At 38.1% G+C, this 57,671-nt stretch carries 57 protein-coding genes and 3 pseudogenes (1 of these 60 only partly in view); 12 read left to right on the top strand and 48 right to left on the bottom strand.

The genetic code is table 11. The features are described 5' to 3' along the window. The 3 genes from ADM90_RS07445 to ADM90_RS07435 all read right to left on the bottom strand — a co-directional run. Positions 1–1,200: the 5' portion of an NAD(P)-dependent oxidoreductase gene (locus tag ADM90_RS07445; RefSeq protein WP_083448482.1), read on the bottom strand. Its footprint begins 168 nt before the window's first position; only the first 1,200 of its 1,368 coding nucleotides appear in the window; it begins with the start codon at positions 1,198–1,200; the stop codon falls past the left edge of the window. A 99-nt stretch (positions 1,201–1,299) separates the two neighbouring features. Beyond that, complete coding sequence (gene hydA / locus ADM90_RS07440; RefSeq protein WP_053994369.1) at positions 1,300–2,703, bottom strand: dihydropyrimidinase; 1,404 nt, start codon at positions 2,701–2,703, stop codon at positions 1,300–1,302. Between the two features lie 44 nt (positions 2,704–2,747). Beyond that, positions 2,748–3,992 carry a Zn-dependent hydrolase gene (locus ADM90_RS07435; RefSeq protein WP_053994368.1) on the bottom strand — a complete coding sequence of 415 codons (1,245 nt, stop codon included), beginning with the start codon at positions 3,990–3,992 and terminating at the stop codon, positions 2,748–2,750. A gap of 139 nt (positions 3,993–4,131) precedes the next feature. Here ADM90_RS07435 and ADM90_RS07430 point away from each other — a divergent pair, with 139 nt between their 5' ends. Beyond that, entirely contained in the window at positions 4,132–5,301 is a 1,170-nt protein-coding gene (locus ADM90_RS07430) for a PucR family transcriptional regulator (protein ID WP_053994367.1), read from the top strand. Positions 5,302–5,433: 132 nt separating this feature from the next. Here ADM90_RS07430 and ADM90_RS07425 read toward each other — a convergent pair whose 3' ends face one another. The 6 genes from ADM90_RS07425 to ADM90_RS25005 form a co-directional block, all read right to left on the bottom strand. Further along, positions 5,434–5,769 (bottom strand): DUF378 domain-containing protein, encoded by a 336-nt coding sequence (locus tag ADM90_RS07425; RefSeq protein WP_053994366.1) that lies wholly within the window; start codon positions 5,767–5,769, stop codon positions 5,434–5,436. A 155-nt stretch (positions 5,770–5,924) separates the two neighbouring features. Continuing rightward, the gene (locus tag ADM90_RS07420) at positions 5,925–6,422 is read right to left on the bottom strand and encodes a methylated-DNA--[protein]-cysteine S-methyltransferase (protein WP_053994365.1); all 498 of its coding nucleotides are present in this window, start codon (positions 6,420–6,422) and stop codon (positions 5,925–5,927) included. Further along, entirely contained in the window at positions 6,409–7,323 is a 915-nt protein-coding gene (locus ADM90_RS07415) for a DNA-3-methyladenine glycosylase family protein (protein ID WP_053994364.1), read from the bottom strand. Before ADM90_RS07415 ends, ADM90_RS07420 begins: the two co-directional genes overlap by 14 nt. Continuing rightward, on the bottom strand, positions 7,320–7,889 hold the full coding sequence (locus ADM90_RS07410) for a bifunctional transcriptional activator/DNA repair enzyme AdaA (protein ID WP_152927978.1): 570 nt from the start codon (positions 7,887–7,889) through the stop codon (positions 7,320–7,322). Before ADM90_RS07410 ends, ADM90_RS07415 begins: the two co-directional genes overlap by 4 nt. Before the next feature lie 163 nt (positions 7,890–8,052). Continuing rightward, positions 8,053–8,439, bottom strand: coding sequence for an isocitrate lyase/phosphoenolpyruvate mutase family protein (locus ADM90_RS25010; protein WP_235473368.1), 387 nt, complete (start codon positions 8,437–8,439; stop codon positions 8,053–8,055). A 73-nt stretch (positions 8,440–8,512) separates the two neighbouring features. After that, positions 8,513–8,644 (bottom strand): isocitrate lyase/phosphoenolpyruvate mutase family protein, encoded by a 132-nt coding sequence (locus ADM90_RS25005; RefSeq protein WP_235473366.1) that lies wholly within the window; start codon positions 8,642–8,644, stop codon positions 8,513–8,515. Between the two features lie 180 nt (positions 8,645–8,824). Here ADM90_RS25005 and ADM90_RS25000 point away from each other — a divergent pair. Further along, positions 8,825–9,113 (top strand): annotated as a pseudogene (locus tag ADM90_RS25000) (transposase); the annotation flags it as partial. Positions 9,114–9,168: 55 nt separating this feature from the next. On the opposite strand, the gene dinG reads toward ADM90_RS25000, so the two are convergent. Beyond that, a complete protein-coding gene (gene dinG, locus ADM90_RS07395) occupies positions 9,169–11,940 on the bottom strand; it encodes an ATP-dependent DNA helicase DinG (protein WP_053994363.1) in 2,772 nt (923 codons plus the stop codon). A 161-nt stretch (positions 11,941–12,101) separates the two neighbouring features. Beyond that, entirely contained in the window at positions 12,102–14,246 is a 2,145-nt protein-coding gene (locus ADM90_RS07390; RefSeq protein WP_053994362.1) for a 5'-nucleotidase C-terminal domain-containing protein, read from the bottom strand. A 251-nt stretch (positions 14,247–14,497) separates the two neighbouring features. Between ADM90_RS07390 and ADM90_RS07385 the strand changes: the two genes are divergently transcribed. After that, positions 14,498–15,121, top strand: a complete 624-nt coding sequence (locus ADM90_RS07385) for a hypothetical protein (RefSeq protein ID WP_053994361.1) — start codon at positions 14,498–14,500, stop codon at positions 15,119–15,121. A 3-nt stretch (positions 15,122–15,124) separates the two neighbouring features. After that, positions 15,125–15,706, top strand: a complete 582-nt coding sequence (locus ADM90_RS07380) for a hypothetical protein (RefSeq protein ID WP_053994360.1) — start codon at positions 15,125–15,127, stop codon at positions 15,704–15,706. Positions 15,707–16,048: 342 nt separating this feature from the next. Here ADM90_RS07380 and panD read toward each other — a convergent pair whose 3' ends face one another. The 3 genes from panD to panB are packed head-to-tail and all read right to left on the bottom strand — an operon-like array spanning position 16,049 to position 18,125. Continuing rightward, on the bottom strand, positions 16,049–16,432 hold the full coding sequence (panD, locus tag ADM90_RS07375; protein WP_053994359.1) for an aspartate 1-decarboxylase: 384 nt from the start codon (positions 16,430–16,432) through the stop codon (positions 16,049–16,051). 2 nt (positions 16,433–16,434) lie between these two features. Beyond that, a complete protein-coding gene (panC, locus tag ADM90_RS07370; protein ID WP_053994358.1) occupies positions 16,435–17,289 on the bottom strand; it encodes a pantoate--beta-alanine ligase in 855 nt (284 codons plus the stop codon). Further along, entirely contained in the window at positions 17,289–18,125 is an 837-nt protein-coding gene (gene panB, locus ADM90_RS07365) for a 3-methyl-2-oxobutanoate hydroxymethyltransferase (protein WP_053994357.1), read from the bottom strand. Before panB ends, panC begins: the two co-directional genes overlap by 1 nt. Positions 18,126–18,534: 409 nt before the next feature. Between panB and ADM90_RS07360 the strand changes: the two genes are divergently transcribed. The 3 genes from ADM90_RS07360 to ADM90_RS07350 are packed head-to-tail and all read left to right on the top strand — an operon-like array spanning position 18,535 to position 20,287. Continuing rightward, on the top strand, positions 18,535–18,855 hold the full coding sequence (locus ADM90_RS07360; RefSeq protein ID WP_053994356.1) for a PadR family transcriptional regulator: 321 nt from the start codon (positions 18,535–18,537) through the stop codon (positions 18,853–18,855). Further along, complete coding sequence (locus tag ADM90_RS07355) at positions 18,848–19,450, top strand: DUF1700 domain-containing protein (RefSeq protein WP_053994355.1); 603 nt, start codon at positions 18,848–18,850, stop codon at positions 19,448–19,450. The genes ADM90_RS07360 and ADM90_RS07355 overlap by 8 nt, the downstream gene beginning before the upstream one ends. After that, the gene (locus ADM90_RS07350; protein WP_053994354.1) at positions 19,451–20,287 is read left to right on the top strand and encodes a DUF4097 family beta strand repeat-containing protein; all 837 of its coding nucleotides are present in this window, start codon (positions 19,451–19,453) and stop codon (positions 20,285–20,287) included. 77 nt (positions 20,288–20,364) lie between these two features. On the opposite strand, the gene ADM90_RS07345 is transcribed toward ADM90_RS07350, so the two are convergent. The 6 genes from ADM90_RS07345 to ADM90_RS07320 all read right to left on the bottom strand — a co-directional run bounded on the left by ADM90_RS07345 (position 20,365) and on the right by ADM90_RS07320 (position 25,528). Continuing rightward, positions 20,365–21,348: a biotin--[acetyl-CoA-carboxylase] ligase gene (locus ADM90_RS07345; protein WP_053994353.1), complete on the bottom strand. Its 984-nt coding sequence runs from the start codon at positions 21,346–21,348 to the stop codon at positions 20,365–20,367. A gap of 274 nt (positions 21,349–21,622) precedes the next feature. Then, complete coding sequence (locus tag ADM90_RS07340; RefSeq protein ID WP_053994352.1) at positions 21,623–22,801, bottom strand: CCA tRNA nucleotidyltransferase; 1,179 nt, start codon at positions 22,799–22,801, stop codon at positions 21,623–21,625. After that, a complete protein-coding gene (gene bshA / locus ADM90_RS07335; RefSeq protein ID WP_053994351.1) occupies positions 22,788–23,933 on the bottom strand; it encodes an N-acetyl-alpha-D-glucosaminyl L-malate synthase BshA in 1,146 nt (381 codons plus the stop codon). Before bshA ends, ADM90_RS07340 begins: the two co-directional genes overlap by 14 nt. 38 nt (positions 23,934–23,971) lie before the next feature. Beyond that, on the bottom strand, positions 23,972–24,376 hold the full coding sequence (gene mgsA / locus ADM90_RS07330; protein ID WP_053994350.1) for a methylglyoxal synthase: 405 nt from the start codon (positions 24,374–24,376) through the stop codon (positions 23,972–23,974). A gap of 19 nt (positions 24,377–24,395) precedes the next feature. Next, positions 24,396–25,193: a 4-hydroxy-tetrahydrodipicolinate reductase gene (gene dapB, locus ADM90_RS07325; RefSeq protein ID WP_053994349.1), complete on the bottom strand. Its 798-nt coding sequence runs from the start codon at positions 25,191–25,193 to the stop codon at positions 24,396–24,398. Next, positions 25,193–25,528 (bottom strand): nucleotide pyrophosphohydrolase, encoded by a 336-nt coding sequence (locus ADM90_RS07320; protein WP_053994348.1) that lies wholly within the window; start codon positions 25,526–25,528, stop codon positions 25,193–25,195. Before ADM90_RS07320 ends, dapB begins: the two co-directional genes overlap by 1 nt. A gap of 115 nt (positions 25,529–25,643) precedes the next feature. Here ADM90_RS07320 and ADM90_RS07315 point away from each other — a divergent pair, with 115 nt between their 5' ends. Together ADM90_RS07315 and ADM90_RS07310 are read left to right on the top strand one after the other, a co-directional pair. After that, positions 25,644–26,513: a YitT family protein gene (locus tag ADM90_RS07315; protein ID WP_053994347.1), complete on the top strand. Its 870-nt coding sequence runs from the start codon at positions 25,644–25,646 to the stop codon at positions 26,511–26,513. 131 nt (positions 26,514–26,644) lie between these two features. After that, entirely contained in the window at positions 26,645–27,022 is a 378-nt protein-coding gene (locus ADM90_RS07310) for a hypothetical protein (RefSeq protein WP_053994346.1), read from the top strand. A gap of 89 nt (positions 27,023–27,111) precedes the next feature. Here ADM90_RS07310 and ADM90_RS07305 read toward each other — a convergent pair whose 3' ends face one another. The 23 genes and pseudogenes from ADM90_RS07305 to ADM90_RS07200 form a co-directional block, all read right to left on the bottom strand. Then, the gene (locus ADM90_RS07305) at positions 27,112–27,786 is read right to left on the bottom strand and encodes a zinc metallopeptidase (RefSeq protein WP_053994918.1); all 675 of its coding nucleotides are present in this window, start codon (positions 27,784–27,786) and stop codon (positions 27,112–27,114) included. Positions 27,787–27,847: 61 nt separating this feature from the next. Continuing rightward, positions 27,848–28,444 (bottom strand): lipoprotein heptaprenylglyceryl N-acetyltransferase LhaT, encoded by a 597-nt coding sequence (gene lhaT, locus ADM90_RS07300; RefSeq protein ID WP_053994345.1) that lies wholly within the window; start codon positions 28,442–28,444, stop codon positions 27,848–27,850. A gap of 195 nt (positions 28,445–28,639) precedes the next feature. After that, positions 28,640–29,434 carry a menaquinol-cytochrome c reductase cytochrome b/c subunit gene (locus ADM90_RS07295; RefSeq protein WP_053994344.1) on the bottom strand — a complete coding sequence of 265 codons (795 nt, stop codon included), beginning with the start codon at positions 29,432–29,434 and terminating at the stop codon, positions 28,640–28,642. 45 nt (positions 29,435–29,479) lie between these two features. Then, the gene (gene qcrB / locus ADM90_RS07290) at positions 29,480–30,154 is read right to left on the bottom strand and encodes a menaquinol-cytochrome c reductase cytochrome b subunit (RefSeq protein ID WP_004232663.1); all 675 of its coding nucleotides are present in this window, start codon (positions 30,152–30,154) and stop codon (positions 29,480–29,482) included. Between the two features lie 23 nt (positions 30,155–30,177). Next, positions 30,178–30,681, bottom strand: a complete 504-nt coding sequence (locus tag ADM90_RS07285) for a QcrA and Rieske domain-containing protein (RefSeq protein ID WP_053994343.1) — start codon at positions 30,679–30,681, stop codon at positions 30,178–30,180. Positions 30,682–30,836: 155 nt separating this feature from the next. Continuing rightward, complete coding sequence (locus ADM90_RS07280) at positions 30,837–31,286, bottom strand: YpiF family protein (RefSeq protein ID WP_053994342.1); 450 nt, start codon at positions 31,284–31,286, stop codon at positions 30,837–30,839. Positions 31,287–31,426: 140 nt separating this feature from the next. Beyond that, complete coding sequence (locus tag ADM90_RS07275) at positions 31,427–31,984, bottom strand: ReoY family proteolytic degradation factor (RefSeq protein ID WP_036123193.1); 558 nt, start codon at positions 31,982–31,984, stop codon at positions 31,427–31,429. Between the two features lie 14 nt (positions 31,985–31,998). Then, on the bottom strand, positions 31,999–33,261 hold the full coding sequence (locus ADM90_RS07270; RefSeq protein ID WP_235473363.1) for a tetratricopeptide repeat protein: 1,263 nt from the start codon (positions 33,259–33,261) through the stop codon (positions 31,999–32,001). A 101-nt stretch (positions 33,262–33,362) separates the two neighbouring features. Next, complete coding sequence (gene aroA, locus ADM90_RS07265) at positions 33,363–34,649, bottom strand: 3-phosphoshikimate 1-carboxyvinyltransferase (RefSeq protein WP_053994341.1); 1,287 nt, start codon at positions 34,647–34,649, stop codon at positions 33,363–33,365. 87 nt (positions 34,650–34,736) lie between these two features. Then, positions 34,737–35,834: a prephenate dehydrogenase gene (locus ADM90_RS07260; RefSeq protein WP_053994340.1), complete on the bottom strand. Its 1,098-nt coding sequence runs from the start codon at positions 35,832–35,834 to the stop codon at positions 34,737–34,739. Further along, on the bottom strand, positions 35,831–36,931 hold the full coding sequence (gene hisC, locus ADM90_RS07255; RefSeq protein ID WP_053994339.1) for a histidinol-phosphate transaminase: 1,101 nt from the start codon (positions 36,929–36,931) through the stop codon (positions 35,831–35,833). Before hisC ends, ADM90_RS07260 begins: the two co-directional genes overlap by 4 nt. An 18-nt stretch (positions 36,932–36,949) precedes the next feature. Beyond that, positions 36,950–37,318, bottom strand: a complete 369-nt coding sequence (gene aroH, locus ADM90_RS07250) for a chorismate mutase (protein ID WP_053994338.1) — start codon at positions 37,316–37,318, stop codon at positions 36,950–36,952. Continuing rightward, complete coding sequence (gene aroB / locus ADM90_RS07245) at positions 37,315–38,406, bottom strand: 3-dehydroquinate synthase (RefSeq protein ID WP_053994337.1); 1,092 nt, start codon at positions 38,404–38,406, stop codon at positions 37,315–37,317. Before aroB ends, aroH begins: the two co-directional genes overlap by 4 nt. A gap of 3 nt (positions 38,407–38,409) precedes the next feature. Continuing rightward, entirely contained in the window at positions 38,410–39,591 is a 1,182-nt protein-coding gene (gene aroC / locus ADM90_RS07240) for a chorismate synthase (RefSeq protein ID WP_053994336.1), read from the bottom strand. Positions 39,592–39,865: 274 nt separating this feature from the next. Beyond that, positions 39,866–40,636, bottom strand: coding sequence for a CheR family methyltransferase (locus tag ADM90_RS07235; protein WP_053994335.1), 771 nt, complete (start codon positions 40,634–40,636; stop codon positions 39,866–39,868). 84 nt (positions 40,637–40,720) lie between these two features. Beyond that, entirely contained in the window at positions 40,721–40,951 is a 231-nt protein-coding gene (locus ADM90_RS07230; RefSeq protein ID WP_053994334.1) for a hypothetical protein, read from the bottom strand. A 166-nt stretch (positions 40,952–41,117) separates the two neighbouring features. Further along, positions 41,118–42,743: a long-chain fatty acid--CoA ligase gene (locus ADM90_RS07225; protein WP_053994333.1), complete on the bottom strand. Its 1,626-nt coding sequence runs from the start codon at positions 42,741–42,743 to the stop codon at positions 41,118–41,120. Positions 42,744–42,818: 75 nt separating this feature from the next. Further along, positions 42,819–43,586, bottom strand: coding sequence for a 3-hydroxyacyl-CoA dehydrogenase (locus tag ADM90_RS07220; RefSeq protein ID WP_053994332.1), 768 nt, complete (start codon positions 43,584–43,586; stop codon positions 42,819–42,821). A gap of 15 nt (positions 43,587–43,601) precedes the next feature. Continuing rightward, positions 43,602–44,750: a thiolase family protein gene (locus tag ADM90_RS07215; RefSeq protein ID WP_053994331.1), complete on the bottom strand. Its 1,149-nt coding sequence runs from the start codon at positions 44,748–44,750 to the stop codon at positions 43,602–43,604. 210 nt (positions 44,751–44,960) lie between these two features. After that, positions 44,961–45,152 (bottom strand): annotated as a pseudogene (locus tag ADM90_RS23745) (nucleoside-diphosphate kinase); the annotation flags it as partial. Positions 45,153–45,279: 127 nt separating this feature from the next. Further along, complete coding sequence (locus tag ADM90_RS07210; RefSeq protein ID WP_152927977.1) at positions 45,280–46,185, bottom strand: hypothetical protein; 906 nt, start codon at positions 46,183–46,185, stop codon at positions 45,280–45,282. 539 nt (positions 46,186–46,724) lie between these two features. Beyond that, positions 46,725–47,432, bottom strand: a complete 708-nt coding sequence (locus ADM90_RS07205; RefSeq protein WP_053994329.1) for a hypothetical protein — start codon at positions 47,430–47,432, stop codon at positions 46,725–46,727. A 561-nt stretch (positions 47,433–47,993) separates the two neighbouring features. Further along, a pseudogene (locus tag ADM90_RS07200) lies at positions 47,994–48,547 on the bottom strand (recombinase family protein). 348 nt (positions 48,548–48,895) lie between these two features. On the opposite strand from ADM90_RS07200, the gene tnpA reads away from it, so the two are divergent. The 3 genes from tnpA to tnpC are packed head-to-tail and all read left to right on the top strand — an operon-like array spanning position 48,896 to position 51,208. Beyond that, positions 48,896–49,219 carry an IS66 family insertion sequence element accessory protein TnpA gene (gene tnpA, locus ADM90_RS24225; protein WP_053993084.1) on the top strand — a complete coding sequence of 108 codons (324 nt, stop codon included), beginning with the start codon at positions 48,896–48,898 and terminating at the stop codon, positions 49,217–49,219. After that, positions 49,209–49,565, top strand: coding sequence for an IS66 family insertion sequence element accessory protein TnpB (gene tnpB / locus ADM90_RS07190; protein ID WP_053994328.1), 357 nt, complete (start codon positions 49,209–49,211; stop codon positions 49,563–49,565). Before tnpA ends, tnpB begins: the two co-directional genes overlap by 11 nt. A 47-nt stretch (positions 49,566–49,612) precedes the next feature. Beyond that, positions 49,613–51,208 carry an IS66 family transposase gene (gene tnpC, locus ADM90_RS07185; RefSeq protein ID WP_053993086.1) on the top strand — a complete coding sequence of 532 codons (1,596 nt, stop codon included), beginning with the start codon at positions 49,613–49,615 and terminating at the stop codon, positions 51,206–51,208. A 366-nt stretch (positions 51,209–51,574) separates the two neighbouring features. Here tnpC and ADM90_RS07180 read toward each other — a convergent pair whose 3' ends face one another. From ADM90_RS07180 to ADM90_RS07155, 5 genes are all read right to left on the bottom strand, one after another. Then, positions 51,575–52,372 carry a toll/interleukin-1 receptor domain-containing protein gene (locus ADM90_RS07180; protein ID WP_053994327.1) on the bottom strand — a complete coding sequence of 266 codons (798 nt, stop codon included), beginning with the start codon at positions 52,370–52,372 and terminating at the stop codon, positions 51,575–51,577. A 15-nt stretch (positions 52,373–52,387) separates the two neighbouring features. Then, positions 52,388–53,041, bottom strand: coding sequence for a hypothetical protein (locus tag ADM90_RS07175; protein ID WP_053994326.1), 654 nt, complete (start codon positions 53,039–53,041; stop codon positions 52,388–52,390). Between the two features lie 3 nt (positions 53,042–53,044). Continuing rightward, positions 53,045–54,259 carry a hypothetical protein gene (locus tag ADM90_RS07170; protein ID WP_053994325.1) on the bottom strand — a complete coding sequence of 405 codons (1,215 nt, stop codon included), beginning with the start codon at positions 54,257–54,259 and terminating at the stop codon, positions 53,045–53,047. A gap of 534 nt (positions 54,260–54,793) precedes the next feature. Then, positions 54,794–56,005 (bottom strand): hypothetical protein, encoded by a 1,212-nt coding sequence (locus ADM90_RS07165; RefSeq protein ID WP_152927976.1) that lies wholly within the window; start codon positions 56,003–56,005, stop codon positions 54,794–54,796. Positions 56,006–57,067: 1,062 nt separating this feature from the next. After that, positions 57,068–57,671: transposase (locus ADM90_RS07155; RefSeq protein ID WP_152927999.1), on the bottom strand; the 604-nt coding region annotated here is incomplete at its 5' end.

Genomic DNA, 57,671 nt, shown 5'->3' with positions numbered 1-57,671 from the left:
ATCAACGACACCATTTGTATGGGCTAAACCAAAGGCTTCAATTAACGATACGAAACGTGTTTGCCCGATGGCTTTAATAACAGCATCCACTTCAATGATAAAATTGGAGCCCTTTACTTCCTCAGGGCGTTGTCGACCATCAGGACCTGCCTCGCCGAGCTGCATTTTCACACATTCAATGCCTGTCATCTTGCCTGCTTTATTGCCAATAATTTTTTTAGGTGCTGTTAGCCATTTAAATTCCACACCATCCTGCTTGGCAAATTCATACTCAAATTTGTATGCCGTCATTTCTTTTTGTGTCCTGCGATAAAGAATTTGTACATTGTCTGCCCCTAAGCGTACTGCACTTGTAGCACCGTCAATAGCCGTATTTCCAGCACCGATCACGGCTATTCGTTTCCCTACAATATCATTTGTAAGCGGTCCCATTTTTGTTTTTCGAATAAACTCAATGGCATCATGTACCCCTTCTAAATCTTCCCCATCAATGCCCAAATTTGGGACAGCACCCATACCGACAGCTAAAATCACACTGTCATACTGAGCCAAAATTTCAGCAGCAGAAATATCCACGCCTACAGTTGTATTTGTTTGAATGTTCACACCGAGCTGTTTAATTTGCCCTACTTCCCAATCTACGACATCATTTGGTAAACGGAATGCTACAATTCCATAGCTTCCTAAGCCCCCTGCCTTCGTTTCAGCCTCATAGATGGTTACTTGATAGCCTAGGCGACTGAGCTCACGTGCTGCCGACAAACCAGCAGGACCTGCCCCAATAATGGCTACTTTCTGTCCATTATGTGGACTTGGCTTAAATAGTTGAGCATTGGTTTCCATTGCCCAATCCGTTGCATAACGTTGTAACTCGCCAATTTTAATTGGCTTTGTTGAAGAATTTAAGACACACGCTCCTTCGCACAGTTCTTCAGTTGGACAAACTCTTGCACAGCTTGCACCAATTGGGTTTGCTTCTAATATAGTCGTAGCAGAACCCTTCATATTACCAGATGCAATTTTTTTTATGAAATTTGGTATTTGAATACTTGTTGGACAGGCTTTAATACATGGTGCGTCATAGCAATACAGACAACGATTGGCTTCCTCAATCGCCTCATTTTTCGTCATCTTGGCTTTCAATTCCATAAAATTATGTCTAAGCTGTATGGTCATCGCATTTTCTTGAATCGGAACCATTGCCATACCCCCTCGGTTGTTCATTTTTTCTGTCCCCTTATTAACTAGACCGATTGCTTTGTTCTCCAGTCAAAACAATCGGTCCTATTCTGTAGGAAGCTAAATATTTAGTGCTTCCGCCGCTACTGTTTTTAATGGACGTTTAATATATCGTCCACTGCCAAGTACGCCTACAAATTCTTTATTTTTAATAACATATTCTCCACGTACGAGTACACTAATAGGCTCACCTGTTACTTCCCAGCCTTCATATGGGTTATAGTCTACATTCATATGATGCGTTTTAGCTGAAATTTGGCGTTTTGCCTCCGGGTCAAAAATGACGATATCCGCATCTGAACCAATTGCGATCGTTCCTTTTTGCGGGAATAAGCCAAATATTTTTGCGGCACTAGTAGAGATCATATCAACAAATTCATGGATGGAAATTCTGCCTTTTGCCACGCCCTCAGAGTATAAAATACTGAAGCGGTCTTCAATGAATGGTCCGCCATTTGGAATTTTCGAGAAATCATTTAAGCCTAATTGCTTTTTACCTTTAAAGCTAAAGGAGCATTGGTCTGAGCCAATCGTCTGTAGCTGTTTTGCCTTTAAGGCATTCCATAAATGTTCTTGATGATATTTAGGACGAAGTGGCGGTGACCAAACATATTTGGCTCCTTCAAAGCCTGGTTGCGCTAATGCGGATTGATCGAGCGTTAAATACGGTGGACAAGTTTCACCATAAACATCATAGCCCTTTTCACGAGCGGCAATAATTTCATCTACCGCTTCTTTACAAGTCACATGCACCACATAGAGCTTCGCACCAGCTATGTGCGCTAATTCGATAGCACGCTTTGTTGCCTCTCCTTCCAATTCCGCTGGACGAGTTAGTGCATGATAGATCGGTTCCTTATGTCCAGCACGTCTTGCCTCCTCTACTAGCTCATCTATAACAGAGCCATTTTCACAATGGACCATCACTATCGCACCAAGATCCTTAGCGATTTTAAAGGCTTTAAATAATGTACGATCTGTAGCTTGGAATTCTTTTGCATAAGCCATGAAGACCTTAACAGAAGTAATGCCCTCTTGCTCTAATAATTGTGGTAATTCAGCTTCGGTTTCAGGTGTTAGATCACCAATCATCAAGTGGAAGCCATAGTCAATAGCAGACTTTCCTTTTGCCTTGTCATGCCATTTCTCTACGGCTGTCGATAATTTTTCTTCTCCTGCTGTTAAACAGAAATCTAAAATAGTAGTTGTCCCACCAAAAGCCGCTGCAATAGTGCCTGATTTCCAGTCATCATCCGTCACCGTGTTATTGAATGGCATGTCTAAATGCGTATGGGGATCAATGCCACCAGGCAATACGTACTTGCCAGTAGCATCAATAATTTCAGCGCCAGCATCCGTTAAATTTTGTCCAATTTGAACAATTTTACCGTTCTCAATTAAAATATCTGCCTCAAATACATCAGCAGCAGTTGCTACTCGTCCACCTTTAATGATTTTTTTCACTATGCCTCTCACCCTTCATGACAAAATTAGAGAATGCTTGATAGTTAATGCAGTGTATATGTTTCGCCCATACTAAACTTCGTTTGTAGCGTTAACACCGTTTCTAGTAAAATATCTGCGCCCTTTGCACAATCTCCAAAGGCTGTTTCCTCTTCTTCACAATGACTCTTCCCTTGAATGCTTGGAACAAAAATCATCGCGGAAGGAACCATACTTGCCATATACTGTGCATCATGTCCAGCGCCACTAAACATACGATGCGATGAATAGCCAAAGCTTTGACAAGCTCTTTCTACTTCATTGCAAATCGCACTATTAAAATACACGGTATCCCTGCCCCATAACTTGACAGGCTGAATATGGCATCCGCCTGCTGTCTCTGGAAGCGCGTTGAGAATATCCTCCACCTGCTGCATAACCTCTGGCTTTTGATGGCGTGAATCAATTGTAAAGGTCACCTTATTGGGGATGACGGTATGAATATTCGGGGAAACATTCATACGACCAAAGGTAAAGACAAGCTGTTCATCAATCTTGCCTAATTGTTCATGTAACTCTGTAATAATCGTTGATGCAACAATCATGGAGTCCTTGCGCATTGACATTGGTGTCGTTCCAGCATGATTTGATTGCCCTGTAATGGTCATTTCATAGCACACCATGCCGAGAACACCTTCAACCACACCAATGTCACATCGCTTTGCCTCTAATACAGGACCTTGTTCAATATGCAATTCAAGATAGGCAAGTGCTTCGGCTAGACGGTTTTCCTTTTTTCCCTTATAGCCACTTGCTTGTAGTGCCTCTCGAAAGCTTATCCCATTTTTATCCGTAGATTGTAGCATTTTGTCTTTATCAAATTTTGCGGTAATTACACCTGAGCTCATCATTGCAGGGTCAAAACGTGCTCCTTCTTCATTCGTAAAATTCACAATCATAAGTGGAATCTCTACATCAATATCGTTTTCTTTTATTGTTCGAATAGCCTCGATTGCTGTTAATACACCTAACACGCCATCAAATCTACCACCTTTTTCAACAGAATCTAAATGGGAACCCATGACAATGGGTGGTACATTCTTTTTACCAGGAAGAGTGGCATAAATGTTGCCCATATCGTCCACCTGAATGTCCATACCTAAAGCCTCGCAACACTCACAAAAATAGTTTCTTGCTAATACATCCTCATTCGAAAGAGACAAACGTGTGACGCCACTGTTGTCCGTAGCTCCAAATTGACTAAATTGTTCAATTAACGCTTGCAATCGTCTACTATTACATTTATACATATGCAAGTCCTCTCTTTCACAGTAGTTATTAACATTCTAAAATAGATAACAGTTGTAAGATATGGATAGAAAACTAAAAAAATATGTGCAACTGCACATTCTATATGGTAAGTTATGTTCATAATAAGGGAGGGGAAATATGGGGACGATTCGTAAAATGGTAGAGGGAGTTCAATTCCCAATGCTCACATTAGTCGCTGGACATAGTGGTACGTATCGCAGAGTTACTGGTATTAATGTTGTGGAAAGCAGTGATTTAATCATGTTTTGTAGACCTAATGAATTGGTCGTCACAACAGGTATCAATTTAGATGCACAGCAAGATTCCTTAGAACAGCTTGTCAAGCAGGCGCACACGAAAAAAGTAGCTGGCTTTATTATTAATACAGGACCATTCATTGCTACTATTCCAGAAGCCGTCATCTCTTTTGCTAATCAATATGATTTCCCTATTTTTCAAATGCCATGGAATTATCGCATTGCCGATTTATTAAAAACAACCTTTCAATTTATTACCAGCCATCATCAAGAGCTTTCCATCGAAGAAAAGGTGCTGTTTAATCTACTATTTCAGGACAAGCCCAACACTCATGCGATAAAAGAGCAATTAGCACAGCTAGGATTTCCACAAGGGAGGGAATTGGCGATCATTACTTGCACAACGATTGATGCACAAGCAACGATAGACCACTATGAAGTCATGATTCAATTCGCTTTTCAAAATCGCTATCAACGCTTCTTAAAATTAAAGCATAAAAATCACCTTATTTTTTTAATCGATAAAGCACAAATCCATACACCAAATATTCCTTTTTCCAAGGTTGTTGAAGAAATTTACGAAAAAAATATATCAAAAAACGGATATTTAGACATCATTATTGGTAAAGGTAATTTTCATAAAGAGCTTGAAAATATTCGTAACAGCTATGAAGAATCATTAGCTGTTATTCATTTAGCACAGCTGCATAATAATCGGTATTTATATAAATATAAAGAAATTGGGGTTTATAAAATTATTATGGCGATACAAAATCAGTCATTAATGAAGAGCTTTCGCCAAGATATGTTAGAGCAGCTTTATCGTTATGATGAATTACACAACACGGATTATGTACCCTTTTTACGCATATTTGTTGAGGAAAACGGCAGTACAAGCAGAATTAGTGAACGTCAATTTATTCATCGCAATACCGTTCTTTATAAAATAAAAAAAATCGAAATGCTTTTAGATATGGATTTAAGCAATCCATTTACAAAGACAACCTTGTATATGGCCTTTTTAATAGAGGATGTTTTAACGAATCAATAGTATTGCTTTTGACATCTGCCATTACATGGTCCACTAGCAACTTGAGCTTTTTAGAAAATTTCTTTTCTTACGCTGGGTTGTTGTCAATATGGAAAAAACTGATGAGCCCACTTGGTCATCAGTTTTTTTAACTTACTTATGCTGGGAATCTTTGTTCTCAACTTTTTTCACCTTTTTCTCGGTTACTTCGGTGAAATCGGCTTCCTCTCCAGCCTCCATACCATAGCTAGGATTTTGGTCTATACGAGTATGTGTTTCCACTTCATCCTCGTCTTCAAAACGCTTGGCAATAATCGGTATGGCAAGCAAGCCTGCAATACCAACAAGTGCATAAATGATTCGAGATAATACTGCTGTTTGTCCACCAAACAAATACGCCACCAAGTCAAATCTAAAGAATCCAATAAGCCCCCAGTTGATAGCACCAATTATGACTAATACTAAAGCGATTCTATACAGTACGCTCATTCGTACACCTCCTTTATCATCAATGCTCCACACGACATTTTCCGCATGGAGAGGTTATAAAAAGCGAATAAATTGCCCATTATAACGGTTTTATTTTTGGCAATCAGCACTTTTTTATACCTTGTATGATTGCGATAAAGGAGAGGAATACTACATTAATTAGTCGATTTACTCATCTTTGCACGGTGTGATTGCTCATGCTGAAGCAGCCATTCTTTACGCCACATGCCACCGCCATAGCCTGTTAATGTACCATTTGAGCCGATAATACGATGGCAAGGAACGACAATGCTGATATTATTTTTGCCATTGGCACTGCCCACAGCCCTTACTGCCTTTTCATTGTCAATGGCAATGGCGATATCTTTGTAGGAGGCTGTTTTACCATAGGAAATATGAGGTAAGGCATGCCACACCGCTTGTTGAAAGTTGGTTCCTTCAAATTGATACGGAAATGTAAATTCAAAGCGCTCGCCTAAAAAGTATTCATGCAGTTGCTTATAGCAGTCTAGCATCACTTGCGGCGTTTCTTGCTGTGGCATATGTGCAAGCTGCTCTCTCTCTGAAAAATTAATGCCATAAATAGCCGTGTCTGTACCCTCAATTTCAATTATGCCAATTGGTGATTGATAATCTAGTTTATATCGCTTCATATAGTGACCTCCATAAATAAAAGGTAGCATATGCCTGCCAGCCCTCCCATTGTTTTGCATAATCATTTATTTCCTCAATCGTTGGTTTTTGCGCTAACGATAATTGTATTTTTAAAGCATTGTGTAAGCCAACATCTGCTAATGGAAAGGCAGAGGGCTCTTGTAAGCATCTCATTAGTACATAATCAGCCGTCCATGCTCCAATTCCACGAATCGTCATTAAATACTTTTTGATAGCTGAATAGTCCCCCTGTTGTCGCAATAATTTTTTTGTTAAATCCCCGTTTACTATGCTTTTTGCAATAGCAATGGTATACTCAGCTTTTCTCTCTGAAAATTGCAGCATGCGCAAATCCTCCACCTGCATTTCAGCTATTTTGGCAGGTGTAGGAAATAACCAATAGCTTTCCCCCTCCACATAGAGCTGCTCACCAAAGGTTTCTACAAAGCGCTGTTTTAATGTATAAGCAAATGATAAATTAATTTGTTGTCCAATAATTGCCCAAACAAGCGCTTCAAATAAACAAGGAATCCCAATTAATCGTAATCCCCTATATTTTTCCACAATAGGTTGGAGAATTTTATCTTGTTCTGCCATCTCATAAAAGCTTTGTAAATCTCTTGATAAATCAAACCATTCCACTAGATATTGTACAATTTTTTCTTTTTCATTGGCAGTGGGCTGATATATGGGAAAGTCAATCTTGATCATCGTTGCTTGCTCGCTTATTTTGCATAAAATGGGCTGTTCCTCTATTTTAAATAATTTATAAAGTGTGTCATCCTTGATTCGATAAAGAATTTCTTGATCTGTGCGATGAAAGAAATTTATACACGCTGGAAAGCTAAAATCATTTGGTGGGGAAATCTTTATATAATTTACATGATCTATCCACTTCATAGCACTATCTTCTCCCTCTGTCGATACTCAGTAGGTGAACAATTTTTTAACCGTCGAAAGACTTTATAAAAGTTGGAGGGGCTTTGAAACCCCACCTCATAGCAAATTTCGAGATTTGTGTAAGCTGTATGTTTGAGCAAATAAGCAGCCTTATCAATTCTGATTTTTTCTAAGTACATGCGAGGTGTTTCAGCTGTTTCTTGTTTAAATAACCGTTCGAGATAAAAGGGACTGATACCAATATGAGTTGCTATATCCTGCAATGTTAGTTTGTGCTTATATTCGTTAACTAAAAAAGCTGTCACATTTTTAATTAATTGCGTATGTGGAGAATACTCAATTTCAGGCTGACATCGCTTACATGCTCGATAGCCCGCCCCCTCTACTTGTTGAATAGTCGGATAAAATTGAACATTTATTTTCTTAGGCTTTCTTGATTTGCATGAAGGGCGACAATAAATTTTAGTCGTTTTAACGGCCGTATAAAATAGCCCGTCATAGGTTTCATCACAAGCCATAATTTTTTCCCACATCTCATCAAAGGATAAATTCACTGGATTATTCACTAATAGCTCACCCCGTTTTTTTGACTACTCATATAAACATAAAGTATCTCGGCTCTCTAGTAATTGTGCAGCATTTTTTGTTAAATGTGCAATGATTTTGTCTGAAAGTGCATTGCCAAAGCTAAGGTGTTTACACCCAATACTTTTAACTGTTGACAATTTGTTAGATGGGTGTATTCCCATATCTTCTGATGCCCTTTATTTCATGGACATCTGTTAACCCAAGTATAAATATACCGCTTGCACCACTTTCAACATAAGCCTTTGCCCTTGTTAACGTTTCTTCATAAGGCTGCTCTAATTGAAAATAAGTATCCGTTCTAGCATGGATAAAGAAATTTTTATAGCCATGATTGTCAAGTGTAGCCCTTCTATTTGCTAGTAGCTGACAATGCTCTTTCAAATTTCTTAAGCCTGATTGATGTTTAAGAGAGTCTTCCATATTGATGCCTGCTACACCCGTATCCGCTGTTCTTAACAGATTGCCAATTATACTTTGTTCATCATATCCATAACCTGCTTCGATATCTGCTGATACTCGTATACTCACATGGTCTACAATGGCTTGAATAATCGCTAGATGCCGATGTCACCATCTGCATAGCCAGTGAATTAGCAATTTCCTAGCTTGTTGTGCCAATCGCCTGAAAGCCTGCCTTTTCTAATATGGAAGCGGATAATACTTCCCACGTATTCCCTATAAAGATTAGCTTTTGAGTAGAATGTAAGTCCTTGAACACCTGAATTTTTGTCATTGAAAAGCCTCCACACTGTTTGATTGACCTTATCTTATCAGGAAATATCCACTGATTTCGTCCTCAATCTTGCTGTTACGGTCTATGTAAAAAGGAATCCCTTCTAGGGTGCTGCACCTTCTCGCATCATTAACTTTAGCAGTAGAAGTCATTAAAGACGAGGCAGAATATCGGACAACGATTCATTCTGATCAAGGTTGGCATTACCAACATAACAAGTGGGTGAAAACACTAAAACAAAACCAAATTTTTCAGCGTATGTCTCGAAAAGCAATGTGTGCCGATAATGCAGCAATGGAAAATTTCTTTGGGCTTTTAAAACAAGAAATAAAAATTAGTTGTCTATGAAGAGTTAAAACACAAAATTGAAGAGTACATCAAATATTATAACAATAGACGTATTAAACAAAAATTGGCTGGCTTAAGTCCAGTGCAATACCGAACTCAAGCCAACCAATCAGCCGCATAATAAAAACTCTAACTTTAAGGGGTCACTACCTAGCTGCTGCTAAAAGAGATTCTTTTTATTGTTGCCAACGATTAAGCTCTTTTAATAATTCAGGTAACTGTAACTTCCTTACGTCAATTGGCGGTAATGCCCTGATAAATTCCTTGCCATAAGATTTGGTTGTAATACGACGATCTAGTACAATAAAGGCTCCTTTATCCTGTGAGGAGCGAATTAAGCGACCAAAGCCTTGCTTAAAGCGCATAATCGCTTCCGGTAAGGACAGCTCTGTAAAGGAATTATGACCTTGCGCTGTTAAATACTTCGCTCTTGCTTTAAAAACAGGCTCTTCTGGTGATGAAAATGGCAAGCGTACCACAATAACAGAGGCAAGTGCATCACCTGGCACATCCACGCCCTCCCAAAAGCTATTTGTGCCAAAAAGCACAGCATGGCTAAACTTTTGGAATGATTTTAGGATACGCATACGACTGCCACCTGTTACCCCTTGTGCAAATAGCATATAATCATCAAGCAATTCACTATCTTGAATGAGCTCGACTGTTTTTCGCAGCATATCCTGTGCTGTAAAGAGCACAAAGCAACGCCCCTCTGTCATTCGCACTGTTCGTGTAATTGCATGAGCAACTGCCTCGATATAGTCTTCCTGACTAACATGCTGAATTTCTGGCATATCTGTGACAATATACGCCTTTGCACCTGCATAATAGGCTGGCGGTGCTTGTAGCTTCATTACTTCTACATCACCCGAAATGCCTAACTGACGGGTTACAAAGCGCTCATTGCCTGGCACCGTTAATGTTCCTGATGTCCAAATAATACTTGCCTGCTCGCGCATTGGTGCTAATACTTGGTCAATAATAGATGTCACATTGATAGGCTTTTTAAAGACATGAAGACTACCAGGAATACTACGGACATCAAATTCTAGCCATACTGAATTGCCCTCCTGTGCTGATAGGAAGATATCCTCCCATTCAGCAATTTTTATTTTTAATTCACGTATCCAATAATGCCATTCTGTGACAATATAGCGATCATTTTTATCTAATTGCTCAATGTTATTTTCAAAAGCTCTGCCAGCCTCTACTGCAAGATCAAGCCATTGCTGTGCTAATTTGCTAACATGCATAAATGGTTCTTTGGCTAATGCCGCTTCTTCTAAAAATAAGGTGCGTTTACTAGTTGTCTGTTTTCCTTTTGACAGCTGCTGCATCTTTTTCAAAGCTTGGTGGACTGTGTGATCAAATGCCCGCTGTAAGCGTATAAACTGGGCAGCTAGCTGTTGAAGGCTTTGCATGGACACACGTTGCTTATTCTTGGCTGCTGCACTAAATTGGTGAAACAGGGCTGTATCTTCCATTGTCCCAATTTGCCCCAGTATATATTTCCATTGTGTATAGGAGAACACAATTTCATCCTGCTGCATAGCAGCTTGAATAAATTGATGAGCCTCGTCAATCACCCAACCATCAATTTGCGTAAAGATTGGTGTTTGACGCACTAAATCACTTAAAACCATTGCATGATTTGTTACAATACAGTCGGCAGCCGCACTATTTTGTAAGGCCTGTTCATAAAAATCAAAGCTTTTAGGTGGTTTGTTAGTTGGTATTTTTCGGATTTTTTCTAAAAATAGCTGTCCACCACCTGAAACATTTAGCTCGCTTAACACACCTGTACCTGTCTTCGTTAACCAAACAAGGATTTGCAAAATGGTTAATGTATCATCATAGGATTCATCTGCATAAGCCATACATTGCTCAAAGCGCTCAAGGTCAATATAGTGCTGCATCCCTTTTAATACAGTAATATTGACCTTTGTGCCAAGAATTTTTTCAATCTTCGGTAGCTCCTCCTCCACAAGCTGCTCTTGTAGATAGGAGGTATACGTACTAATCGCTATTTTTTTATTCATAGCACGCGCATATAAAATAGCAGGAAGTAAATACCCTACGGTTTTGCCAATCCCTGTTGAGGCTTCAATCACGCACTCTTTTTGCTCATGTAAAGCCTGCCATATTGTATCCATCATCATAAATTGGGCAGGGCGCTCCTCAAAATTAGGCAACGCTTTTGTCATAAGGGCTATCTTGTCTGTTGTAGTTTGAGGATAGACAATAGCCTCTTCCAGACTGGTATGCAGCTTGCGTCCATTACAAATCGCCAAATGATGATAATAATGCACATGTTCATTCGTTGTGACATGTTGGCGTTTAATTTGCAGTGCCTCAAAAAATAACTGAGAAATATTTGATTTCAAGCGAAACGAGCGTTTATGCATCTGCTCTAGTGTTAGCTGCGGCAGACTTAATAGCTCCTTCCAACAGCGTTTAAATAGCTCTGCTGTCGCACGTGCATCATCATCTGCGCGATGGGCATTCGCCAGCTCTATGTGTAATTCTGCTGCTAAATCACCTAATTTAAAACTAAGGGACATTGGAAATAAAATTTTGGCTAGCTCCACCGTGTCCATTTTTTTGCCCTGCCATTTTGACAAGCCCGCTCGTTTAAACTCTGCCTGTAAAAAGGATAAGTCAAAATCTGCATTATGTGCGACAAATACACAATCAGCCAGCAGCTCATATATGGTGTCGGCATGTGCCTCAAAAGGTAAGGCATCTGCTACATCCTTATTTGTTATATGTGTTAAATCCTGAATAAAGGACGGGATCGCCTTACCAGGATCAATAAATCTCGTATAGGTACGCTCAATTTCCCAATCCTTCATAATGACAATGGCAATTTGAATCATCCTGTCACCATTTGCTGGTGAATGACCAGTTGTCTCCAAATCTACAATTGCATATTTTTGACTTTCCATCATACATCTCAACTCACAGTTCACATTAGATAGATGAATTTTATCATATATTTGGTTTAGCAGCATCCTTTCATACCATCTAGCAATCTTCTAAAAAATAAAAGCCGCAATCTTCGAGAATAGCTCTCATCCAATTGCGGTTTTTACGTCATGAGTTGAATGTCTTATTGCTGTTGGGCAATATCAACAATACGTCCTTCTGTCGTTGTTTTGATTTCTTTTAGTGATAGTAATTGCTCCTGTAGGTTTTCCCAGTCAGATAAACCTAAATCTGTTACACGGCCTTCCTCGTATGCTTTAGCAAACATATCAAAGCCATCTCCGCCCTTAGCAGTAAAGGCATTTGTTGCGACTGTGTAAGTTTTAGCATCCTCTACTGCTACATACTCGCCTGTTGCTTGATCTAAATACTCAATTGATACAACACGTGAGCCTACTTCTTGTGAAGAATCGTATTGTACTTTTGCGCCTGCAACGTGTAAGAAGCCACCATTTTCTTCTGGTGCATTTTTTACAGATACTTCAAATGCAGCTTTTAATTCTGCACCTGTTGCATCCATTAATGCTAATGTATTGCCAAATGGCAATACCGCAATAACTTGACCAACTGTAATATTACCTGCTGGAATAGATGTACGGATACCGCCGCCATTTTGTAATGCCATCACAACGGCTTTATCTGTATATTGTTGTGCTTTTGCCAGCATACCATCTGTAATAATATTGCCTAATGCTGTTTCATTGCTACGCACACTTTCCAAGCTACCTTCACCTGCACGTGGACTAGCTAATTCTTCTGTTAATGTGACACCAATCTCTTTATTGTTTACGGCATCCACTTGCTCTTTATAAGGTGCTAATAATTTTACTAATGCTTCATCTTCCGCTACTTTTCCAAGGTCAATTAGTTCACCATCGTACTCCGTAACAACACCATTTTCATCAAATGTAACATCAAGCGTACCTAAATATTTTACATACTCATTTGCTTGAACAATTAATGTTGCCTCTTTCGCTTCTCCTACTGTGTTGGTATCCACAATAAATGGTTCGTCTAATTTTGTATGGTCGTGACCACCAACAATTACATCAATACCTGGTACATTTTTGGCTAATAAAATATCATTATCAACATTTGGATTATCGTTATAGCCAATATGTGTTAGGGCGATAATTTTATTGACACCCATACCTTCAAAGGCCGTGACCGCTTTTTTCGCTTCTTCAATATAATTAGAGAATGTTACTTTCCCTGGAGATGCAATATCTTTCGTTTCTTCTGTTGTTAAGCCAAAAATCCCTACTTTTTCACCATCAATTTCCTTGACAATCCCTGAATAGATTTTGCCATTTTCAGGTTCACTTGACACTAAATCTGTAAAGAGACCCGTGAATGTATCATCTGCTGAGAAATCTACATTGGCACCAACGAATGGGAATTTAGCACCTTTTACAAAATCTGCAAGTGCCTTATGTCCTTCAGGTGAAGAGCCTAAATCAAATTCATGGTTACCAAACACCATCGCATCGAAGCCAATTTCATTTAATAACGCTAAGTCTGCTTGACCTTGAAATTCATTGAAATATAATGTACCGCTAAATGCATCACCAGCATGCAATGTAAGAACATTTTCTTTTGCCGCACGTTGTTCTTTTACAGCTGTTGCTAATTTCGGTAATTGATCTGCACGAGCATGTGTATCATTGACATGTAAAACAGATAATGTAAATCCATCTTCTGTTGGTGTTTCAGGCGTTTCTGGCACTTCAGGTGTTTCTATCCCTGATTTTGTTAGCGCTTCTGCAATGAATGTTGCAAGCTGACCACGTGTTACACTATCGTTTTCTGCATAGCCTTTCGCACTCTCTAACACTGGTAATGCTGGAATAGAACCTAGAATTTTTGCTAAATTACCATGTGTAATTGTTTGATTTGGACGGAATGTGTCATCCTCATAGCCTGAAATAACGTCCAATGCTGCAAGTGCTGCAATAGAGCCATAGTATGGGCTTGATACATCAACATCTGTAAAATTTGGATTCTCGATAGTTTTTGTATCTAGCTGGAGTGCGCCTGCAATCATTTTCGCAGCTTGTCCACGTGTGACTTTTGTTTCCGGTTTAAATGTACCATCTGGGTATCCATTGACAATACCTGCTGCGTAGAGTGTGGCAATGCCTTCATAATGGGCATAGTCTTCCTTGACATCTGAAAAAGGGCTTGCTGCTGATGCTGGTGCTACTGCCACTGCTGCTACGGCCAATGCCGCTGCAGTTGCTGTGTAAAATCTGTTTCGTTTGTTTGTCATTGCAACTGATACCTCCATTAATCAATTAAGTTATATCTTACAACTAAATTTTACATAAATATGATACAAAATACTAGAAGATTCGTATTTTTATCAAATATATTTTATAAATACGATAACGTGTCTAAAAACTCAGATTCGTTGGGTTAAACTCAATAAAATTACATTATAAATATAAAATCCAATTATTTAAAAATATAGTAGATTAATAGAGTAAAATTTAGTAAAATAAATGAAAAGTAGGTAATTATATGGTAAAAAGAAATTTTTTCTCAGCATTTATCTTAGGATGTTTAATCATTGGGTATTGTAGCAGTACATTTGCAAGCCATGATACAGCTCACATATTAAAAGGTCAATTTAGGCAAGGCGCTAGTTCGTTAACTTATTGGTTAGATTCAAGTGTCAACTCATACGGTATGCAAAGCCATTTTCAACATGCGTTTACCAACTGGAATAATTCATCTTCTAAAGTAAATATGTCAGCATCTACAAATGCAAGTTCAGACATAAAAGTTTATGTTGGTAGTAATAACTTGCCAGTAGGTTATGCAGGATTGACTGAGATGTATTATTTAAATATATTCGGGACCGCAGTTTTAATTAGTCCAAATAATGTAATAAATGGTACGCTTTTTGATAGAGTTACTATTAGAATTGACGATACACAAAGAATAGCTTTGGGTTATACTGGTTGGGATAAAGTTGTTAAGCTAACTGGACATGAAATTGGACATGCATTAAGTATGCATCATTTTGAAAACAATCCAGCCCACAGTAATCAGAACTCATGGATGTATTCAGGTAGTCAGACAAATTCTGCTTACCCGTCTAGTGATGATGTTAGCCATCTGCGATATAAATGGGGGAATTAAATAATGAAAAATAACAAGAGAATGTATGGGCTGGTAATCATCCTGTCTATAGTGATCGTAGCTTATAGTGTAGCAGACTTAAATAGAGTGAAAACCATTCATCTTGAGAGTGGGATGATGAAAACATATGAAAATTATGAAGAAAGAATGGAAGGAAGCGATCTTGTCGTTACAGCCCAACTGATCGGGAAGCCTGAAAATATCTTAACGCCTTTTGACGGGTTTCCTGACGGTTATCATTTAAGTACTATCAAAATAGTAAATGTCATCAAAGGGGATCCAAAATTAGAAAATACGGAAATCGAAATTAGAGAGCCTTATTATATAATGGAGAATGGTTTGGAGCCTGGGATTACGGAAGTATATTATGGGCATTATACAAAACTACAATCCGATTCAACCTATGTTTTATTTTTAGGTTGGGTGGAGGCATGGAATCAATATGGCATTAGCTCTGCCCATCAAGGGAAATTTAATATAGATCAAATGGATAAGGCAGAAGAAGATATGCAGAGGAAGGATAAGGGAACGACTAACTTAAAGGAAGATATTTTCAGTAAACTACCTATTGAAAAGCTGAACTAAGCCTATTAGTAAAGACCTGTAAATCTATTTATCTTGATTCAGTGGAAGATCACTTCCTCTGTAGGGAAGGATGAATGCCTATTTTCACCTCTGCTCAGTGGGTGACGAGACACCCACTGAATCAAGATAAAAGCCCTGGCGGATGTACCTGACGCTAGCGCTTTCGGTACAAAAAACATTGTCATGGATTTTGAAGAGGATTTCCCTTGCGAGCTCGAAAAATCCAGACGCAATTACGCTGGAGCGTAATTGATTAGAGTTTACAGGTCTCCTAAATTCATTTTTATTCTATAGAGGAAGGATCTGTCTCCCCTAGATTCTTTTTAGGTTCGACCAATGATTTTACATCACTGTCGCTTCTGGCTCATAAGTAATCATTTCTCGAATTGTATTGCCCTCGCCCATAATGGCAACAGTTGGTTTATGGTCTTTTGCCTCTTCATTATCTACATACGCATAGGACATAATAATGACAATATCGCCACGTTGGACAAGTCGTGCTGCTGCGCCATTTACACAAATGACACCTGAACCTCGCTTGCCCGCAATAATATATGTTTCAAAACGAGCGCCATTGTTATTATTAACAACATGTACCTTCTCGTTTGCCAGCATCCCTACTGCATCTAAAATATCCTCATCAATTGTGATGGAGCCAACATAGTTTAAGTCAGCCTGTGTCACAGTCGCACGGTGAATTTTACTATTCATCATCATTCGTAACATTATTACAGTCCCTCTTTCACAGTAAAAATACAATTATCAATTAAGCGTGTTTTGCCGATATAAACGGCTGCTGCCACTAGCACTTGCTCTGTTGCAGCTGTGATAGGTGTTAGATCTGGATAGGCAAGCAATTCAATATAATCAATGCTGCCTTGTGTGCGTGCTTGGATATGACTCTTTGCCTCGATAAGAGCACTTGCTGCATCCCCAGTTGCTAAAAAGTGATCGCGTGCTAGCTGCAATGCTTCATAAATAGCAGGAGCCTCCTGCCGCTCTGACTCACTTAAATAAACATTACGGGAGGATTTTGCTAAGCCATCCTCCTCACGCACAATTGGTATCACACGCATTTCAATAGGAAAATTAAAATCGCGTACCATCGTGGCAATAATCGCAACCTGCTGCGCATCCTTTTGACCAAAGTAAGCACGTGTTGGCTGTGTTAAATGGAATAATTTAGCCACAACCTGTAACACACCATCAAAATGACCTGGTCGGCTCGCTCCGCACAGAATGGTTGCCTGCTTCCCTGCGGCAATACGAATACCACCATCCTGGGGGTACATTTCTTCCACACTTGGCGCAAACACAATATCGACACCAACTGACTCCGCTAAAGCTGTATCTCTAGGCAAATCCCGAGGGTAGCTTGCAAAATCTTCATGTGGTCCAAACTGTGTTGGATTCACAAATATACTCATAACAACGACATCATTTTCAGCACGAGCTGCTTGTGCCAATGTTAAATGGCCCTCATGTAAATAGCCCATTGTTGGCACAAGCCCAATTGTTTGTTGCTTTTGCTTTGCTGTCTGTATTTCTGTCGTTAATGCTTCTATTGTCGTTACAACTTTCATTACTTGACGCCCCCATATAACTGATCCAATGCTTCCTCTTTCATCGTAAAGAAGTGCTGAGATGCAGGGAATGTGCCTGCTTTCACGGCTTCTACATAATGCACCATGCCACTACTCGCTTCCTTACCCATATCTGCAAATTGCTGTACAAATTTTGGTACATGATGTGACCCGTAGCTGAGCATATCATGGTACACAAGCACTTGCCCATCAGCCTCTACACCTGCACCAATGCCAATCGTTGGAATAATAAGGTTTGCTGCCACAAGCTCTGTCAATTGATGTGGAATACATTCTAAGACGATTGCACAAGCACCAGCTCTTTCACATTTCTTAGCATCCTCAATAAGTGTCGCAGCCTGCTCAGCTGTTTTTCCTTGCACCTTATAGCCACCTAGCACGCCTGCTGACTGTGGCAATAAGCCTAAATGAGCAACGACAGGAATACCAGCGGCTGTTAGCTTTTCAATAACAGCAATGACCTCTCCTGCCCCCTCTAGTTTTAAGGCATCAGCACCTGTTTGCTGCATCATCATAATAGCTGTTTTTAATGTTTCATTGATATCACCGTGGTAGGAGCCAAATGGCATATCCACCACCACAAAAGTATTTTTTGCACCGCGTCGTACTGCCTTTGCATGGTGAACCATATCCGCTACCGTTACTGGCATTGTAGAATCATAGCCAAGCACAACCATGCCTAGTGAATCGCCTACAAGAATCATATCCACCCCCGCATCCTCGGCACATTTAGCAGCAGGGTAATCATAAGCTGTAACCATTGCAATTTTCTCGCCTGCTGCTTTCATTTTGATAAAATCTGAAGTCGTTTTCATTCTTATAATCCTCCTTTTTTTAAAGAGAAGAAAACAGAAATACCCTTCTGTTCTAAAAATGGACAGAAGGGTCGGGCTTTGTTCAGAGCTAATAGACCTGTTGTATTAAACAAAGGTCATAAACTTAAGCTTGATCAATACATCACAAGCTTATTGAACGTATCGTTTTCTTCCGTCCCTGTCTTTACCAGATCAAGGCAGATATTTATAATAAGTGGGTCTTGCGTGTGTGAAGGTGCCGTTCACAATGGATACTGCCCTTCAGCACATACTATAACAATAATTCTAACAATCTTCAAATATTATTTTTTAAGTAATTGACAATTAATACTATACGTCATATACTATCCACATACTATATGTCATATAATATAAATCGAAGTATAGGTATTGAATGTGAGGTGGAAAGATGACATTTCAGCTAGGTTCAGCTTTACTGGATGCTTGTGTACTTGCCATTGTTGATAAAGAGGATGCCTATGGTTATTCGTTAACACACCAGGTACAAGCGGTGATGGATATTTCAGAGTCTACTCTGTACCCTGTATTACGTCGCTTGCAAAAGGCCAATTATTTAATCACCTACGATCAGCCCTTTCAAGGTAGAAATAGACGCTATTATCAAATTACTGAGCAAGGACGTGTACGGCTATTGGAGCTCTTGAAAGAGTGGCATGTGTATAAGGAGAAGATTGATTGTGTACTTTTAGGAGGGAATTTAGATGGATAGAGCAAGCTATTTAAAAAAGCTACGAGGGAAATTACATCGGCTTCCTGCGCATGAGTTAGATGCTGCGCTTGCCTATTATGAAGAATATTTTGACGAGGCAGGAGAGAACAATGAGCAGCAAGTGATTGCACAGCTAGGCTCTCCCTCACATGTTGCTTCACAAATATTAGCTGATTTTGCATTAAAGGATTTGGAAACCCCTTCTGCAAAATCGACCAAAAAGAAGATGACTGCTATTTGGCTAATTATTTTAGCAATCCTGTCTGCACCACTATCATTACCATTATTAGCAGCAGCGATCGCACTTATTTTTTCCTTTGGGGTCATTATTATTAGTTTTATCTTTGCGATTGGTGCTGTCGTTGCAAGCATTTTTTTCAGTGGCATTGCGGCCCTTATTGGAGGGGTCCTTATTTTAACTGAACATTGGCCGACTGCACTGCTCTTTATGGGAATTGGCTTAATCGTTACAGGATTAGGTGTCTTACTATTTCCAATGGTTGTTCGTATTATCAAGAAAATTGTCCTTGTCTCTGTGGAAGCCTTAGGACGTCTATTCCATAAAATAACGAAAAAAAAGAAAGGGGACTTCTAAATGACCGCAAAGCATACCCTGATTGCTATGACAATGATTGCAGCTGGTATTTTATTAGCGCTGGTTGGTTATTTTTCAGGTGGGCGCTGGCTCATTATCAAAGATGAGGATGGCTTCCATGTACCGAGCAATCAGCAATTAGTGAGCCAATCTTATACATTGGATGCATTTACAAAGATAGATCTTCGCAATGATTATGGCGATCTTGAAATTATCGCAGGTGGTAGCGATTATAAGCTAGAAACAAAGGTGTTGAAGCAGCAGGATGTAACATATCGTATTGACAATGGAACACTAATCATTGAAACAGCCGTAAGGAAAAAGAATAGCATAGAATTTGGCTTTGGCAACTTTCATTCGCCTTCTATCAAAATCCATGTCCCCACAGATAAAGAATTAGATACAATTACCATCAACAATAGCTTTGGCGATATAGCCATTCAGCAGCTTCATTATCAACAGTTAGACCTTCAGCAAGATTATGGTGATATTACCTTTGATCGTATAATGGGTGACAAAACAGAAATTAGCCAATCCTTTGGCGATATCACACTTCAACAATATACAAGTAATGGCACAACTATTAATAGTGAGCATGGCGATATGGATATTGATGGCACGTTACATGGTCCAACAACTATTAGCTCTAGCTTTGGCGATACAACGCTCTCTTTACAAAATAAAAAAAGCGAGATCGGCTATGACCTCACAACAAGCTTTGGCGATATTACAATCAATGGTGAGGAACAACGTAACAATGTGACACAATTATCTGATGGTGATCATCAGCTTACTATTTCCTCATCAAATGGTGATATAGAATTATCCCTAAAATAATGGCTGGGAAACACTTACTCACAAGTCACTTTATATGATCAAAAGCTGCAAGTTTTCTCTCCTTGCAGCTTCTTTTTTTACAGTAATTTGATATCGCCAGCATAAATGATTCGGACCGTGCCATCATCTTGTGTAAGCTGTAACACTCCATCATTTGTAATGCCACTCGCAACGCCTTCAAAGCGCTCACGTATAGTCGTCACTTCAATGCGCTGACCAATTGTACAGGATAGCTGCTCCCATAATGCCTTTATACTCGCAAAGCCCTCTTTCACATATAATGCTGTAAATTGCTCTAAGTATTGTAAGATGGATGCAACCAATGCGGCACGATTGATTTCCTCACCCGCCTCTAATCGTAAGGACGTTGCAATCTCAGCAATATCAGGGGAAAAATCAGCTGCCCCTTGGTTCGCATTAATACCAATCCCAACAAGTAAAGCTTGTACACAATCAGCCTCAGCCTGCATCTCTGTTAAAATACCTGTACATTTTTTGCCATTAATCAATAAATCATTAGGCCATTTTATAGCTGGCTCTACATGCTGGTATAATGTTTTAATCGCCATGGTAATGGCTACTGCTACAACAAGCGTGTAGGAGGATGCCTGCTGAGGTGTCACATCTGGTCGTACAATAACGGTCATCCAAATACCTGTGCCGTGAGCAGATTCCCAGGGGCGGGCCATACGACCACGTCCTGCTGTTTGCTCCTCACCAATCACAACTGTACCGTGTGGAGCCCCCTCCTGTGCAAGCTTATGTGCAATGGTTTGCGTAGAATCTACAACATCATAATAATGCAGTTCGCGCCCAAAATGCTCCGTTTGTAAAAATAATTCAATTTGCGTTGGGCTTAAGCTATTTGGCACACCTGTTAAAAGATAGCCTTTTTTCTTAATAGTTTCAAAGGTATAGCCCTCCTCTTGCAACGTCTGCATATGCTTCCAGATAGCTGTCCGTGAGACGCCAAGAACATCTGCTAAGTCCTGACCTGATACCGCCTCACCATTCGCCGCTAACAGTCTCTTTAAAATTTCATCCTTTATGGAATTTATCATATCCCCATCAATCCTTTTGTCAACTTCACTATTTTGCTTATTCAACCGTCTTTATCATACTGTAAATCAGTGTAAATGACCATCCATGGCTATCAAAAAGCCGCCCCCTATATGGAGAGGGCACTGAAAAACTAAAAAATTCATTCTTTTATATTAGTAATCTGTCTTTTATTAGATTTGAAAACTTAAAAAAGTCGATTTGCATCACATTTTTTGTGGCAAATCGACTTTTTCAGTGCCTTCTATATGGAAGAGACGGCTTTTAGTGTATTTTTTACGCATTATCGAAACCATTATGTTCCAGCCACTTTTTTATTTGTTGACGGTCATTCGGTAGTTCGTGTTGAAGAATGGCTTGCAGTATAGCCTCCAATGTTGCTTTGACCCAAGGCCCACCCATTCTACCAGACCATTTCAACAAATCCGCACCATTGACAACTAGCTCCTGTTTATGTCGAAGGGGTAGCTGTGCTTGTAATTCATGGATACGTTGCTGTGGATACGGCACATTTAGCTGCCTTAATTGTGCAAGAAAGCATGCTGCCTCCAGCTCCTGCTCTGTATACATAAAATAATGCTGATTCGTCCAGCCACTTTTCAGGGCTTCAAAGGCTGTGACAACCGCTTTGACAAATGCCATTTCTTTATTGGACAGTCGATAGTCTCGCAGTATCTCTTGCCAGCTTGCGCCCTGTAGTAAAGCGAAATATGCCCAGCCTACAAGCCTGTCCTCTGTCTTAAAAGAACGCCAATCCTCAGCATGAAAATGGCCTGTTAAATATGCTGCTAAGCCACTATCCGCTAATTTTACAATCGCGCTATAAACAGCCTGACCTACCCAGAGTTTATCCAGCTCTGCTTTTATGCGCTCCTTGGCAATAAAGGCAATATCTGCTGCTTGATATTGGATAGCAGCTAGTGTATCTGCTGTTATCGTAAAACCAAGCTGTGCTGAAAAGCGTATGGCTCGTAACATGCGTAAAGCATCTTCTGCAAAGCGTTGTTGTGGCTCACCAACTGCTCGTATTATCTGTCGTTCAATATCTTGAACCCCACCATAAAAATCAACAAAAGAACCATCTCGTCTTATAGCAATGGCGTTCATCGTAAAATCGCGGCGTTGCAAGTCTTCTTTCAATGAACGCACAAAATAAACTTGTTCTGGTCTGCGATGATCCGTATATTTGCCATCCGTGCGATAGGTTGTTACTTCGACAGATCCAGCAGGTACGATCACCAGTACCGTCCCATGCTGAATTCCTATATCTACGGTTCGCTGAAAAACAGCTTTTACTTCCTCAGGCATCGCATTTGTCGCAACATCGACATCATGAGCAGGACGCTGCAGTAAGGCATCCCTTACCGCCCCCCCGACAATGACAGCCTCAAAGCCTGCCTGTTCTAATTGTTCAATAACAGCATAAGCTGCCTGCCATTCTTTATTGTTTTGCATGATTTCTTTCCGCAACCTTTTCATACAGCTGTTCATATTGCGCAACAATTTTAGAGGAATGGAATTTATCATTGACTGCATGAATAGCAGCCTCTCTAAAACGCAGTAATTGTTCCTCATTTTGCAATAAACGAACTGCATACTCCGCTACTGCATCTATATCCCCTTGTTCTACAATATAGCCATCTACACCATGCTCAATAACCTCTGGAATTCCCCCTACATTTGATCCAATACAAGGCACACCACAAGCCATTGCCTCTAATAATACAAGCCCAAACGATTCCTGCTGAGAGAGTAATAGTTTAAGATCGCTAATCGCATACAATTCAGCTAAATTTTCCTGCTTCCCTAAAAACAAGACATCATTCATATATGGACTTTCCTTTACCTGATCCATGACACGATGCTTCTCAGGACCATCTCCTACTAACAATAGCTTAGCCTTGATATTTGCACGAATTTTCATAAATGCCTCCACAATATGCGGAAGATTCTTAATTTTACGGAAGTTCGATACATGAATAATGACTTTCTCATCTTCTTGAATACCGAATTGCGCTTTTAAGTTTCCTGGATTACGAGGGAAATATTCACGCTCATCCACAAAGTTATAGATGGTGTCAATGGGCTTTACTGTATCAATCAGTTCATAGGTTTGTTCTTTTAGTGCATGGGATACGGTAGTCACAATATCAGACTTATCAATTCCATACTTTATCGCACGGGAAAGTGTAGAATCTTGCCCTAGCACCGATATATCTGTACCATGAAGCGTTGTGACAATGCCAATATCCTGACCGCTCATTTCACGCGCTAACACTGCACATACTGCATGTGGAATGGCATAGTGCACATGCAATACATCCAAACCTTCATCTTTGATAACATCTGCCATTTTACTTGCTAATGCAATATCGTATGGTGAATACTGAAATACTGAATAATTATTAACTTCAACTTCGTGGAAAAAGACGGTTGGATAAATTTTATTCAAACGAAATGGTACGCTTGAGGTAATGAAATGAATTTCATGTCCTCTTTCTGCAAGCATTTTGCCTAATTCTGTTGCAATAACACCAGAGCCTCCAACTGTTGGATAACAAGTAATGCCTATTTTTAACTTTTTCATCCAATATTCATCCTTTCTCAATCACGTCTTTTATTTATTTAATTGCGTCTTTCTTGTATCATTCTCCAATCCACAAAACCTTCTTGTAAGCCCTTTAATAGTATTTCTGCTGTTCCCATATTTGTTGCCAATGGTACTTGGTAAACATCACAAAGACGAATCAGTGCGGAAACATCTGGCTCATGTGGTTGTGCTGTTAATGGATCGCGGAAAAAAATAACCATGTCCATATCATTATTAGCAATCATGGCACCAATTTGTTGGTCGCCACCAAGCGGACCTGAACAGAAGCGTGTTATTTGTAAATTAGTGGCTTCCATCACACGCTGTCCTGTTGTGCCTGTCGCATAAAGTGAATGTTCCATTAAAATACCCTGGTAGGCAATAGCAAACTGTACTAAATTATCTTTTTTACGATCATGTGCGATTAATGCGATTTTCATATAGCTTCCATCCCCATCTTTAAATGATGTTTTCTAGACCATATACAAGTTGATCCATTTTCATAACCTCTTCTACACAAAAGACAATGCCTGACATAAAAGAATTACGATTTAGTGAATCATGGCGAATCGTTAAAAGCTGCCCGTCTCCTCCAAATAAGACTTGCTGGTGTGCCACTAAACCAGGTAAGCGTACGGAGTGAATGCGCATACCATCAACATTTCCACCTCTTGCACCTTCAATGGTTTCTTTTTCTTCTGGATGTCCCTGTGTTTTAGATACACGAACCTCTTGTATTAATTGAGCAGTTTTCACGGCTGTTCCAGACGGTGCATCCAGCTTCTGATCGTGGTGCATTTCTATGATTTCTACATCTGGTAAGTATTTTGCTGCTTCTTTGGCGAACTTCATCATTAGTATAGCGCCAATGGCAAAGTTAGGTGCGATAATGCAACCTAGCTCCTTTTCCTTAGCTATTGCTGTTAATTCCTCAAGCTGTGCATCTGTAAACCCTGTTGTTCCAATGACAGGTCGCACATTTAACGTCAATGCTTCTTTTGTGTGCTTGTATACTGCATGTGGGTTTGTTAAGTCTACTAGCACATCAGGTGCCGTTGCTTCTACAAGTTCATGCATTTCTGTAAAGATAGGCGCCGTATAACTGGCTGGAAACATTTCTAAATCAGCTAGTGTTTTACCTACTTCTTTATAATCTAGTACAGCTACTAATTCCATTTTGTCATGTTTCATGACCGTATGTACAGCCTCAGCTCCCATTTTTCCTCTTGCTCCTGCAATGGCTACACGAATCGACATTATTCTTCATCCTTTCTCGTCCAACGATCCTTATCTCTCGTTTCAAACTTATGTATAACTCGTAGAAGTGCTTGATCTAATTGAATGCCTTGTGCATTTGCAAAGCATACTAATACAAAGAAAAAGTCTCCTAGTTCTTCTTCAATACTATTTGTTCCTTCAGTGCTCTTTTTCTTTTTTTGCCCGTAGACATCCTGCACTTCACGTGATAGCTCACCAAGTTCCTCTGTAAGACGCGCTAATAGCTCAAATGGTGGAAAATAGCCTTCTTTAAATTGCCCTATATAAGCATCCACACGCTGTTGCAAAGCTCGCATTGATAGTTGTTCTGTCATAGTTCATCACACTCCCATTTACCATCGTATAAAATTTACACCATTGTTGTCAAAACCAATAAAATGTCAGATAATAGATAACACTACTTCATTGATTGGAACTACAGGAGGTCAAATGTTAAAACAGCTTAAAATTCGTAATATTATCGCAATAATGCTCGGAGCGGCAATTTTTAGCTTCGGCTTTGTTCACTTCAACATGCAAAACCAGCTTGGTGAGGGTGGACTTAGTGGGATCACACTTATACTTTATTTTACATTAGGTTGGGACCCTGCCTTAATGAACCTATTATTAAATATTCCGATGTTTATTATTGGTTATCGTTTACTTGGCAAAAAATCATTTATTTATACATTGATTGGAACATTATCTGTATCTGTGTTCCTCAAAGTTTTCCAAAAGTATCGATTTATAATTCATTTAGAGGATGATATGCTGCTTGTTGCGCTTTTTGCTGGTGTCTTTGTTGGATTAGGGCTTGGTATTGTTTTTCGCTATGGTGGCACAACAGGCGGTGTCGATATTTTAGCTCGACTAGGGCATAAATATTTGGGCTGGAGTATGGGTAAGACAATGTTTATTTTTGATGCCATTGTTATTATGCTGTCATGGCTTACATTCTTAGATGCTCGTTCAATGATGTATACGCTAGTTGCCGTCTTTGTTGGTGCACGTGTTATAGATTTCGTACAGGATGGTGCATATGCAGCTCGTGGTGCTCTTATTATCTCTGAACAATCAGATGTGATTGCGAAGACGATTGCACTACGCATGGAGCGAGGAATTACGATTTTAGAAGGTCATGGTCATTTTACAAAGCAGCCAAAAGAGGTTATTTATTGTGTGATTGGTCGCAATGAAGTTGTACGTTTAAAATCGATTATCCATGAGGTTGACCCTCATGCTTTCGTATCGATTATCGAAGTACGAGATGTAGCAGGAGAAGGCTTTACACTGGATGAACAAAAACAGCCTTTGCATTAAATGAATGAGAGAAAAAACTTGCTATGGTTGTGGTACTGAAGTTGAGAATTCAGCTCCTCTTTTCTATAATCGTTATTATAATTCAGTTCAACATAAAGACTGGATTATAATAACTAAAAGAGGTAACTCAAATGAGCAAAAATTATCTAACAAGAATACTTCTGTTACCAGTAATAGTAGCGTTAGTTACCACATTAAGTCTTTTATTTATCGAGATAGATTTAGAATCAGAATTAATGTCTCTTTCGATGTTTGAGATGTTAATGTTTTTTGTACTGTTCTATTTAGCTATCTATTTATTTACTATTGTTTTGGTAGTTCCTATTAATATTTATATTTCTAAAAAGCTTGAAAATAAGCTAGTTTCATTTATTCTGTTTAATAGTATGGGGTTCATGTTGATAGGTTGTATTGATATTTGGTTCTTAACGCTTGGTAGTTTCATGTCTTTCTATTTAATTTTCCCACTGTTCTCAATTTTAACTCTCCCTTTTTTAGAAAGAGATTAAGACAGCGCTAATTTTTCCATTATGGCCGCCAATTAGTTTTTAGTATATGAAAAACTTGTTATGGTCGTACAACCATAACAAGTTTTCTCTTAGTCATCCCCGCGCATATTTGTAAAGATTAAAACTAAGCGTAATAGCTCTAATACAGCGACCGCTGCGGCTGCTACATATGTTAAAGCAGCGGCACTTAACACCTTACGTGCTGGACGTTCCTCTTCATTTGTAATAATCCCTAGTGAATTCATTTGCACTAAAGCGCGCTTAGACGCATCGAATTCTACTGGTAATGTTACCAATTGGAAGACAACCCCCGCTGCTAATAGGACAATCCCTAACAGCAGGAAATTTGTACTGCTTGCAAAAATCCCAATCATTACAAAAATCCAAGACATATTTGATGAAATATTAGCCACTGGAACGAGCTTACTGCGTAAAGTAAGCATAGAATAAGCTTCTTTATGTTGGATGGCGTGACCTACCTCATGGGCAGCTACAGCAGCACCTGCAACACTCGCTTCATAAAAGTTACTCTCTGATAAAGCAACAGTCTTGGTTGCCGGATTATAATGATCTGACAACACACCTTGTGTCGGAACAACTCGTACATCATATAAGCCATTGGCATCTAAAATCGTACGCGCTACCTCTGCACCCGTCTGCCCCTTCATTGTACGTTGTTTTGCAAATTTCTTATACGTCCCCTTTACCTTCATTTGTGCGTAAAGTGGCAACAGCATAATAATTACAAAATAAACAATATACATGCCTGTTGACAATATTCTAACCCCTTTCTACCTCAGGTACTATAATTTTATAATTAATGCTCTAATTCGGCAAATATTTGCGCCATTTAATTGAGAAAATAGCGAGTAAAATACAGGCAATGGATAGCCAAAATGTAAAGTAGCCAATATAGCTTGTGTAGTTGGCTAAATCTCGATACATTGGCATTTGTCCAAAAACATAATCAATGACATCATTATGCAATGTCCAAATAGCCGCTATCACTACATGCCAATAAGAAAAAACATATTTTTGAATATATAAAACTGCCTGTACGGCCATCGCAAAATGTGAGCCCACAAGCATCCAGCCTTGCCAGCCAATAGAGCCTGTTTCAATCAATGTCCAAATATTCATCACATCTGCCCATAGTCCATATTTCACCAATGTAATAAGCGCTAGAACCTCCATAAGAGGCCAGCTTTTGCCCATAATCCATGCGATTAAGACAAAGCAGAAAAATAAGCTCGCTGTAGGGCTATCTGGTACAAAAATATAAAAAATCGGCTTGGTTATGGCAAGCTGCCAGCCATACCAATAATAGCCGTAAACCGTCCCTACTATATTAACCAGCAGCAACATGATGAGAAAGGATTTATGAGTGAGAAGATACCAAATATTTGCTCGTGTTATTTGCATGATTACAACTCCTTGGTTTCTAACGTTCCAAAAACTATTTACCATTATTATGTATCATTCATTTACAACATAAAAACTATACTTTTTTTCGTAAAAATAATTATGTATAAGGGAACTTTTAAGCTTCATTTTCAGTCACAATAGTAGCATAACATCGAAAAAAAGAGCCAGTTTCCTGACTCTTTTAAATTATATTTATTCAATAGGTTTTAAGCTTGCGAGGAATTCAGCTAATTGCTTCAGTTCTTCTTCTGTTCCCTGGAATTGTCCACCTGGCATACCGCCACGACCATTATGAATAACTTCTTCAATCTCTTCAGCTGTTAATGTATTACCACCTAATGCAGGCGCTGCTGGGGCAGCTGTAAAGTCAACAGCGTGACAAGAAATACATGATTTTGCTTGATCACCTGTTTCGCCTGTCCAAATTGCATAACCAGGCATTGTTTCATCTACATTAAATTCCGCTTGTGTTGGAATTTTACTCATCTCTTTTTGAGCTTCCCAGTCATGGTTAGCCACAGACTCCCAAGTTAGGTAGAACATAGCTGCTAGAGTTAATAACATAAACGCTGTTGGTAATGGACGTTTAGATGGACGTCGCTCTGGGCCTTTGTCTAAAAATGGCATTAATAATAGCGCTCCAAATGCAAGACCTGGCATAACAATAGCTCCGATTATGTTGTATGGACCAGAAGCAAATGAGTATTTTAAAAGCTGATACATAAATAAGAAGTACCAGTCTGGTAATGGTATATATGCTCTAGTTGGATCAGCCGGCCCTTCAAGTGGTGATGGGTGAGCGACTGTTAATAATAAGTATCCAATTAAAAATACAGCACCTACCATCCATTCCTTCAGTAAGAAGTTCGGCCAGAAAGCTTCCGTCTTACCTGGATATTCGGAATAATCCTTTGGAACGTTCGGCATTCTGTGATTCGCTTTAATACGAGAATCGCCGACAAATTTCATTCCTTTTCCGCGATGCATAATGTCCCCTCCTTTTAAAGATCATTGAACCGTCAAGTCAATTAATTACAACGGTCCTGAAATTCCTTGACGACGAATCATGATAAAGTGTGCTGCAAGTAACCCAAACAATACTGCAGGTAAGAAGAATACATGAATCGCAAAGAATCGCGTTAGCGTTTGAGCACCAAGAATTGTTGTGTCACCCGCTAATAATACTTTAATCATCCCACCGATAAACGGTACAGATGCAGCAATTTCGATACCTACTTTTGTAGCGAATAATGCTTTCATATCCCATGGTAATAAGTATCCTGTAAAACCAAGACCCATCATTACACCAAAAATACCTACACCAACCATCCAGTTTAACTCACGAGGTTTTTTATAAGAACCTGTGAAGAATACACGAAGCGTATGTAAGAACATCATTACGATTACTAATGAAGCTCCCCAGTGGTGCATACCACGTACGATTTCACCAAATGCTACTTCGTTTTGTAAATAATAAACTGATTTCCAAGCATTCACAACGTCTGGTACATAGTACATTGTTAGGAACATACCAGATAGAATTTGAATTACTGTGATGAAGAATGTTAATCCACCGAAGCAATAAACGAATGCTGAAAAATGATGTGCAGGGTTAACGTGCTCTGGCACTTCGTGGTCGGCAATATCACGCCAAATCGGTGTAATATCTAATCGTTCATCGACCCAATCATAAATTTTATTTAGCACTGTTGTCGTACCCCCTTACTTATTTAACTTAGAGTATTTGCTTTTGTTGGACCAATCATTAAATAGCCATCTTTTTCTTGTATGTCATATTCATCCAATGGGCGTGTAGGTGGTGTACCTGCAATGTTTTTCCCGTTTTTCTCATAACGCCCTGCATGACATGGACAGAAGAACTGATCAGGGTGTGCTGAATCTGCACCCCAGTCCACCATACAACCTAAATGTGTACAAACTGGTGAAAGGGCAATAATTTGGTCGCCACTTTTATAAACCCATGCTACACTTGTTACATCTGATTTGTACCATGCATCAACTTGTTCAAAGCTAAAGTCAACTTTAACAGGCTCTTCTGTGATGTCAGTCACTTTAAGTTCCGTTTGCACAAAATCTCCACCGCCATGACTTTGTAACACTGGGTCAATTGCAAAACGAACCATCGGCATTAGCATACCTGCCGCCATAAATCCACCTACACCAGTTAGTGTATAGCTTAGAAACTGACGACGTGAAACTCGATTTTTACTCACTTGTTTTCCCCCCTCTAACTTAAAGGTCAGTCCAACGGACATACTTTTACAAATAGTAATACTAGGACATATCTATGATATATCAAGTCCATAGCTTGGTCAATATAGCATTCTGTGGAAAGCTGAAGAATGTGAACATTTATTGAAGCTAAATGTTAAATTTGTGCCCATTTCGTCGAAAGCAGCGGAATTACTTGTCGTAACTGATCTTCTAAGATCTTTTTTTTCACATTCACATCCATACTTTCTAACGGAATAGCTGGTAACCAAATCATATTGACGCTATCTCCACCACTTGTCCAAAAATGGTCACAAGTAATGAAGAACACATGCTTAAAGCCAGCATTATGTAATTGTACTTCTAATTGCTGTGGCAAGTCATCATATTTTAGAGATGGCATATACGAAAACGGTGGCATGACAAGTAAACGTCCCTTAAACTGCTTCTCAATAAAAGATGTTAAAGACATAATAAAATCTGCTTCTGCGCCACTCTGTTTCATTTTTTCAGTAGCTAGATCAATGGATACAAGTGGGACAATAGCAGTATCGATGAAATCCTTCTGTGCCATAAATGCTGTTACATCGCTTGCATTAAAATACATTCATCAAACCTCCTTTTACTGCAAAATAAAATGCCCTTCTCCACTTTCAAGTAGGATAACCAATACAAAGTGAAAACAATCATTCACTAGTAATGTTACCATATTGAAGTGGGTAAAGGACATTCAATTTTTACCTATGATTAACGTAAATTAGCCGTTTCCTTTAATGCTTGTAACAAATTGGACAATTCATAAAAGCGTTCTTCATCTCCCTGGTCAAGGGCTTCATCAATTTGTGCAAGTAATTTTTCTTCTTGGAATACGAGTAAGCTATTGGAAAGCAGTTCTTCTGCCAGTAAACGATCTTTTTCACTAACAAGTAATGTTTCTGGCATATAAGGGTTTTCTTCTAAAACTGCTAAGTATTGTGCACTTGGAGGTATATTCGGAAAATTCAATTGTATATACATATCTTCTTGCTCGTGTAAGCGTAAATCATGGAATGATTTTTCAGCATCTGCCGTCATTACATTGCCTTTATAAAATCGAAAAGGCACACCTGTTGAATCCACTGTTGACATGACCATTGCTCTAGGGCAATAGTGCGCTTCTTCCACAAAGCGAATTCGTTTTAAAAGATCATCATTACTCAATAGGTAATTTAAAATCCATACACATTCACGACGCTTCAATTGGTAATTTTTTAAAAACCATCGAACAAATGCTTTTTTATCAACAACTGATACAGAAGCAGTCATACCCACTCCCTCCTTTACTCAAATTCTAAGGTTTCTAACAGCTCTTGCCACGCTGGTTCACCTGGTTGGATGCGCAATAATTGCTCAAGAACCTCTTTTGCCTCTAAGCGTTTGCCTTCCTCTACTAAAAAGTAAACATATTTTTCTAAAAATGTTGCGTCTTCCTTAAAATCATTATATGCCAAACGGTAAAATTCGTATGCACGGTCGTACAATTCTAAATTTTCGTATGCCGCTGCTGCAAAAGGATATAAAGCGCTCCATTCAAAATCATTTTGCTGTAATGTCTCAAATAATTCAATAACATCCTCATGGCGCTCCTGCTGTCCGAAAATGGCGATAAGAGCCAATACCGCTTCCATATATTCAGGATCCAGTGCGATGGCTTCTCTTAAATGTTGTTCAGCTTCTTCTGGTAAACTGTTTTTGAGGGCCATTTTACCCGCAAATAAATAGAGTGATTTATCGTATTCATCGCGCTTTAAACCCTCTTGAATAGCAGTGTATGCTTTTGGATTATCCTCTAGCATCGCGTAGCTTTGTGCCAGCAATAAATACGCTGAGAAGTAATCAGGATCTAATTCTTTTAATTCCTCTAATTGCTGAATGGCCATCTCATATTTTTGAGACTGGAAAGCGGAATACGCCGCACCAAATAAAACATCGGGCTTGACCTCATCTTCAAGTGCTTTGCTATAATAATCCAAAGCTAGTTCATAGGCAGCTCCTGCACGATAGACCTCTGCCAACCGCTCTACAAGGTTGACACCAGCAAATTCACGGTGTTGCTCATATAATTCTTCATACAATCTAGCAGCCTCTAAAAAGCGACCTGTTTCAAATAGCAGCTCTGCTTTGGCAAAATGCAGCAATGGCTCTTCCGGTAAGATTGCCAATGCTTCATTGATACGGATTTCTGCTACCTCAAACAACCCTTGCATTTGATAATAATCTGCTAAAACAAGTAACGCTTGCGGATACTCTTGTGCTGTTTCATCCACTTCTAACAATAAATCTAACGCACCGTCCTCATCACCAAGCTCCATTAACACATTTGCACGATCTATTTTTAACTGTGCTTCCTCTGGCATTAAAAATTGTAAATGCTCCAGTACACGATCAGCTTCCTTCATATACCCATATTGCATGAAAATTTCAGCCAGTGTATAAATGTCCTCAGGTAGCTCCTTCGTTAAAAATAATTCCAGTAGCTGATCTATTAATGCCAGGTCCCCTTGCTCAAGTGCTTGCATCATTTCAGTCATCGCATTGTTCACAGTTATTCACCTATTCTTTCATTAATACCTTTATGCTACAAAACATTTACATTTGAAACAAGAAAAAACTCCCCAAAAGCTGGAGAGTCCATTTTCGATTGTTATTTAACTGCCTCAATATGCTCAAAGAACGATGGGTAGGATACAGCGATACAGCCGGCATCATCCAATGTGACTGCCCCATCTGTGATTAATGCAGCAATTGCACCCATCATGCCAATACGATGATCGCCATATGTTTGTAGGCTGGCACCGTGCAGTGGTGTGGGGCCTTCAATAACCATGCCATCTGCTGTTGCTTCAATATTCGCACCTAGTTTTGTCAATTCATTCACAACAGCTGTTATGCGGTCTGTTTCCTTCACCTTTAGTTCCTCAGCATCTTTAATAATTGTTCGGCCATGTGCTTGTGTAGCAAGCAGTGCAATAATCGGAATTTCATCGATTAAACGTGGGATCATATCACCCTCGATTGTTGTAGCTGTCAATGTTGATGTTTCAATTTGGATGGTTGCTGTTGGCTCAGCCTGTGTATCGCTATTTGGCGTCACTGTCATCGCCGCACCCATTTTTTGAAGAACCTCGACAATACCATCGCGTGTTGGGTTTATACCGACATTCTCTAATGTTATTTTACTATTTTCGCAGATAGCTCCTGCTACTAAGAAAAAGGCTGCTGAGGAAATATCTCCTGGTACAGCAACATGCGTTCCTTGAAGGATTTGACCACCTTCTAGTGAGACAACACCATTGTTTACTTCTACTTGTGCGCCAAATTGACGTAGCATTCGCTCAGTATGATCTCGAGATACTTCTGTTTCTCGCACAATTGTTGTTCCTTCAGCACGTAAGCCTGCCAGTAAAATAGCAGATTTAACTTGTGCGCTTGCTACAGGCATTTGATAATCAATGGCTTGCAGCTTTGTCCCTTGAATAGCTAACGGTGTATATTGTCCTTTTGCACGACCTGTAATCTGTGCGCCCATTTGACGTAACGGGTCAATCACACGGCGCATTGGTCGCTTGCCAATGGAAGCATCCCCAGTCATGACAGAATGAACAGGCGAGCCTGCTAAGATCCCTAACATTAAACGTGTTGTGGTTCCTGAGTTACCTGTATACAACACCTCTGTAGGCTCTTGCCAGTTCTCTATTCCTGGACTTTGGATCGTTACATTTGTTCCTTCCACCTCAATATGAACACCAAGCTTTTGGAAGCAATCAATGGTACTTAAACAGTCTTCTCCTAATAAAAAGCCTTCTACTGTCGTTGCACCTGTAGCAATGGCTCCAAACATTACAGAACGGTGAGAAACTGATTTATCGCCAGGAATCGTTAATATGCCCTGTAAAGAAGGCTTATTGTATTGCAAAACTTTTTCACTCATTGATTTTCTTCCTTTCTATGAAGATGGGACTGCCGAGAAAGGAAACATTTTCTCAACAGCCCTCTTCTATCATCAATATCCACTATACTATGAAATATATGTTTCAAAATTAGCTCGTTTTTGAATACATGTTGCGGCACGTTCGCGATCATTTTCATTTTGGAAACTAATAACGAGAATACCAAAAACATCTTCACGAGATTCAACAATTCTTAGGTTTGTAATACTGATCGCTTCATCTGCAAGTAAGCCTGTAACCTCTGAAATCACACCAGGATAATCAGGAACATCTACATATAAATCAAACGGTGTATACATAGCTCCTGCACCAATCGGTAATTCATCTCTAAGTTCTTTGGCAACAGCAAAATAATCTTCAATATCTTGTGACGTGCCCTTTGTCAGCAGTTCCTTAATGCGCTGCATTTCCTGTTCCCAGCCTTCAAGCTGTGTTAGTAGCTCATCACGATTCTGCAAGGTAATATCCCGCCATAAAATAGGGTTGGAAGAAGCAATTCGTGTCACATCACGAAAACCACCAGCGGCAAGAGAACGCGTCATCGGATATTCTCCATTTTCGCCCCCTAATTGATGGACAAGTGAGGCAGCAATCACATGCGGAAAGTGGCTGACAACCGCTGTCATATGATCGTGTTCACTAGCAGATACACTGACAACCTTTGCATGGGTAAACTTTAACAAACTTTCAAGTTGTGCCATATGGACAATTTCCTCTCCAGCAAGCGGTGTTAGCATATAGTAAGCATTCTCAAAAAGATGTGCCTTTGCTGCTAACACACCGCTCTTATGAGAGCCAGCCATTGGATGTCCACCAATAAATGTAATGCCAAGCTCACGCAGTTCCCCAGCTTTTTGCATAATTAATTTTTTTGTACTCCCTGTATCTGTTACAATCACTTTATTTTTTAAGGACCATGATTTTAATTGCTCCATCCACTCAAGTGTTGCATTCACAGGTGTACCAAAGATAATAACATCAACATCTGCGGCAGCTGCTTGTGGGTCTGTCACAATATCATGGACAATATTTAATGTTTTTGCATGCTCACGTGTTTGAGCATCCATATCATAGCCAATAATTCTAGTCTCAGGTGCTTTTTGTAAAGCAAGCGCAATGGAGCCGCCAATTAAGCCTAGCCCAATAACAAGCACTTTGCGTGTCATGCAAAAACTCCCTGTTCTTTTAAAAGAACATCGAGTTGGCTCAGCAATGCGGCGTTTTGAGCCTCTGTGCCAATTGTGACACGGATGAATCCTGGCATTCCTAACGCATTACCACTGCGGATAATAAAGCCTTTTTTCATCAGCTCTTGGAACACCACATCACTATCAGCTTTTGTATCAAAGAAAATAAAGTTTGTATCAGATGGGAAGTATTTCAAATTATGCTTTTCACAAAATTCAACGTATTGCTTTTTACCTTTTTCATTGGCTTCTCGACATGCTTGAATATAGTCCTGATCGCTAAGAGCAATAGCCGCAACTGCTTGACTTAAAATCGTATTATTAAATGGTGCGCGTACAGGATCAAGCTTCGCAATAACATCAGGTTGACCAATCGCATAGCCAACGCGGAACGATGCTAGTCCATACGCTTTAGAGAATGTACGTAATAGAAGAACATTCGGATAGTCAGCAATAATTGGCAATGTATTTTTATGACCTGGGTGTGTCACATATTCAATATAAGCTTCATCTAAAATAACAAGAACATCGCTTGGCACTTTTGCTAAAAAGGCACGTAGATCAGCATCTGGAATCACAACACCTGTTGGATTATTTGGGCTACATACCCATACAACAGATGTTTGTTCATCAATTGCTGCAGCCATTGCCTCTAAATCATGTGCGCCATCAACACAAGAAATTTTGCGTACTTCAGCACCTTCAATTTCAGCATTATGCCCATATTGAGAGAAGGAGGGGTCAGCCATTACAGTATTGACACCTGGATACAGTAAGGCACGTGTAATAATGGCAATCAGGTCATCAGAGCCATTACCAAAGAGCAATTGTGTCTCTTTCACACCTAAATAATTAGCAACCGCTGTACGCAAATTTTGGGCGTAGCCGTCTGGATAAAGGGCATGATTTACTGCATTATTTTGTAAATAAGCGGTTACCTTTGGCGAGCATCCAAACGGGTTCTCATTCGATGCTAATTTAATAACTTCCTTTAAGCCATACTCACGTTGTACCTCTTCAATTGGTTTCCCTGGCTTATATGCTTGCATACCGTCCAATTGCTGTTTCCACTTCATCTATAACATCTCCTCTACTTATTTAGCTTGTGCTAAATCTGGTCTTAATTTTACAGCATCATTGAGATATAAATGCTTTACATCTTTCTGTGCAACTTCTACATTTGCATGAATTAATACACGAATACATAATGGCAATGCATTCGGCACATCCATTTCATGTGTACACATTACAGGCACATATTGCCAGCCATCCATCAAGCGTACTGCACGTGCAGGAAATGCTGAGGTGATATCAGGTGTTGCAGAAATCACAATCGATGCAATATCATCTACCTCTACATTATTTGCTGCCACAACCTCACGCACTAATCTTGCTGTCTCATCCCATACAAGCTCCGGCTTGTCAGATTCAATTGTTATTGCTCCTCGAAGTCCACGAATCATACAAGCACCTCCGCTAATAATTTTCTATATTCAGCGTCTACCTCTTGACACTGTGCTAAGTCAATGGCTTGCACAACAGGTTTGCCAATTTCCTCTAATAATACAAATTGCAAAATACCATATTCCGTCTTTTTATCTTTCATTAAATACGTTGTTAATTGTTCAAAGGAATACTCATAAACAGCCTCAAACGGATAGCCATTCTTTATGGCAAACTGTAAAAATGCTGTGGTAAATGCACGATCTAACTTGCCATATTGTTCGCTTAGTAGTAAACAATAGACAAGCCCAATCATTACAGCCTCACCATGAGCTACCTTTCCATAGCCAGCAGCAGCCTCAATCGCATGTCCATATGTATGGCCTAAGTTTAAAAATTTACGCACAGATTGCTCTGTTTCATCCTCAGCGACAATATGTGCCTTCACTTCAATGCCTTTCTTAAGCTGCTCAGCTAATTCATGCTGATTAAAATGAAGCACCGAATCTGCTGCCATTAGTTCCTCTAGCCAGAGGCGATCAGAAATCATCGCATGCTTAATTAATTCTGCTGTTCCTGAACGTATTTCACGTTCAGATAAACTTGCTAAAAAGGCTGTATCATAAATAACACCTTCAGGCTGATAAAATGCACCAATCATATTTTTCCCTAATGGATGATTAATAGCTGTTTTACCGCCGACTGCCGAATCATGCGCTAAAATGGTTGTTGGAATTTGAATAAACGGAATGCCCCGCATATAGGTTGCCGCCACAAAGCCTGTTAAATCGCCAACAGCTCCTCCGCCAAAGGCAAAGATAAATGATTTGCGCGAGCATTTTTGCTCCAATAAAAATGTTTGAGCAGCATTGTATTGTTCAAAGGTTTTACAAGCCTCACCACCAGGCAAAATAAAGACCTCAAAATCGTATGGGAAATTTAAGGTGAAATATTCACCTTGTGCTGCCCATACATTCGCATCTGTCAATACAATCAGCTTATCTGCTTTTTCTAGCTTATCTGCAAACCCTTGAATAGCCTTTGTTAAAAACTGATGACCTAATACAACCTCATATTGATGTGATTTTGTTGCAACTGGTACACGCATACATCAGAACCCCTTTGTGTATTGACGATGTTCATCAATTTGTGCTTTTAGCTGTGGCAATTGGTCACTATGGAATTGCTCTAAAATTGCATTAGCTATTTCCCAGGCAATAACATGCTCAGCAACAATAGATGCTGCAGGTACTGCACAGCTATCAGAGCGCTCAACACTTGCTTTAAATGGCTCTTTTGTATCAATGTCCACACTTTGCAATGGTTTATATAAAGTAGGAATTGGCTTCATCACACCACGTACAACAATTGGCATACCAGTAGACATACCGCCCTCTAAGCCACCAAGACGATTGGTCGCACGCGTATAGCCCTCTTCCTCAGACCAAATAATTTCATCATGCACCTCAGAGCCTTTACGACGTGCCATTTCAAAGCCAATGCCAAACTCTACCCCTTTAAATGCATTAATAGAAAGCATAGCTGCTGCTAGCTTTGCATCAAGCTTACGGTCATAATGCACATAGGAGCCTACCCCCGCTGGCATTCCTTCAATAATAACTTCCACAACACCACCAATGGAATCACCAGCTTTTTTCGCTTCATCAATTGCCTCTACCATTTTGGCAGATGCCTCTGGGTCCACACAATAGCATGGATCAGCCTCTACAATGGCACGAATTTCATCCACAGACTTCCCTTCTACCAAGGATGTATCAGCTTTAATTCCTACAATTTCTGTAACATGTGCCACAATGGAAATGCCTAATTCATTTAATAATGCCTTTGCCACAGAGCCTACTGCTACACGTACAGTTGTTTCACGGGCTGAAGAACGCTCCAAAACATTGCGTAAATCACGATGACCGTATTTCATGCCTCCTACTAAATCCGCATGGCCTGGTCGTGGTCGTGAAATTTGACGTTTAATCTCCTCAGGATTCACATCATCTGCTAATGGCTCAGCACCCATAATTTTTGTCCAATGCTTCCAGTCATCATTTGTGACAACTAGCGCTACAGGAGAACCAAGCGTTTGTCCATGACGAACGCCTGCAACAATCTCTACTGTATCTGTTTCGATTTGCATACGGCGCCCACGTCCATGACCTCCTTGACGTCGCTTTAAATCATGATTAATTTTTTCTGCTGTAATTGGCAAGAGTGATGGTAATCCCTCAATAATTGTTGTTAATTGAGGTCCATGTGACTCACCTGCTGTTAAGTAACGCATAAAACACTTTCTCCCTTCAACTCGCTAAAGTATGTATTTTTCACTATAACATATATTCTTAAAAAAAACAGTCCTTTTACAAATGTCTTTTTAGACGCCCACCTTTATTCCCAAGCTTTAAATGCGAATATTCTGAACGGTTATGATAAAAAATACGCCTTTGCTTATAGTAAGCGAAAAGCGTATCGATTATCTATATCTAATGCTTTGCTTCCATGTATATACATAACGGCTAATATGCCATTCGTACAAATGCTTTTATCCATATTATTAACTATTTTTTACGATAGAAGAACGTATCCTCTACTTCAAATTCATAACGAGCTGGATTAAAAATTTGCTCTGTTGATCCAACAAACAAAATACCATCCTTGCGCAAGGCTTTACTAAAGTCGTTATAAATCTGATCTTTGGCTTCCTCTGTAAAATAAATCATCACATTGCGGCAAACGATCAAATCATAATTGCTATCATAGGAATCCTTTAGCAAATTATGCTTCTTAAAGGTTACACATCGTTTAATCTCATCCTTTACGCGATAGAAAGAGCCTTCTTGTTCAAAATATTTGGCTTTAATGTCTGGTGGCACCTCTGCTAAAGAGCGTTCAGGGTAGACGCCTAATTTTGCCTTTTGGATGACATTTTCATCCAAATCAGTGGCAATAATTTGAATTTGCGATAAAGGTACTAGCTGAGACAACACCATCACTAATGAATAGGGCTCTTCTCCTGTTGAACAAGCAGCACTCCAAATTTTTAAACGCTTATTCGTTTGTAGCAGCTTTGGGAATATTTTCTTTTGCAATACTTCCCAGCGCTTACTATTACGATAAAATTCAGAAACATTAATCGTCATGCGATCTAAAAACTCATTCATTAAATTACGATCTTGTTCAAGTGCCTTTAGAAAGTCAACAAAATTACGATAGCCCTTTTTCTCATAAAGAGAGGTTAATCGTCTTTTCATTTGCGCTTCTTTATACAACGCTAAATCTATTCCTGTTTTGCGCTTAATACCTTCTATAAACTGTTCATAATCAGACATATGGTCATCTTCCCCTCTAGCATCGTATTTCCATTATAGCGGAAAAGTGCCAATCCTGAAATAGTCTTTCTCATGTATAGCCTATTACTTTCCAGCGTTTTGTTTTTCCTCTAATAGTAGCACTTTCGATTGCTCTAATTCCAAACGCATTTTTTCTGTCTCCCTCGTATAGGTTTCCAATCGAAGCTGCTCTAGCTCCACTTCCTTCTCGATTGCCTTGAGTTTTATTTTCTGTTGTCTTGTATGTGCGTCGGTAAAAATTCCAGCTAATGAAATAATGACACCACCAATAATCGCTACTATGGCAATTGACAATCCGTTCACATCCTTTCGTTACTAGAAATTATACAGTAAAATCAACTAAATCGTTTCACTTTTCTGGAATTTGTATGCATAAAAAAACGAAGGTAGCTTGACACCACCTTCGTTGCACCGTATGCAGCACTATGGGAGCAGCTTTCCTCCTAAATTGAGCGCCTCATTAAACTTGCACCTGATAATCCTTTAATTCGTCTCGTAATTTAGCCTTTAAAAATTTCCCTACAGATGTTTTTGGCACCTCGTCAATAAAGACAATATCATCTGGAATCCATGTTTTATGGAACTGTGTCCGTAAGTTCTCCAGCAGCTCCTCTTTGGAAATGGAACCCTTGTATTCAGGCTTTGGTACTACACAGGCTAAAGGCCGCTCCAGCCATTTTTCATGCGGAATCGCAATAACAGCAGCCTCAAATACTTTTGGATGCGACATTAACGCATTTTCAAGGTCTACAGAGGAAATCCATTCGCCACCGCTCTTAATTAAATCCTTTGTACGATCTGTAATTTTAATATAGCCATCAGGTGTCATTACCGCAATATCCCCTGTATAAAGCCAGCCGTCCTTAAAGGCTTCTTCTGTGCGCTCATCACGATAGTATTCGTCTGCAATCCATGGCCCTCGAATCGTCAGCTCACCCATTGTTTTACCATCCCATGGCACTTCACCATTTTCATTGATAATGCGCGTTTCAATAAGCGGCATCGTCATCCCTTGCGTAATTCGCACATGCATTTTCTCATCAGCACTATAATCCTCCATGTGCGTTAAATAGGTGGATAGACTTACAAGTGGCGATGTCTCCGTCATACCATAGCCTGTCATATAAGGAATGTTCAGCTCCTCCTCAAAGCCTCGCACAAGCCCAATTGGTGAAGCAGAACCCCCACACACAATCAATCTGATAGATGATAGATCACGAGGATTTTGACGTTGCTCCTGTAAAACACCCAGCCAAATCGTTGGCACACCTGCCGTTAACGTTACCTTATACGCTTCAAATAATTCAAGTAAAAGCTGCGGTGTAAACATTGGTCCTGGCAACACTTGTGTCGCGCCAAAGCCAACACTCGCAAATGGCAAGCCCCATGCATTGGCGTGGAACATTGGGACAACTGGTAATACAACATCTGATTCACGAATAGCAATACTATCTGCAAGACCCGCTGCCAAACTATGAAGCACAATGCTACGATGCGTATAGACAACACCCTTTGGCATACCTGTTGTGGCACTTGTATAGCACATGCCAGCCGGTGTATTTTCATCTAAATCCTCTGGGAATATAAATTGTTCATCAGCCTCCGCTAACAGGGCTTCATAGGAAAGTGCATTCGGAATCGGTATTGATTCCACCTCCACGGCATCTCCCATAATAATAAAATGCTTGACCGTTGTAAGCTGCGACACAATTGGTGCAATAAATGGCACTAAATTATCATCAATTAATAAAATTTCATCCTCCGCATGATTGATCACATAGGCAATATGCTCAGGCGCTAATCGAATATTAATCATATGTAGCACCGCTCCTGCACAAGGCACAGCAAAATAAGCTTCCAAATGACGATGGTGATTCCAAGCAAAAGTTCCGATCTTCATCCCACGTTCCATGCCTAGCTTCGTTAGCGCATCTGCTAATCGACGAGTTCGTTTTACATATTCTTTATATGTAAACTCATGAATGGTTGTGGCGCTTGTTCGTGAATAAATTTTCTTTGCCTGAAAAAATCTCTCTGCACGATTCAAAAAACTTGTTAATAATAAAGGTGTATCCATCATATGCATGATAACGCTTCCCTTCGTAGACAAATTTTTGAAACAATTAAGACTGACAGCTCCTACAAATCTACTAGCTTTGACTTACTTTGGCTGCATGCGAATGGCTCCATCTAGGCGTATCACCTCTCCATTTAACAGGCCATTTTGAATAATACTATCGACTAGAAGTGCATATTCTGCTGGCTTGCCAAGACGTTTAGGAAATGGTGTCATTTGAGCAAGAGCTACTCTTGCAGGCTCTGGTAATGTTGCAAACATTGGCGTTTCAATTAAGCCTGGCGCAATGGTCATCACACGCACACCAATAGCCGCAAGCTCCCGCGCAATCGGTAATGTCATCGCAGCTACACCGCCCTTGGAAGCACTGTAGGCAGCTTGTCCAATTTGCCCATCAAATGCCGCCACAGATGCTGTATTAATAATAACGCCACGCTGCCCATCTTCATTTGGCTTATTGTGCTGCATCTTTTCTGCTACTAGACGAATTACATTAAACGTACCTACTAAGTTAACAGCTATTATTTTTTCAAATAGCTCAAGTGCATGGACACCTCGCTTTGCTAGAACCTTGCTAGCATCCGCTATTCCAGCACAGTTGACCGCCACATTCATCAAGCCAAAAGAGGCAATGGCCTGCTCAAGCCCCGCTCCCACATCCTCCTCTTTTGTGACATCCACTCGCACATAAAGAACATTTGCCCCCAGTTCCTTGACAAGTGCCTGTCCACGCTCATCATTCACATCAAAAATAATAGCTTTGCCGCCCTGTCCAACAATATGGCGAACGGTTGCCTCCCCTAATCCTGATGCACCACCCGTTACGACTGCTACTACTTCATGGTTGTTCATCCAGCATAACCCCTTTTACATTTTTTCAATAATTGTGGCATTGGCCATCCCCATACCTTCGCAAATAGCAAGTAAGCCATAGCGATAATTTTCCCTCTCCATTCGGTAAAGCATTGTGGTTAATAGCTTTGTTCCTGTTGCACCTAACGGATGCCCTAGCGCAATCGCTCCCCCATCTGGATTAAGCTTCTTAGGGTCGCCACCAATTTCCTGTAACCAAGCAAGTGGCACGGGTGCAAAGGCTTCATTGACCTCATACGTATCTATATCCTCGATTTGCAAGCCTGCACGTGCTAATGCTTTTCTAGTAGCCTCGATTGGTCCTGTGAGCATCAATGTTGGGTCAGAGCCTACAACTACCCTTGTCACAATTTTAGCTAGTGGGCGAATACCAAGCTCCTGTGCCTTGTCCAGTGACATGACTACAACAGCTGATGCACCATCGCTCATTTGACTTGCATTCCCTGCTGTAATGACACCATCCTCCTGAAAAACAGTCTTTAAACCATTTAAAATGTCAACGGTTGTTTCTGGACGCGGGCCCTCATCTACTTCAACTGTTACAAGAGAGCCATCCTCCTGCGGTATTTGAATTGGCAGTATTTCATCTTTAAAGCGACCTGCCTCTATTGCTGCTAAGGCTCGTTGATGACTTTGATAGGCATAGTGATTAAGCTGCTCTTTTGATAAAGACCATTTTGCAGCTATTTTTTCTGCCGATAATCCTTGATGAATAATCGTATAATTTTCTTGTAAACGCTTACCTTTATGGGCATTTTCCATATTAGAACCCATCGGTACTCTTGTCATGCTTTCCACACCGCCAGCAATTACAATATCCATATCCCCTGCTAAAATGGCCTGTGCTGCAAAATGGACGGCTTGTTGACTTGAGCCACATTGCCGATCAATCGTTACACCAGGTACACTGTCAGGAAATCCTGCCATTAGCAAAGCTGTACGTGCAATATTGGCACCTTGTTCAGCGGTTTGCGTGACACAGCCTAAAATAATATCCTCCACCTGTGCCTTATCGATCCCTGCTCGTTGTACCGCCTCCTGTAACACATCGGCTGCTAGATCATCAGCACGCACATGACTGAACGCCCCCCTACTCCGACCAACCGCAGTCCGAACCGCTGCCACAATCACTACTTCTCTCATAAACATACCCCTTTTCCTTATCATCCTTCATAGTTTATTGAGAAGGCTTCTAATATATTCCTATCTTAATTATCAGAATATTATAGCATTTATTGTACATGATGCAGAAGTTTTTAACAATTCTTTATGTATCTAGCAAGAAAGTCTACTGTGCTTTTTAGGCAAAAAAAAGCAACCCCAATATTGTGAGATTGCTTTATCTATTACATATTAAACTAAATCTTCACCGAAGAATAAGCCGATTTCGCGCTCTGCAGATGCAAGAGAGTCAGAACCGTGGATGATGTTGTGAGAAACAGTTGTTGCATAGTCACCACGGATTGTACCTGGGTTACTACCAAGAAAATAGACTTTAACTATTGTCTCTGAAATCACTAATATCAATGGTTCTCTGAAATAAACGAAAAAAACTAAATTAGAACTGCGTTTTTACCTTCTTATTTTCAAATAGTACACTACTTATCCACCTTCATGCAAGTATTTCTAGAAGAAAAAATAATAGAAGGTTGTTAAACCTCTCTTAATGCCATTAATATTGAGAAGGGATATTTGAAATACTCAAAAACTCCTCAATACATTTGAAAATTATTCTATTCAAATTCAAAATTCCAGTTAAATCAATCATTTCATCCTCAATAAAGTAATCATAGAAGTTTTTTACATCATCATAATGTATTGTATTTCGAAGTTCAGCAACCTTCTCAAAACTATGGAGCATATAATCTTCTAGTGCTATGGATAATTCTCCATGAGTACTATTATCTAGCTCATCAAACTGAGAAATATAAAACTTCTTCAAATTTATCAGAGAATCAATAATACTATCCATTCGAATATTAATAAAACGTTGTATGAAATACTCATCTACAAAATCTCGGTCAATTATTCTTGAATCATAGTTTTCACTAATCCACATTACAGCAAAACATTCTTGTAAAATTATAAGTAACCTGTATTTAAAAACATTATTTAAATCATTTCCATTAAATAGCCTAGTATGATTAATATCCTTATATATAATCTCAAATGCTTCTAATTCATTGAAACCTGATTCAATAGCGCTATTTTTTTGAAGCATAGGAATCTCATTTTCCAAGACCTCGATAAACGCTTGAACTTGAGAACCAATCTCTTGAGACACATAATATATTTCAGGTTTATCTTCCTCTTTGATTTCCCTTAAATTTTGCAATCTTCTTAGAGTATTCCCCACATAAATTGTACTTCCAATAGTTTGTCTATTCTCATTTAAATAAAATCCTAAATTGTCTGTTTCAAAACCAAATTCGTCAATTTGTTGTTTTAAGATTTCCTTAAAAACTTTTTCATTTCCTCCTTTTTCAAATAGTTTAATTTTATTTCTAAATTCTTTTATAGCAAAAGGTACTTCATCAGTTGTACCAATTATATCTTTATGTACTTGATAAATAATCAAGCAACTATCTCTCATGAAAGGATAAGTAATAACTGCGGGAAAGACTATGTTATCCTTCACCCTTTTGAAAAAACGCTTTAAAGAAACCAAATCAAAATACATAGTTAGAAATTTACTAAACTCTCCACTAATGACAATCCCTCCAAGATAATATGTTGAAATTTTCTATCATATCATTAGAGACATCATACCATTTTTCTTGTCCTCGTTCGTATAAGAGTCGGTAAATTATCTTATAGTAGAAACTCAAATAGAGGTATCGTGATTCACCATCTATAAAGCAGTTACACTTAGTCTGATTACACCTTTAGCTCACACTCATTTCAAATTTAAAAAACGAGATAAACACTTAGTTTATCCCGCTTCATTGCTACTCTTATCCTATTGATTCCTTACGTTTGAGATTGCTTTGTACGTTCATTGAAACTCGCTTGACCAATTGTTCATCTCTAGGTTTCATAGGAACTCTCTAAAGCGAATCTTCAACCCCATATAAGCCTCTTGTTTCACTCTTTCATATACTTATGTAAAAGATGATTTTATCTTTTTTCTCCTCTATAGTAACCGAAAAATTTTAAATCAACTATATCCAATTCTGCTAAGGTTACATTGAAGTTCTTTTTTGTAGGTATTTTGTAGAATTTAGTATTTTTATCTACAAAAGTGATTACGGGTGATAAACTTGCCCAAGTAAATTTAAAAGATGGCTTATTCATTCTAGTAAGGATATTAGGGTGATTTATTGCATCACCAATTTTTTTCATTGTTTCCAAGAATTTCATAGCTTCATTTTCAACAAAATCCTTACGTTTATAACTATTTCCTTCATAATTCAATTCATACATCTCTAGATAATCTATAAAAGACGGTACTAATTCAATTGTTAAAGTTTGTTTTAAGTCTTCTCTTGTTTCCTTAGCCCGTTCTACATCAGTTTCTTGCATGTAGTGAATCATTAGTCTTAAAAGCACTTGTATATTTTCGGATTTTTCATAATATATTTTACGTGTAGTTTTGCATTTTTCTGTAATGTCGATTTTCAAACTAGAATTTTCCAATTTCAACTTTTCTATTTCAACACGATTTTTCTTTGTGCCTAAAAACCAACTAATAGTAATAGATAAGCCGTATACCAATAATATTATAATATATATCCACTCTAAGTCATTCGTCTCGATAAAAGAAATTAACTCATCTATCCCCTTCTCCTTAATTGACGAAGAACTATTTAATACAAATAAACTCATTTATTATCCCATTTATCTGCTTCAACAGTTAATTGAATTAACAAATCATCAATGTTGTCAAGAGATGAAGCCGATTTCTCTAATAATATATCATAAATCTCTCGATTGAATGTTTTTTCAATAGCTTCTTTTACTCTATCTAAGCTATTGTCCTGTTTAGATTTATTAAAATAATCTATAATTTTATTTTTTCTTCATTAGTGAGTCTACTTTCTTTTATATTTTCAGCATATGAAAATATAATCTTTTTAAATCTTTCTTCTTGTGTCATTCAAATACACCCCTCTTTTTACTTATTATAACTTTTACTCCTATTATTATAAATGAAAAACGATACAAAGTTAATATTTGTATCACTTTTCTCCTAGCATCCTCACGTTTCAGGGAACTCATTGGTTAACTTGAAACACAACTACGACCTCACGCCATCTAACAGCTTCACGACAGCTCATTAAAATCTATAATTTTACCGCATTCATATAAGCAATAATGAAGTGGTTTAAAGCCTTATAAATCAAGGGATAAATCCCGAAAGTTACGTATAGGTAACTATATTGATTCCTATACTTTACGTTTCTTTGCTTCACGCTTTAATGTACTCATGCTAATTCCTGTAGCTTCTTCAACCTGCGAGAATGAATGAGTCTCTTTCAGCTTCATAGCATGGTCAAGTTGCGCCTTGGTATATGTAGGTTTACGACCTTCACGATAGTTTGGATTCTATTTTGCTATCGCTTTACCTTCCTGTGTACGTTCAACAATCATGTCACGCTCGAACTCTGCGAATGCAAAGAAAATGTTACGAATAAGTTTTGATGCAGGTGTATTATCCATTAAGCCCATATTTAAGATATGTACCTTTACACCTTTGGAAATGGGTTTTTTTACCAATTCAATACCTTGTGATGCAGAACGAGCAAAACGGTCTAGCTTAGTAACCATGAGCGTATCACCTTCTTTAAGAACGCTAATAGTCCATTTAATTGTGGTCTATCTGTGATAGTGCCTGTGAACTTCTCTTGATAAATTTTCTCTGCGCCCTGTTTTTCTAATGCCTGTATCTGTGCTTCTAGGTCTTGACCAATTGTTGAAACATGAGCATATCCATATACTATAATTTTAGTTCCTCTTTTCGCATCCGTTTATGACACTACAAAACATAAAAAAGACTATCTATTGACAGGCTTTTCTTGAATTAAAGCTCCCTGTTAGCCCACCGTGTCGCTAAAATTAGATTTTCTCGTTATTTTATTGATTGCTGTTACTCAAATTAGTTATCTTAATTAAAGTACTACCATCCTCACGTTTATAAAAAATAAGGAGAGTTCGATTCGAAACAGATAAGTAGCGTCTTCATGACACTTTTGTTTATGTAGAAAAGTAAGCGCCAAATACTACACACCTTCTAATAATTGCCGAGTTTTGTGATAATCACATTAACATCAATTGTTAGGAGGTTTTTTATGTCACCAGAGGAACGAAAACAGATGTGGCAAGAACGCATCGATGCCTGTAGATCCAGTGGAGTGCCAAGTGTAAAAGCTTGGTGTAAACAAAATCAAGTAGGTGTCCAAAGTATGTATAGCTGGATGAAACGATTGGATACTGAACCGACTCACGTCGCTTATCCTCTTACACAATGGGTTGCCATCGATTCATCCAATTCGATTGAAGAAACATCTACTTTAACAGTTAAGGTAGGAGATGTTTCAATTGAAATTAAAGAAGGCTTCAATCATGCACTTTTTAATGAAGTGCTTCAGGTTCTTCAGTCACATGTTAAGTAAAACACCCATTGAACGAGTCTATTTAGCGACGGGTTCAACAGATTTGCGAAAGTCGATCGATGGATTGGCAGCGATTGTTCAAATGAGTTTTCAACTGGATCCTTTCTCTTCCAATCTATTTGTCTTCTGTAATCGCAAACGAGATAAGTTAAAGATTCTCCATTGGGATCATAATGGGTTTTGGTTGTATTATCGCCGTCTTGAAAAAGGCATTTTTCAATGGCCAGACGAACAAACATCCAACCCTCAATGCATTAGTCCTCGCCAATTAAATTGGTTGCTTGATGGACTTCCATTAGAACAAAAACAAGCACATCAAAAAATGGATGCAAAATTTATCATTTAAAGAGAGTTGACAATCCATGTCACCTCTCTTTATGGTATTCTATTTTCATGGAAAAAAATACGCATGAACTACAAGATACAATTGAAGAACTCGCAGCAAAAAATGCGGATTTAGAAAAACAAAAAGAAGTCCTAGAGGCAAAAGTAAAATGGTTGGAAGAACAATTCCGACTAAGCCAACAAAAGAGATTCGGGACATCTAGTGAAAAAACAAATCCGGATCAAATCGAACTATCTCTTTTTAATGAAGCTGAAATCACAGCGGATGTAAAAGTGGAAGAACCTACGCTTGAAACGATTACGTATAATCGAAAGAAGTATGTAGGACAACGAGATGCGAAACTTGAAAACTTGCCTACGGAAACGATTCATTATCGTTTATCCGAAGAAGAGCAGGTCTGTTTGTGTTGCGGTGAAACTGTGCATGAAATGAGTACGGAAACGCGACGAGAATTAAGGATTATCCCTGCTCAAGTGAAAGTCGTGGAGCATATTCAACATATTTACAGCTGTCGTAAATGTGAACGTGAAGGAATCGAAACACCGATTGTCACAGCTAAAATGCCTGCGGCAGTTTTTCCAAAAAGTCTCGCTTCGCCTTCTTCAATGGCATATATCATGAATCAAAAATACGTAGAAGGAATGCCATTGTACCGAATTGAAAAACAATTTGAACGACTTGGTGTCTTTCTATCACGCCAAACGATTGCCAACTGGGTAATATATGGTTCAATGAAGTGGCTCTCACCGCTTTACAATCGCTTGCATGAGCTTCTACTTCAACTTGACCGTCTGCACGCAGACGAAACAACAGTTCAAGTTTTAGCAGAACCCGGAAAGGCTGCAAATTCCAAATCCTATATGTGGTTATACCGATCTGGCCGTGACATAACACCGATTGTTTTATACGATTACCAGACTTCGCGCCACAGTAAGCACCCAAAGGCATTTCTTAAGGGGTTTTCGGGATACCTTCATGTCGATGGTTATGCAGGATACCACGATTTGAAGAATGTGGAGTTAGTTGGATGTCTAGCTCACGCACGAAGAAAGTTCGATGAAACGCTCAAATCGTTGCCTGCCAATGTAGATAAATCTACAACTCTAGCGGCTGAAGGACTCCAATACTGTAATCAATTATTTAAAATTGAGAAACAGATAGATGAGGAAATCAAAAATTGTAGCCCAGAACAACGGAAAGAAGAACGTCAAAAACGCAGTCAACCCGTGTTGGATGCTTTTTTAGCATGGCTAAAATCAAAACGCCCTCAAGTTCCACCAAAAAGCAAACTAGGTGAAGCAATTAACTATAGTTTAAACCAATGGCCTAAACTTATTACCTTTATGAAAGATGGGCGTCTTGAAATTGATAATAATAGAGCGGAGCGTTCTATTAAACCATTCGTTATGGGGAGAAAATCGTGGCTGTTTTCCCAATCTATGAGAGGTGCAACTGCCAGTGCCATTATCTATAGCATTGTAGAAACTGCCAAAGAGAACCGGTTAAATCCCATGAGCTACTTAAACTATCTTTTTGAACAATTACCACAAATAGATCTAGATGATCAGGAAGCACTTGATCAGTTCCTTCCGTGGTCAAAAACCATTCCAAAGGAATGCCGTATTCCTGATAAAGTTAAGTAAAGAATACACCAATGCCCACCTGAAAAACTAGGTGGGCATTATTTTACGCTTACGTAGAAAAGAAAAAGCGCCTCAAACCCTTGATATTAAAGGATTTAAAGCGCTTTCCAGTTGGTTCAAAGTTATTCTATCTGAACCTTAATACGTCTCAGGAGGAATCAGGTTAAGTTACGTTCTTAGACCGAAATTATCTTTATGTGTAATATAAACACTATTCAGGAAATTTTAACATACTTAATATTAGTTATATATATTGCCCATACTATATGTAGTTCCTATTAGTATATACAATTAAAATATCCCATTAATAGCATAGTAGAAGAACCTCAAAAGATGAAATTCACCTAATTAATAGAACTACCTTAATTAAATCCAATCAATAACATTAGCCTTTATAGGTAATGCTTTCAAAATCTGATTTAGGGCTTCCAATTCATTTTTTGGACTTTTCCATACGAATCTTTCTAATAATTCAGGGATAGTACCTTTAACACCATCTTCATTTTCAAATTGAAGTGTAATAATACTAAACTTTTCTTGTTTCTTCCTTTTTTGAATATGTGCATAATCTACTTCATCTGCTAGATATTGCTCATCAGTAAACTCTGGAGTAATAAAAAAGACACACGCACATGAATCTTTTAACCCCTTTAAAATACTCCTATCTAGGTTACTACCTGCAGGCATATCCTCATCGTCTAACCATGGCTCAAATCCCATCGTCTTTAATATATCATAAAACCGTCTTACAAACTCCTTATTACTACCTCTATGACTCAAAAATATTTTTTTAGGACTATTTAATTCAATAACATCCTTAGAAAGACTAAACGATACAATGGGTACTTTGCTTCCAATCTCTTGGTCAAATTCTGGATGTACTTCATACTCTCCATTCATCCATTCACAATTTTTAAAGAGGTCTGAGAAACTATTTTTCAAATGATTTAGATTAACTACACTCTTATTACCATGGAATTTTATCCAATTTAAATCTCCTGAATACTTTTTAATTATCGGTAGAAGTTCTTTTTGAGTTAATATTTCATGGTCTTGATTTACGAAAAAATCAATACTAAATCCATCTTCTGGATGCCATGCCTCGGTAGGAATTGTCTTAATGTGTAATTGATTATTTACTATAGTTAAAGAAATCTTTCTCATTTTATTACCCCCAAATTAAATATCTATTTCTTGTAACAATTTTGATAAATACCAAATAAAGTGCATCTTCTCATGAACTGTTACTTCCTTTCCAAACTCAACCAAATTTTCATCTCTTATATCGACAGTTGAATTACCAAAAAATTGAAATTTGAATTGATTTATAAACAGGTCTGCATTTTCCATTATAATTTCAAATTCGCGAGTTATCTGCAAACTACTTCCGTAGAAAAAATAATTATCAAAATAATCAAAATAATTTTCTTTTGACAGAGTTATTTCTAAAATATTATCTGTTATAACATTAATAATATCATTAATTACATGTTTTCGAGTTAGATTAATTTTATCTATAAACTCCGACCCACTATTCCCCCAAAAACTAAAAGACTTAATTTGCTCAAAGTTTAATAAAAAAACACAAAAAATATTTTTTCCTACAACTAACTGAATTTCTTCATTATAATAAATACTAAAGTGGTTGATTTTTAAAGCTTTATACTTATCTTCTTTATCATTTTTAAAAATTTTAGGATGAAATATTAGCTCTGTATTTTTTAGATTTTTAAAATTCTTCTTAAAATGTTCTTCATATAAAAACGTATTTAAATTATCCGACCCTTTATAATAGAAAACAAGGCAAACATTAAAATTATTTAATATTTCCACATATCATAATCCTAACAATTGTTTTATTTTATCTTCATTTCTAAGTGAACTACTAGAGGAATGCTCTATAAAAATATTTTTTAAATCCTTATGTGCTTTGTTTACAACTCGTTTTAAATCTGGATTATTGTTTTGAATATATATTCTTACATGATTCTTAGTATCGTTGTCTATCCCTGCCAATATAACATGTTTTCTTTCCCTATCATCAGCTAATTCTTCAGTATAAGTTAATTTAAAGACTATTTGTAATATTCCTCTATTATTTAAAATATGTTGTTTTATATCGCTTTTTCTTAATAAATCTTCTCCACCAAAACCTTGTCTATCTATCTTTGCCTTTAAATTCTCTGCTTTAGTATCTTCATGGTCAAAAGTTATGTCGACGCAAATTAATTCATTAAAATTTGACCCACTATCCTCTAAACCTAATAAAAGGTCTAGCAGTTTTATTGTATTAGGACTGATGTTATTATGGGCAATAGCAGTACTATTATTTTTAGAAAAAGTAAAGTTTAACTTTTGAGACATTTTTGGAGGTAATAGCTTAAATTTCCCTTCTTTATCTAATAGTATTGATAGAAACAACTTAACAACTGTTTTTATTGACCTATATTTTGTTGAATTAGAAGTTTGAAAATATATTATATTTGTCTTAAAGTCTATTTCAACTAACAATTTATGTTCATCAACGAATGTTGTACTAAACATACTTCTTTTATCATAAGCAAACTTTTCACTATTTCTAGTTACCGATAATTTACATACATTATTTCTAAAATTTATGTAATCTATATTACTATCGAAACCATTCTCTTCAGAAAGTGTTGTATTCCAATCTGCAATCTGTTTAATAAGTAAATTACTAGTTATCTTTATTTCATTATTCTCAAATGAAAGGAAAAATCCATCAGATACATTTAATTCTGGATTAAAAGCTTTTTCTCTTATATCCTCATATAATTTTTGATTCAAAAGTCCATTTTTAAAATCGTTTACCAATATTTTCTCTAGTTCACTAGCTTTTATTACATTTTTATTTAGACTGTATCCATTTTGCTCTATTAAGTCTAAAACTTCTATCTGATTTAGGATATTAAAAGCATGCCTCAAAGTAGTTAACTCATTTTCACTTGCAATCCATTTTGTTTCTTCATCACTTTTGACTATATTTATTATTTTCGTCTCTTCATTAACTTCTTTCAAAATTTTATTCAAATACATAATCCCCTTTTTAATCTATTCAATTTCATTTTACCAATTATACGGAATAATTGTCGATTATTTAGCAAAATTATATATATTTCTATTCTTTGTAATATTACTGACTTTCAAATCTCGTTCCCTAAATTTTTTTGTTCAAATCGATTTTATCTCTAAAATATTTATTCAGTTTCAACATTCCTTAAATCATCCATGATGAAAGAATTGACCTACTTCGCCCTTTTCAAAACATTAATTTAATAACCCCTGTCAAAAGCACCCCCAATAGCCGTGCAAAACACACGTAAAAATCATGTCAATAAACATCATTTTCAGCAAATTCACACGTTGCAAATTATTTAACATGATTGTGTGGAAAGTAGACCTTAAATTTAAAGAACCCTCATTATATTATAAATAAGGGTTCATTTTTCTTACATCTTGTTTGAAATGCTTGATTTGCATTATATATGTTTTTTGTGTTTTTGTATAAGGCTAATCAAAAATTCCAAAACCTTATTTTTTTAGTTGCTTCAAGATATAATCATTTTATTTAAAAGTCTGCCCATAGTATTCTTGCAATTTATAATATGCTTCTACATACAACCCTTTAATCATTAAATCATGTGCGACCTTATATTTATTATCTTCAAACTTATGTATGTTTGCTTTGCCACCAAATTCATTTACAGATTTTTTTTGAAATTTGTCTTGTCTATCCTCCGCTAAATCCACAACATATTTACTCAAAGCTCTATGAAAATCAACTCTATTTTCCAAAAAATATTTTGTTTCATCAGAATTATAGTATACCAATTCTTCTTTGTTGTTCTTCTCCAACCATTTTAAAATAGGATTTATACCTGCTCTAACGAATAATGCATGTGCTTCATATGGAATTACTATGTATAGTCTTTCACCTTGCTCATTAGTAATTAGATTCAATTGCTTTTTATATTCTGTCCAATACTCCTTAACAATAGGTTTATTTCTGTAACGTCTGATTTCATCTAATGTTAATTCTCTGAATTTAGGTGAGTTTTGTAAGTTACACTCCATTTTTGCAATCTTGCTAACAACATGTGATGATAATTCAATATATTTAGTTTCTATTGTTTCTTGTCTAACCCATTCACCAAGTTCTTCATCAAAGTATTCATTCAGATAAGGTACTTCACATTTAGCCATCTTATAAGGTTGGTGTGTGATGATTTTAGCTTTCACCAATTTTTGAATCACCCCCATGAAATATTTTTGAAGTCTTCCAATTTCACGTTTAATATAATCATCAATTAAATACCCTTGTCCCGATTCTATCACCTTATTTTTTACTAACTTATCAGATTCTTTTTCTAAGGCGCTCAATGAATATCTTAACTTTGACGCTTGAAACATTTCCTCTGTGATTATCCCAATATTAAGCAACCAATTATTTACGGTTAATGGCTTACTTCCACTTCTATTAAGTAGATATACAATTACCATAATCGGAAATGCTTGTTCATACTTTAATGGCACCTGACCTTGACCATTTGAAGCACGACCGTCAATAATATCTCTTTCAACATCAAACTCTTCATCTAAGATAAATTCCATTTTGTATCCTTTACCTACAACATCTACAACACCAAATTTAGAATCCAACACCTTTATTAGTGCTTCATGGCTTTCTTTTCTCCATTTTTTCCTCTCTAATACACAAGCCTTCTGCTTATCAGTCCCAAATTCCATTACTACTTCTACTAGACTTCCTTTTCTCACTTTTAAAACTCCATTCATAATTCTAACATTTTAAAAGTACGTAAGATTGCCCTCTAATATTTTAATAATATTAAGGAGCGATTATACGTCCTTTTTTCATAAACTTTTCTTCTGTTCATCATGTACTTTGCCACCATCTCTGTTAAAAGTGCAAAAAACGCACTTTCACCAGACCTCGCCCAAAGTACGCAAAGGGCGATAACAATTCTAATTGTTTTTAGCGATGTTTTTGGCGTACCTTTTTGCATCGCAACACTTTGAAATAATTCGTGGAGCTTGCGTAACGAATTTTTTAAAGTGCTTGTGTAAAAAGGTACATAATTTACCATTATCAATGTGGATATTTCAAATATTTTGACATGCAATTTATACACCCTTTAAATCCGTATACCTAAATCTATATCCCCCTTTCAACCAAATCTAATTGACGTGGATACTAAAAACAACGATCTGTCAACTATTTATCCTTAAATTATATCATATTTTTACAGTTCTGTCCAAAGAATATGCTATATAACTATTGACTTTTTATATCAAAAGTGATTCAAACCGCTCTATTGAGAGTTTTTGTCAATTTATCATTTTCGCCATAAACCAATTCATAATAGTGCCTTTAGAGTGATTTGGGTAAGTTCTTTGATAAAAACTTAATTTTATCCATTAGACACTAACAGCACAAAAACTAAAAGAAGCGTCAAATACACGAAATTGTATTTTGACGCTTTAATATCGCTAACTATGTGCAGGAGCGGAAGTGCTATCATGTCTTTGACTACAAACGTCAATCTATTTGGTCTTTAATACCCCCGTACTACTCACACGTAGAAATCATTTCTATTAACATTATTTTATTCAATATCGCACGTGACGTATTTTTTATACAGTTGCGTGGCTGACAGACTCTTTTTTCAGCTTAGAGATGAGCTTAAACTTTGTATATTTGAAAAGTACAAAATATCATATCGCTTTATTATTTAATTGAATTACAACTGAATCAATTTCATAAATCGATTTTTTCAAGAGCTTAGACTGCTCCTGTGTCTGATTTTTGTTTTTTAAAATTTAAGCTGCGTTGTTTTGTAGCTGTAAACGTACATTCATCCGATCGACTGCTAATTTGCAGGCATTATAAATAAACGTCACAAGGTTGAAGTGCAGTTTAGCTTTTCTACCGGTTTTGTGACGGACGTTGTTTAACTGAAAAAATTGCTTTAAATAAGCATTTACTCGTTCGACAGCTGTGCGTTCCTTGTAAAGTTTCTTCCATAGCTCGGAGCCACGTGCTGGAAACGTGTATTTGCGGATATCGGTTTCACACTTGATTTTAAACACCTTTTGACAGAGCGAGTCATCACGTAATGGACAGGTTGCGCAATCTTTTGGACGTGTGAACTTAAGCGTTTGATACTTTTCATCAAAGCTGTCGTAACAGTAGCTATGTTCACGCACACAGGTTGGACGGAAATGTTCATCAAAACCGATCATTTCGCCCTCACGTCTTTTCACATATGGAATCACAGCTTTCATCTCTTGTATTGAAATCTGGCGGTAAATTGCTTCATAGTCATAACCTGCATCGAAAATAGCCGTTGTGAAATGGTTAGGCATGATATGGTTCATCTTTTTTAGTAACGGAATCGCCGCTTTACTATCACTCAGATTGCCG

It is taken from the genome of Lysinibacillus macroides, assembly GCF_001281525.1.
GTDB classification, from domain to species: Bacteria; Bacillota; Bacilli; order Bacillales_A; family Planococcaceae; genus Lysinibacillus; species Lysinibacillus macroides.
The sequence above is the reverse complement of the archived record's forward strand: the minus strand, read 5'-3'. Positions and strand labels throughout refer to the sequence as shown.

Excerpts from the sequence above, each read along its gene's own strand:
- ADM90_RS07435 (WP_053994368.1), bottom strand. The coding sequence starts at position 3,992 with ATGTATAAATGTAATAGTAGACGATTGCAAGCGTTAATTGAACAATTT.
- ADM90_RS07430 (WP_053994367.1), top strand. The coding sequence starts at position 4,132 with ATGGGGACGATTCGTAAAATGGTAGAGGGAGTTCAATTCCCAATGCTC.
- ADM90_RS07425 (WP_053994366.1), bottom strand. The coding sequence starts at position 5,769 with ATGAGCGTACTGTATAGAATCGCTTTAGTATTAGTCATAATTGGTGCT.
- ADM90_RS07420 (WP_053994365.1), bottom strand. The coding sequence starts at position 6,422 with ATGAAGCGATATAAACTAGATTATCAATCACCAATTGGCATAATTGAA.
- ADM90_RS07415 (WP_053994364.1), bottom strand. The coding sequence starts at position 7,323 with ATGAAGTGGATAGATCATGTAAATTATATAAAGATTTCCCCACCAAAT.
- ADM90_RS25005 (WP_235473366.1), bottom strand. The coding sequence starts at position 8,644 with ATGACAAAAATTCAGGTGTTCAAGGACTTACATTCTACTCAAAAGCTA.
- dinG (WP_053994363.1), bottom strand. The coding sequence starts at position 11,940 with ATGATGGAAAGTCAAAAATATGCAATTGTAGATTTGGAGACAACTGGT.
- ADM90_RS07390 (WP_053994362.1), bottom strand. The coding sequence starts at position 14,246 with ATGACAAACAAACGAAACAGATTTTACACAGCAACTGCAGCGGCATTG.
- ADM90_RS07385 (WP_053994361.1), top strand. The coding sequence starts at position 14,498 with ATGGTAAAAAGAAATTTTTTCTCAGCATTTATCTTAGGATGTTTAATC.
- ADM90_RS07380 (WP_053994360.1), top strand. The coding sequence starts at position 15,125 with ATGAAAAATAACAAGAGAATGTATGGGCTGGTAATCATCCTGTCTATA.
- panD (WP_053994359.1), bottom strand. The coding sequence starts at position 16,432 with ATGTTACGAATGATGATGAATAGTAAAATTCACCGTGCGACTGTGACA.
- panC (WP_053994358.1), bottom strand. The coding sequence starts at position 17,289 with ATGAAAGTTGTAACGACAATAGAAGCATTAACGACAGAAATACAGACA.
- panB (WP_053994357.1), bottom strand. The coding sequence starts at position 18,125 with ATGAAAACGACTTCAGATTTTATCAAAATGAAAGCAGCAGGCGAGAAA.
- ADM90_RS07360 (WP_053994356.1), top strand. The coding sequence starts at position 18,535 with ATGACATTTCAGCTAGGTTCAGCTTTACTGGATGCTTGTGTACTTGCC.
- ADM90_RS07355 (WP_053994355.1), top strand. The coding sequence starts at position 18,848 with ATGGATAGAGCAAGCTATTTAAAAAAGCTACGAGGGAAATTACATCGG.
- ADM90_RS07350 (WP_053994354.1), top strand. The coding sequence starts at position 19,451 with ATGACCGCAAAGCATACCCTGATTGCTATGACAATGATTGCAGCTGGT.
- ADM90_RS07345 (WP_053994353.1), bottom strand. The coding sequence starts at position 21,348 with ATGATAAATTCCATAAAGGATGAAATTTTAAAGAGACTGTTAGCGGCG.
- ADM90_RS07340 (WP_053994352.1), bottom strand. The coding sequence starts at position 22,801 with ATGCAAAACAATAAAGAATGGCAGGCAGCTTATGCTGTTATTGAACAA.
- bshA (WP_053994351.1), bottom strand. The coding sequence starts at position 23,933 with ATGAAAAAGTTAAAAATAGGCATTACTTGTTATCCAACAGTTGGAGGC.
- mgsA (WP_053994350.1), bottom strand. The coding sequence starts at position 24,376 with ATGAAAATCGCATTAATCGCACATGATCGTAAAAAAGATAATTTAGTA.
- dapB (WP_053994349.1), bottom strand. The coding sequence starts at position 25,193 with ATGTCGATTCGTGTAGCCATTGCAGGAGCAAGAGGAAAAATGGGAGCT.
- ADM90_RS07320 (WP_053994348.1), bottom strand. The coding sequence starts at position 25,528 with ATGACAGAACAACTATCAATGCGAGCTTTGCAACAGCGTGTGGATGCT.
- ADM90_RS07315 (WP_053994347.1), top strand. The coding sequence starts at position 25,644 with ATGTTAAAACAGCTTAAAATTCGTAATATTATCGCAATAATGCTCGGA.
- ADM90_RS07310 (WP_053994346.1), top strand. The coding sequence starts at position 26,645 with ATGAGCAAAAATTATCTAACAAGAATACTTCTGTTACCAGTAATAGTA.
- ADM90_RS07305 (WP_053994918.1), bottom strand. The coding sequence starts at position 27,786 with ATGTATATTGTTTATTTTGTAATTATTATGCTGTTGCCACTTTACGCA.
- lhaT (WP_053994345.1), bottom strand. The coding sequence starts at position 28,444 with ATGCAAATAACACGAGCAAATATTTGGTATCTTCTCACTCATAAATCC.
- ADM90_RS07295 (WP_053994344.1), bottom strand. The coding sequence starts at position 29,434 with ATGCATCGCGGAAAAGGAATGAAATTTGTCGGCGATTCTCGTATTAAA.
- ADM90_RS07280 (WP_053994342.1), bottom strand. The coding sequence starts at position 31,286 with ATGTATTTTAATGCAAGCGATGTAACAGCATTTATGGCACAGAAGGAT.
- ADM90_RS07275 (WP_036123193.1), bottom strand. The coding sequence starts at position 31,984 with ATGACTGCTTCTGTATCAGTTGTTGATAAAAAAGCATTTGTTCGATGG.
- aroA (WP_053994341.1), bottom strand. The coding sequence starts at position 34,649 with ATGAGTGAAAAAGTTTTGCAATACAATAAGCCTTCTTTACAGGGCATA.
- ADM90_RS07260 (WP_053994340.1), bottom strand. The coding sequence starts at position 35,834 with ATGACACGCAAAGTGCTTGTTATTGGGCTAGGCTTAATTGGCGGCTCC.
- hisC (WP_053994339.1), bottom strand. The coding sequence starts at position 36,931 with ATGAAGTGGAAACAGCAATTGGACGGTATGCAAGCATATAAGCCAGGG.
- aroH (WP_053994338.1), bottom strand. The coding sequence starts at position 37,318 with ATGATTCGTGGACTTCGAGGAGCAATAACAATTGAATCTGACAAGCCG.
- aroB (WP_053994337.1), bottom strand. The coding sequence starts at position 38,406 with ATGCGTGTACCAGTTGCAACAAAATCACATCAATATGAGGTTGTATTA.
- aroC (WP_053994336.1), bottom strand. The coding sequence starts at position 39,591 with ATGCGTTACTTAACAGCAGGTGAGTCACATGGACCTCAATTAACAACA.
- ADM90_RS07235 (WP_053994335.1), bottom strand. The coding sequence starts at position 40,636 with ATGTCTGATTATGAACAGTTTATAGAAGGTATTAAGCGCAAAACAGGA.
- ADM90_RS07225 (WP_053994333.1), bottom strand. The coding sequence starts at position 42,743 with ATGCATATGATGGATACACCTTTATTATTAACAAGTTTTTTGAATCGT.
- ADM90_RS07220 (WP_053994332.1), bottom strand. The coding sequence starts at position 43,586 with ATGAACAACCATGAAGTAGTAGCAGTCGTAACGGGTGGTGCATCAGGA.
- ADM90_RS07215 (WP_053994331.1), bottom strand. The coding sequence starts at position 44,750 with ATGAGAGAAGTAGTGATTGTGGCAGCGGTTCGGACTGCGGTTGGTCGG.
- ADM90_RS07205 (WP_053994329.1), bottom strand. The coding sequence starts at position 47,432 with ATGAGTTTATTTGTATTAAATAGTTCTTCGTCAATTAAGGAGAAGGGG.
- tnpA (WP_053993084.1), top strand. The coding sequence starts at position 48,896 with ATGTCACCAGAGGAACGAAAACAGATGTGGCAAGAACGCATCGATGCC.
- tnpB (WP_053994328.1), top strand. The coding sequence starts at position 49,209 with ATGTTAAGTAAAACACCCATTGAACGAGTCTATTTAGCGACGGGTTCA.
- tnpC (WP_053993086.1), top strand. The coding sequence starts at position 49,613 with ATGGAAAAAAATACGCATGAACTACAAGATACAATTGAAGAACTCGCA.
- ADM90_RS07180 (WP_053994327.1), bottom strand. The coding sequence starts at position 52,372 with ATGAGAAAGATTTCTTTAACTATAGTAAATAATCAATTACACATTAAG.